Origin of the sequence: Winogradskyella alexanderae, assembly GCF_020166335.1 — a bacterium.
In the GTDB taxonomy this organism is placed as follows: domain Bacteria; phylum Bacteroidota; class Bacteroidia; order Flavobacteriales; family Flavobacteriaceae; genus Winogradskyella; species Winogradskyella alexanderae.
Genome location: NZ_JAIUJR010000012.1, coordinates 1 through 57,671, shown reverse-complemented (window position 1 = coordinate 57,671; position 57,671 = coordinate 1). Strand labels below are relative to the sequence as shown.

Genomic DNA, 57,671 nt, shown 5'->3' with positions numbered 1-57,671 from the left:
CTAGGGCCTGAATACTATCCGCACCATATTGCTTTTTCTTTTCTTCGCTCATAATTTTATATTAATCAAGATTTTTAGTTTTTGTCTACACTAAAAAAGACGCTTTTCGCGTCCCTTTAGAGTACTATCAAAGATACAAATTATTAAAGCTATTTAATAGCTTTTTATGGACTTTATGCGATAATTATTAACAATTGTTAAAAACCAAAAAGTCGCTTAAAACGGCTAAAAACCACCTTAAATTGGATTTTGATAAAAATTTTACTGACTTGAAAATTGAATTTACAAATAACTCTTCTGAGGGCTTAATTTGTGTTTGGGCTCGTAATTAAATCCATTCAAAAATGTCTTTCAATAAATTGAAAATTCCTGTTTTGCAGTTTCTTTTTATCTATTCAAAAAGATAATTATCCTAATTAAAATTGAAAATAAATAAATTGCTCACCACTACCTTGTGAAATTACAATTAAAAAAAACAAAACAGCCCAAGCAACTCCCAACACCCAAGGTGGTGCTTTGTGCGCCAATTTTTTTAAAGAACTATTCCGCATAAACCAATGGCATAAAAACATGATGCCAATAACTGTACAAACTTTTATGATATCAAAATTCCCTAAAATCTTTGCACCATCCGTTTGCGCGTAGAACATAGACTTAATCATATCCCATGATTTTTTAAACGTATCTGCCCTAAAGAAGACCCAAGTTATATTTACACAGGAAAAGGTTATAAAAGCCAGAAAAATGCCATTATAGGCTGTAATCTTAAATGGTAAATATTGTTTTTGCAATCGTTCTAAAATCAGATAAGTGCCATGCAATCCGCCCCATACTATAAAAGTCCATGCAGCACCATGCCATAAACCACCGAGTAACATGGTTATCATTAAGGCTACATACATTCTGGTTAAGCCATTTCTATTACCTCCTAAGGGTATATACAGATAATCTCTTAACCATGTCGACAAACTAATATGCCATCTACGCCATAAATCAGAAAAACCTAAAGCAGCATAGGGGTACTTGAAATTATCCGGCAATATTATCCCAAGCATTAATGCAATACCTATAGCACAGGTAGAATAGCCAGCAAAATCAAAAAATATTTGTCCTGAAAATGCTATTGTACCAACCCAGGCATCAACACCGTGCAATACTTTCGCTGTACCAAATACATCATCAGAGACATCAGCAAGTAATGTATCTGCCAATACTACTTTTTGAAAGAGACCAGTTGTTAATAAAAACAGGCCCCAGAAAAACTGTTCTGTTGTTGCGCGTTTACTTTCGTAAAACTGTGTTATTAATTCCTGAGCCCTCACAATTGGTCCTGCAACTAACTGTGGAAAGAATGTTACATAAAGCGCAAAGTCTAAAAATGTTCTTGCAGGAGACATCCTTTTGTAATACATATCTATAGTATAGGACATGGTTTGGAAGGTGTAAAATGAAATACCCATAGGAAGAATAATATCCATTGGTCTTGGCTGATAGTCTAATCCTAAAGCATTAACCACTGAAACAAAGTTTTCCATTAAGAAATTACCGTATTTGAAAAACCCAAGGAAGCCAAGATTAACAAACATGCTAAGCAATAGCCAAAACTTGCGTTTTTTAATATCATTTTCTACAGCAAGTTTGTTGCCTGCTGTCCAATCTACTACGGTAGATATCCAAAGCAAAATAACTAAGGGTGGATTCCAAAGACCGTAGAACACATAACTTGCAATAAGTAGCATTCGTTTTTTGTTGGTCCAACCAAATAGCTTTGAATAGTATAGAACAAGAACAATAAGAAGAAATACAACGAAGCTTAAAGAATTAAATAGCATAATAAATGATCGGTTAGTTAATGTTTAATGCATTATCCTCTTTCATTATAGCTATTAACTCTCTAGTGAAAAATTGAGCATCTTCTGTAGCTAGATGTGACCATTCCGGCAGAAATAAATTCCGAAATTGTGGGTAATCATCGTAGTGATAAGCCTTAACGCCAACCTTTTCAACAAGTTGATCCCAATATTCCGCTCTAGGAAATCCCTTTCCTTCAATTTCCTTAAAAAATCCAGACGATGGGCACCTTAACAATATTAGATTACCTCCTCTTGCGGTGAATTTTTTGGCCAACTCTACAAAAGTAGTCGTAGTTGCTTCTTTATCTGGCGGTGGCCTATCACCACCAACCATATCTACCCAAGCAGCTTTAATAGTGTTGGCGTATGCCGTATCCTGAGTAACATATTCTGGCATTTTCATATGTCGGTTTAGTGCTATCTCCTCAAAATTGTTGAAAGGCACTGGTGGTGGTCCGGCACGCTCTCCAATATGTATGTGACGCAATAAGGTCTTCAAATCTACATCTGTATCCCATTCTTCATCTCCATCTCTAATGAATGCTAAATTGGTTTGGAGCGGTACAGACAATTTATGATTAAGGCGTTGCGCATAGGTGCGATCTTCATAATACGCTACCTTGGATTGTGCGCGAAACATTGGAAATGCTTCAGGATACACCGTTGAAAACATGAGCGGTGGCGTAATACCCACCATTAAGGTACCCTTAAAATTTGTGTTGTCAACAATGTCTTTAAATATTGGTATTGGTGAAGCCCCTTGAACAGCCAGCATAATAGGCTCGGTATCGGTAAGCTCTTCCCAAATGTCTAATTGAATGTCATAAAGTATGCGAGAGGAGCCGATAAAAACGGTCATTTTAGAATTATCGTCATCGAGTCTGGCCCGTTGATTGGCCCAAAGGTCTTTGTTATCATCTAGATAAGGTTTTACACCTTGGGAGCGCCAATATAGTTCCCAGGACGCAACAGCACCAAGACCCAAAATAAGGGCTATGATAAAGGATTGCTTTAACTGCATATGATTGATTTTAGTTGGTTAGCAGTAAGTTAAAGCACACTTGGGTTTGTTTAAAGATAGTGATTAATATATAATTGTGCTTATATAAATATCATGAACACTAGTCTATTCTAGTGTCATATTGGATTTTCCCATTTTGTTTGTTCAATTAAAGATATTCGAATATATCTGAAGAATTTAATCATCTAATCATTTTCCAATAATAGAATAGCCTCGTGTGATAATTTAATAATACGCTCACCCCTTACTTTTGCATACCTATACCAATCATCAAGAGCCTGATTAAATAAATGTCTATGTAACAAGCCCTGAATCTTTCCTTGTTTTGAATTTTTAAACTGCACTTTATCAAAGAAGTTCTTTGGATTCCCTAGTAATTGCTTACTTTTTTGTAATTCATCAACAGCTAGATTTATATAAGACTCATTAATGATTTCCACCTCTGCCTGAGCTGTTGCAAGTTTTATGAGAAAATCTCTTTGCTTATCAGATAGTAATGCACTATTGCCCGAAGCTTCCATATCCTTGAAGGTTTGGTTAACAGGATAATACTTAATGTAAAAGATATTTAGATTTGTGATGCTGTCCATTAACTGTTCTGTAGTTAGATTTAGCGTATCTGCTTTCTGAAAATAGGTGTTATAATCCTTAATCTGCTCACTATATCTTTCAGTTTTAATTATCAAATCTTTAATATTCAGGGTGTCTGTTTTGAGATCATTTATGATCTTACTCAGATACATATCTCGTTTTTTAAGCGTTTTTCTTTCTTCATTCCAATTATTAATCTGAAGTGCTATTAGTATACCTATTACTACCAATAGGATTTCTCCAATAGCATATTTAAAGTATTTACTCATATTATTTTGTTCTAGAAGTGAACGACGTATATGACGGAAGAATTTAATCAATTTGAGTCTGATTTTAAGTCTTTTTCAATAAGTCCTACCAATTCTTGGACCTGTATTTTAGCCTGCTTGTATTCATCAACAATAAGATTTGCGTCTGTAGCGAGTGCCATCAAATTGTTTAGGAAATCTTTGCTGTTAAACAAAACACGAAATTCCTTCAGTAATTCTGCAAAATAATAATCTACATCATCTTGGGAGAAGATCCGAGAAATCTTATTATGGTATTCTGAATTTATTGGCACAGTATACCGCAAACTGATTTTGGAGTTTATAGATTCTACCATATTTTCTAAAACGTAATTCTTTTGCCTGGTCCAGCGACTCTTTATGGTTAAATACCGTTTTTCTAAATCCAGTAATTTTAATTTTATAGAGTCGTTAGAAATGAGATCCAAATTTCCGCTACTCACCATTTCGTTAAAGGTTACCTGATTAATGATAAGGTCTTCGAAATTTGCTACTGGCTGAAAGTTACGAAGTACTTTTACTAAAGTGTCCTGATTGTCGCTAAAACTAAATTCAAGTAACTCCCATGCTCCCTCTAGGCGTTGCTTTTCTCGCTCGTATCGATTTTCCCATAGGATTTCGTTCTCCTTTAGGTCTACCACAAGTCGTTCCAGATAACTACGTTCTATCTGACGAAGTTTACGCGCTTCATTAGCGTTGTTAATCTGAAGTGCAATAAGAATACCAATGACCACCAATAGAATTTCTCCAACAGCATATTTAAAGTATTTACCCATTTGATTTTTTTGGATTAGTGAACGACGTATATGACGGAAGAATTTAATCATTGGTTAGTGTTGTGCTTTCGTTATTTTTCTAATTCTCTATCAATTAATTCTAAAATAGATTTAGCCTCTGCAATAAGAGTTTTAGAGTCTTCTATATTTGTATTTAAGTATATATACTTTTGTGCAATTAAACTTTCAAAAGCTCTATCTTTCAAAAGTCCTTCAAAATCATTTGGAAAAGGGCTTTCAACAATGGTTGTACCCATTTTTTGTTCAAAACTGTTAGAAAGGTTTGCTGAAGAAATATAATTACTTATAAGAGGGTTTAGTTTGTTTACGACTAAATCTTGGACAACCCTTTGTTCTTCCAACATTTCTTCCATAAAATCTGGCCAAGAAATTAGTTTTGCTTTTAGAGAATCATTTGAAATCAAATTAATTTTTCCAGAACTGTAGAGCATATCTATTATGCTAAATTCTTCATTTACTGCAAACCAGATAAACATATCTTGCAAAAAACCAAACATTTCAGTTTCAGTAACCGTTGAATCTTGATTTGATATGATTTCTCGTAATCTATTAATCCCGTTTAAATTTTTTGTTCTACCAGCATTTTTATTTTCTAATTCATTTAATTTTCTTTCAAATGACAGACTTAAGTTGGCTATCAACTCTTTCTCTTCAACCTTCAGTTTTCTTTTTTCATTCCAATTATTAATCTGAAGAGCAATAAGGATTCCTATCACAACGAGGAAAATTTCGCCCAAGGCATATTTTAAATATTTTGAAGTTTTGTTTTCCATTATTAAAGATTGGCGGATATGGCGGAAGAATTTAATCATTAACTCATATTTAATTTAAATACATTTCTATTTCATGAATGAATTGTTGATTAATATCAATGAGTTTATTTAACTTTACTATGAGACTTTGGCTTGCCAGTTCATTTCTCCTAAAAATTCCTTCGAGTGCTTTTTGACCATTGTTACTATCTAAAATTAATTCAGGTACTTTACCTTTAAATTTTGATTTATCCATATCTCCAAGGATCGACGAAAAAAGTGCTCTATTATCAACTAAGAATCCATCAGTCCATAAGCTAAACTCGGCATTCTCACTAAAGGCATTTAGGCGATTTTCCTCCAAAGTCATTTCTTTAATATTATTGATATATAGTTGTTCGAGATTATTGATTGTTGCTTCTTGTGAACCTGCATAATATTTGGTGGTTGACGACTCATTGCGCTCTATAGTACTTAAAAAATGACGCTCTACAAGAACAAAATACACCGTGTTGGTGAATGTGATTGGGTCAACATTTTCTATCCCTATATCAAGAATGTATTTACTTTTTTCGGCTTTCTCTTTTCGCACATCTCTAATCTCAATTAATCGGTATCTGTCTTCTTTGAGGTTTTCGAGTTTTTGATTGAGATAAGTATTGATTTCATGTTGAAGTTTTCTGTTTTCATTCCAATTATTAATTTGAAGAGCAATCAAAATTCCGATTACAACAAGTATAATTTCTCCGATTGCATATTTAAAATACTTTCCAGTTTTATTTTCCATCAGTAAGTCTTGTCTAATTTTTCTAAAGAATTTAATCATTGGTTATTTTGAATAATACCATTAATCTAAAATTTATCGTTTTCTGCGCTTAGCATTCCCTGCATTCTTTCAAGTTTTTGAGATAATATGACAACCATTCTATAGGCGTTTTCGCGAGTCCGAACCAAATTGACCAATGCATTTGTGAAATCTGGCTTATTACATAGATCTTCTATTTTATACTCTACTGTTGGCTGATTCACCTCGTTAAACCCAAAGACCACATGTTCTTTTATCGCTAGATAGTCTGAATTCAAATTTTCTTTGAACTGTTCAATAAAAACCTGCATGGCATCTCGTTGCCCATAAAATTCAGTGATTATGTTTTTAAAATTCTTATTCTCAATACTTGCTACCAGGTTGGCAGACAACATTTCATCATAAGTATCCCTAATCTCAAATAGGACACCCAAATCATTATAGCTTAGCAGGGCTTCATCAAAAATATTTTTATCATCTTTTGTAATCTTACACGACTGAAGTATTTTAAACGATTCTCTGGCCTCATTTAGCTTTATTTCACGATATCCAACTATGCCCTTATAATGAAATTGCATACTATCAATATCAGCGGATAGTTGCTCTAAATAGTTACTTTGCGTTCGCTTTAATTTTCTATGCTCATTCCAGTTATTTACTTGGAGCGCAATTAAAATCCCAATAACTACAAGTATTATTTCTCCAATGGCATATTTAAAATATTTCCCAGTTTGATTTTTCATAATTAAGGATTGTCTTATTTGACGGAAGAATTTAATCATAATCTTTGTTTAGGTCATTTCGAAATGTGGTATATAATGACGATTGAGAAATATCAGATGAGATTCCTCGTCGCTTAGCTCTGTCAGAATGACAAAACGTTTTATTTTGGTTTATTAAGGAGGTCCGAATATGTCTGAAGAATTTAATCATAATACACTCCTAGTTTGTTTCATCATTTAAATAGCTGTCAATTAAACCAATACAATCTTCAACAAGGGCAACAGTAGTTTCATAATCCCTCAAAAAATTTCGTCTTCCGGCAACGGCTTCTATAATTAAAGTTTCAAATTCTGCATCATTTATGAGGTGGTCATAATCAGTTGGTACACCTATAGGCCTCTTACTAAAAGGTTTTGCATCCTGATGGGTGTTTATACCCAAAGTGGTCCTGAAATGCTTTTGGTAATATGGGAATAGCAATGTAGCGCCATTTCTTCTTGTTGTTTGCTTGAATAGAATTCGGTTATAACCAGCTTCATATATTTCTGTAATGAGTAGTCTTATGCTGTCAGATTGAATATTATTCAACCCTCCAGATTTTAGCGTTTCATAATTTGAAGTTTTTGGAAAAAAATAATTGAATGTGGTCATATCATAAAAATCCACATACATAGAATCGTTAACGACAGGTTTCTCATTAATGTATTGTAAAACATCCTTGGTGGCTTTGTAGGATCTGTCCATATCTTCTAAATCATTATTCAACTCTTTAAGGGTATGCTGGAGTTCTGCTTTAATGCCTAGAAGACTTGCGCTTTCTAGAGAACGTTCTTTTCTGTTCTCATTCCAATTATTTATCTGAAGTGCAATAAGAATTCCAACAACAACTAAAAGTATTTCACCAATGGCATATTTAAAATATTTGGATGTCTTGTTTTCCATAACGAGATTCTGACGAATATGACGGAAGAATTTAATCATTTGAGTTCGTTGTTAATAATCTTAATTAATCTATCAATTTCTTCCAATTTTTCAACATAAAGCTCATTGAGTGACGAAGAATTACCAAAGATACGTGCCAAGTAATTGGAGAATAAATTATCGTTAAGAAACTCATCTCTTTTGGCAGAAATAAAAGCCGATTCCCTAAATTTTCGATTAGCCAAATCAAAATATTTACTTTTGTAGTTAATATAATCATTAGAAATTTCTCTCCCAATAGCTTCAAATTCTCTTATCATTTTAAGATTGGCTTCCCAAGAGGCAATTTTCTCTCTTAATTCATTATTACTAATCATATCTAATTTACCAGAACTTATAATGTCACTGATAACACCTTCACTAGGCATAAATACCGTAAAACCGGAACTCTTACTTGTTAGGGTATCTATTTGAGTTAAGCTAAGCTCATTTCCATTAATTTTAATTAAGGATACAAGTGTATCTGCCATTTTAGATACTCTATCTGTTTTCTCAATTACTCTTGCCAGTGCTAATTTAGATTGCTCAAAATCTACTTTTAAACTTTTTAAATAAATTGTTTCCTTTTTATTGAGTTTACGTGTTTCGCTCCAATTATTAATCTGCAGTGCGATGAGAATCCCAATAACAACCAATAGAATCTCACCAATAGCGTATTTAAAGTATTTTCCCATTTGATTTTGGTTTATGAATGAGCGACGTATATGACGAAAGAATTTAATCATAATTTATTTCAAGTTTTTAATCTTGACTAAATCTTTGGAGCAAAATATTATTCTTAATATCAAATATTTTGAGTCTATTCATTATTATTAAGATAACGAGACAGCATCTGTTTTAATTCCTCATTAACAACCAAAAAATTCTGCACTTGTATAAGATAGTTTAGACCAAAATTCTTGAACTGATTAATTGTAGAAATTGCATTTTTATCGTTGGTAATAAAATCCAAATCTTTTATCTTAACTTCAGTATTGTCCAGAAGATCATTTAATTTTTGACTGTTCGCAATTTGAAGCGGAAGGCCATATTGCTCCCTAATTCTATTACTAAGTTCTATACTTTGAACCACGTATTCATACCTTGCATTGTATTGCCGAAGTTTATGCTTTATCGAATCATTGGAAACCTGGTCATATGCATCTGGATTATTATTGATTAAGTTTGATTGATAGGCCAATCTTGAAAAGAATGGACTTGCATTGACAGATCGATTTGCTATAGAATCAGATTCTGGATTCATACTAAAATTAATAAGATCATTGAAAAGGGTGTCATTCATTTTTTGAAATTGAATTCTAGACTGAAAGAATAATGAATCTGCAATGGCATCTTGTAAAAGCTGTTTGACTAATTTAGTTTCTTGAAACTGAGATTTTCGTGATTCGTTCCAGTTGTTAATTTGTACGGCGATTAAAATGCCAATAACGACTAACAGGATTTCACCTATAGCGTATTTTAGGTATTTGCTTGACTTATTTTGCATAATTAAGGATTGACGTATATTTCGAAAGAATTTAATCATTAACCTCATCTAGTTCTTCATCTATCATAGATATAATATTTTCTATGTATGATTGAATCTGTTTTTCATTGATATGAACGTAACTTTGATTTAAATAATGATCCATAATGACACCATCTACCTCTAAAGAGTTAACAAATGTTTTATAGTTTTCTTTTGGTACAGTAATTGGATTAATTATACTATCTCTGCTATAATCTGATCTGTAGGCATATTTATCTGTATTTCTAATTGGGATATGTTTTCTTACAATAGGTGACAAGTGCTTTAACCAATGCTCTCTTCTAATCACAATATCTTCTGCCAAATCATTAAGTTCTCCTGTCCATTGACTGAGTTTGTTTTTAAGAGAATCATTTTGAATAAGGTCTAATTTACCTGAGGCAATGGTCTCATTAATTATTCCTACTCTCGCATCAAAACTGGCAAATGTGGTAAAAACACCTGTCATACTATCAATCTCACTTGGTGTTAATATGGTTTTATCGGATTGTAAAAAATTATATAACGCGTTGAGGCAGTTTGTATTAATTTGATGATCAAACGTTAGTTCATTCAAGTTAGATTTAAATTCTTGTCTTAAGTTAATGAGTAATTGTTTTTCTTTTAAGCGATCGTTTCTATTGTTATTCCAATTATTGATTTGCAATGCTATAAGAATACCAATAACCACAAGTAGTATCTCGCCTATAGCATATTTAAAGTATTTTCCCATTTGATTTTTTTCGATCAGTGATTTACGGATATGCCTAAAGAATTTAATCATTATCTACATTCAGATACTCGTTAATTAATTCTTGAATATCATGAGCCTTATTTATAGCCTCTGTGTATATTTCTTGTTGATTTTGTAATTGGTAATACCTCGCGAACATTAACGTTGACATTTTATTATCATTTTTTATTTTTTCGACGTTAAGCACTATTGGTTCTCTCTTGTCATGTTTGTAATAATTGCTCACTATAGGATGGAGATTACTTCCTTTTCTGTGATATTCGCTGTAATTATCGAAATAATAGGGCTCTAAATCTTTCTTTATAAAGGTGTTGGAAATTTCTTCACGTTCTTTTACTCGGTTTAATAAATTATAGTAATAAGTGATATTCCTCTGTAAGGCTTCTGATAAGATTATAAATTCACCACTTTGGTTTAATTTGTCGTAAGCAGAACTGTTGAAATAAAAATTCCGTTCAAACAAATTATCTATAATGTAACTTGTTGTTAAAGAATCGAAAGGTTTTATAAGTTGAAATTGAGCCGATAGATTTTGGCATGATGATAAATTAGATTTCACATTCTGATTTAATGTGTTTAAGAGGATAAGATCGGCTGAAATATTCTGGTTCAATTGACTTAATTGTACCTCTGCAGACTGTTTTGATTTGGATTTCTCATTCCAATTGTTAATCTGCAGTGCGATGAGAATCCCAATTACCACGAGAATAATTTCACCTATAGCGTATTTAAGATATTTACTTGACTTATTTTGCATAATTAAAGATTGACGTGAATTTCTAAAGAACTTAATCATCACCTTCCGTTTCTAAGAAATTAAGAATTAAATTTTCAAGGTTCAATAATTTATCCTTGAGGTTATTGAGTTTATCAAGTTGCTGGTTACATGCCCAAAATCTGTTATCCATAAGACTTTCAAATTTCATACTAGTCAATAGTGCTTTATTGTTAGAATTAAAATATGAAGCTCCAATTTCCTCACCATTAGCAGAATAAGTATAGTCCATTTTACGCCAGTTAAAGTAGTCATATAAATATGGAAATAAATTATTTCTCATATCTATATTTCCTTTAAGAATAGATTGTTCTACATCCGAAATTTCTGCCTTTATCTTATATAAAGCATTACGGATTTGTTCTGAGCCCACTAGTGCAACTTGTCCGGAGTTAAATCCTTCTTCCATGGTTGAAGTCGCCAAATCAAGATAATTGCCAAAAAGGATTATATAAACTAAACTATCAAGTTTTCTGGACGATCTTTCATGATAGTCTTTACCAATTAAATGCAAAATTTGCCTTGCACTTTCTTTTTGATTTTGTTCAATGTCAATCTGTTTATCAATTTCAAGTTTATTAGCATCAATTTCAGATAGTATTCGATTTAAAAATAATGTGGCTTCAATGTTTTTATTTTTGTCCGTATTCCAATTGTTTATCTGTAGTGCAATTAGAATCCCTATGACCACGAGCAGTATTTCTCCAATAGCGTATTTAAAGTATTTGCCCATTTTGTTCTGTTCTAAAAGTGATTTGCGTATTTGACGGAAGAATTTAATCATTGCTATTATTTGTAATGCTTATTATTTCTAGAATAATTGCTTTGGCCTTAGTGTATCTTTGTATCCTTTGTCTAATATATACTAAACAATCATCTATAGAATTTTCAAAAACAATATCAGAGAAGAAACTTATATGATTGTAATCTAATCTTGTTCTTCCCTCTCTAATATTAATACCATTTGCATCGAGGTTTCTTAATGAACCATTAATTTTAAAATAATTTAGAAGTTGATTAAAGGCAATTGTAGCATCACTATCTTTATCTTCAATATCAGTAAGGGCTAAAGAGTATTCGTAAAGTTTAGTTTTTAATTTTTGATTGGATAAACTACTTAACTGACCTGAGTTTTCTAAATTTCTTAGCGTGTATTCGCTTTTTTTCCAATAAGGATTTGCTATGGTGCTAAATAATACACTGTCCAATTGAACAGGCGTGATATCTATTATAGGTGTTTTATCAATGTTGTCAAGCACAAAGCTTAATGCATCTGCAGTCGTATTTAATAAAACCAAAGTAGAATCTAATGTGATTTTATTTTCTAAAAACTCGTCGTTTAATGTTTTTAATACCTTAGCTTCATTGTATAACTCTTTTCTATTTTCATTCCAATTATTAATCTGGAGCGCTATAAGAATCCCAATCACCACAAGTATAATTTCACCAATAGCGTATTTAAAGTATTTTCCCATTTGGTTTTGGTTTATGAGTGAGCGACGTATTTGACGGAAGAATTTAATCATTGGTTATTTCATTTTCAATGAGTGAGATGACCTCTTGGCTATTCTCTTTTATTCTCAGCAAATTTTGGGAATACCAGTATTTCTCCTCCGTAAAATTCACGACATCATAAAAAATCTTTTCGCGCTTAGCACGCTTTAAATCCGTATAGGTCCATTGCTTTTTTTCAACAGCATATGCCCAACCTAATTTTATTTCTAAATCTTTAATGGCCTCATAGTTACTTGCAACACGCTGATGGTTTTCATTATATATGCGTTGAATTTTCTCAAACAATTGTTTGTTTTTAATCAGTGTAGTTTTACCGTCTGCAATGAGTGAATTGTATGTGCCATTAATTGGTCTAAAGGATGTTGGCCTATAAAATACATGTGCATAATCTAAAGTATCTGGAGCACCAAAAAATTGGCTGAATTTCTTAGCTTGATAAAAATGCTTTTTATGAAAAACGGAATCAATACTGCTTACTACACTAAAGGATTCCTTGTTTAAACGTAATACACTATCTACAAGCAGGACATCTTTTCTTAAATCGTCACCAATTCCCTTAAGGAATTCAACACTCATTTTAAAGTCTTTTCGGTTTTCATTCCAATTGTTTATTTGCAAGGCTATCAAGATACCTATCACAACCAATAGGATTTCACCTATGGCGTATTTAAAGTATTTTCCCATTTGGTTTTGGTTTATGAGTGAACGACGGATATGACGAAAGAATTTAATCATGCAAGAATTATTTGATAATGAGGTACCCATTTTCTGGAACACCGTACTTTTTTATGCATTCGTCATTTTCACCTAGGTACTGAACAAGTATATTGTTGTCACCATCAATACCAAAATACTCAGAGCCAGGAATGGTCTTAAATTGGTAGGGAGACAAATAAAAGTCGTTCACTTTTCTTCCTTCATTGTTGGTGACATAAAGCCGAATTTCATTAGCGGTTAAATTACCGTAAAGTGCACTTGATCTCATATCGCGCTGGTGTTTTAACTCAGATGAGGGAATGTTGCAATCGTATTCCATGTATGGCGGCATCCCCAAACCTTGAAACAACACCTCGATTTGTTCGGTACTGTAGTTTGACGAAATCTGTTTTATAGTGGCCAAGGTTGCCATGGACTGAGCACGATAGCGTGAGACTTTATCATAATAATTTTGTATCATAATCCAATACCTTAAAGCCATAATCTCGTATTCTGGATTGTGTAACATATAGTCTAATCGGTTTGCGGACGACACAGAATCATTTTTTACAAACCATGGCCAAGACGAAAGTGAGTTAACGTTTTCATCGATATTCTGCTCGAGATTAGACCAGGTATCATCTAAAACCGTTTTGTATAGTTGTAATGTTTTGGCCGATTCTAAAACGGGCTTATATTTTAAAGCAATTATTTTTTCTGCATCTACAAACTGATTTAAATTCTTATCACTGGGCACATAGTAATCCCAATTTCCTGCGTAATAATTTAAATTATAATTGTCTCTATAGTCCTTTGCCGTGAGGTCTTTAGCCGCAATCAGTTTGGCAATTGAATCTTGTTTTTTGTAAAATCTTAGGGCACCATTAGCTTGATGATAATTAGCAATTAAATCCTGCTCAATGTCATTAAGCAGTTTATCTAATTCTATTTGACGCTTTCTGGTTTCATTCCAGTTATTGACCTGTAAGGCAATAAGAATACCTATAACCACAAGCAGTATTTCACCAATAGCATATTTAAAGTATTTCCCCATTTGGTTTTGTTCTATTAATGATTTTCTGATATGTCTAAAGAATTTAATCATGACTTTTAAGTTCTTCAAATATGATATCCCTTAATTGTTTTGTTTGCGCTCTCATGTTGTTGTGATGTTCAAGAAAATTGTCGCTCTCTGCTAAAATGTAAGAAAGGGTATTGATAAACTTCTTATCGTTTTTAAGGGAATTGAAATCTATCGGGACTTTATATTCTACTTCATCAAGCGTTAAAAATCTGTTGTTAAATATTGGAACGTGCTTGAGATGTATTTCCTTTCTAAATTCTAGCACCATATCGTTTAGAACATAGACTTCGTCATAAAGTTCAGTAATTTTAGATCTAAGAGTTTTATTTCTAATTAATTCCAAGCCTTTGGTCTTTAACGTCTCGTAGGCAGTTCGTCTTGGAGAAAAAACTTCATATCGTGTTACGGATCCAAAATAAATCTCTAAAGAATCGTGATAGGTTGAATTCTGGTCAAATAAAAGTTGAATTAACTTTTTGTTTCTGTCATTTTGTGTTGAATCCCAGGCATAAACAAAATCTATTTTATCTAAGTTATACTTAATGTCTTCGTATATGTTTTCTAATAATACCAACCCTTCAATCGTAGCTTTCCGTCTTTCATTCCAATTATTAATCTGTAATGCTATTAGTATTCCTATTACAACTAGCAGAATTTCACCAATAGCATATTTAAAGTATTTCCCCATTTGATTTTGTTCTAATAAAGATTTTCTGATATGTCTAAAGAATTTAATCATTGGTTGTTAGTTGATTTTCTGTGATCTCAATGCAATCGCTCAATAAGTTCTTGACGTCTTCAAAAGTGGTGTCTGGGTGATTGTTCCAGTCTTCAACCATATCTTCTACATAACGTCTGTTTTCGTCTTCCAAAAGTCTACGTAAAACCAATCTAATCGCTGGTCTATGTGGCTCATCTTCCCACTCACCAACCACTTCTTGAGAAGCGGATTTGAGTGCGCACTCAAGACTATAATTTCCCATAGCACTATTGTTATCACAATTATCATCATCGTTTTTGTTCCATTTTGAAGGATTGCTTAACAAGGCATCTGCGCGTTTAAGGATTTGCAAGTCCTCAGCTTCAAAGACTATATAATAATTATCATCGGAAAGATTTTTGCCCAGCTGATGGTATTTGCCGGAAGCAAGATATAGTTTAATCAACAACTCATTAGTGCGATTAAGAATTTCGCGGTATTTCCATGAAATATTGCGATGATAGAGATGCAATTTCTCATTAGCAACGAAAAAATTCTTATCCTGAAATAATTGAGTCAAATCCGCTTTAAACGGCACTTTTTCAATAAACTCCGGTGTCCAATTAAGATTTTTGTTATAGTCCCATTTCCATCGCCATGATTTACCCTGTGCATTAATGATGTCTTTAGAGTGATATGAACTTGGAATAGCGTCGTTTAAAAGGGCTACTCCAGGTCTAAAATAGCTTTCCTCATACCTGTTAATGTCCTTAAGCCTGTAGCCTACGGCTTCTACATAGGCTACAATATCGTTTTTAAGCTGCTTGGAACTGATGATGTCTAACCTCCCAGAATTAATAATAGACTGCATTGTTCCCAGCACAGGACTATATACGCCACTTCCACCACCACTTCTAACATACTTCTCTACATCATCTGGCAATTCGATTTTAAAAAAAGCACGTAGTACCTGCGAATATTCCCTTGCACTTCTTAAATTGCGAGATTCTCGTTCTTCCAACTCATATTGCGATTGCGACAAATCAGTAATGAGTTGCTCTATGATAACCTGTTCTGCCTTTTTTCGGTTACGTTCGTTATTCCATTCGTTGACTTGCAATGCCAGCAAAATTCCAATCATTACCAAGGCAATTTCGCCTATGGCATACTTAAGGTATTTCCCCGTTTTGTTATCACTCATAAGATTGTAGCGTATTTTACGAAAGAATTTTATCATTTAAAATTAGTTTCTTGGTCAATTAATACTATCATGTCATCAATGGTTTCAGACAATGCCAAATAGCGTCGATTTATTACGTTCAACCAGTTAAAATTATCTTTTAGCATATGAACTAATTCATCGTCCACGTGACTCAGAATGTAAAATTGTCCGCGTGTCCCTTTATTGGTGCGCAACAATTCATATAAATCAGCACAATCTTTACATCCGCTGCCATAAGCAGAATTAGCAATTAAATATGGTTTTAAAACTTTGTTGTTAAGTTCTTCTAGCTTTTCTTCTGCCCATGCTACTCTATTAAGATGCAACTGATAAAAGTCTGTAATTTCTTTTCTTAGTTTATCATTAGAAATTATAGAAATTCCTTCTGATTGTATTGCTTCGTAGGCACTTAATTTTGGATAAAGTATAGGGTATACAAGTAGATATCCTTGTGGTAATTTGAAAGGGTCAGTCTCCGAAATTTTGCCTTCATTAATGGATTTGTATAAAGCATTTGTAATATTGAGAAGCTGTGGTATTCTTTCGATATCCGTCATTAAATCTTTCTTAGTCTCTATAAGGTCATCTTTTAATTCTATTAAAAGCTTGAGTTCTTTCTCTTCAGCTTTTCTGTTTTCATTCCAATTATTTACTTGTAATGCCAATAAAATTCCAATCATTACAAGTGCAATTTCTCCAATGGCATAAATCAGATATTTACTGAATTTATTTTCTGAAAGAAGGGATTTACGAATATGTCTGAAGAATTTAATCATACTTTATCTTTGATCTAATTCGGATTCGATGCTATTAATTAACTCTTCCAACTTCAATGCAATCCGTTTACCTTCTCTTACACCTTTCGTTCTTGTAAATAAAAGAAGTGATATTATATTCGAAAATTCATCATTATCCTTTAATGCTTCAAAATTATTTGGTTTAGCTATATTTACATCTATAGAATCTCTGCGAAAATGTTTTGTGTAAAAAGGCATAGAAATGGATTGATTATTATTCCATTCCCACTTATCCCAATCACCAATTAAGTATGCATATTCATTATCGTACATATCTATGATTTGGGTCTTAAGCGAGTCATTTTGTATTAAATCAACACCTTTTATTTTTAAGGTTTCATAGGCAGAAAAATAAAGGTAAGGTGTAGTCCATGTTGGGATATTTCCAAAATATCTATAAAGTCCTTTATGTTCTGGCAAATCTTCTTTAACGTAATACAATAGTTTTTTATACATTGCAATCTGTCCTGTATTGTTAGAGACCATATCATCTATGGATATCTTAGATTGCATTAAGTCGGATTTAATATTCTCTAATAGCTCTAATTCTACAAGTCGTAATTTTCTATTCTCATTCCAATTGTTTATCTGCAGTGCAATTAAAATCCCAATAACAACTAACAATATTTCACCAATAGCGTATTTAAAATACTTTCCCATTTTGTTCTGTTCTAAAAGTGATTTTCGTATATGTCTAAAGAATTTAATCATACTTTTTTAATTCAGTTTCAATGAGCTTTACTATCGAATCATTATAAGTTTCAACTTGCACAAATCTACGTTCTGCCGCGTTTGAGACCCATAAGCGATCTGCAGTAATGTTTTGAAATTGCATATCCCGAATCAAGCCAAGCGAATCTACCTTAAAGTGCTCTTGTTTATACCTTCTTTTCATCATGGCAGTTAAAGGCACATAACGTTGGTGAATTTTGCGTTGCTGTAACAACAATTCATTCAATTCTGCTTCATCACTCTGATATAATTTGAATACAATAGGAAATTGTTTAATGGTTTGCTTTAAAGTACTGTTTGAAAGTAAATCAAAACTAAGTCCAGATTGCGTATCATTAGTTGCGTAAAGGAGTTCTACCTGTGGCGAATTTAAAGATTGAATAGAGTCGAAAACTGCAGCGGGAGGCACTTCTACCTTTGGTCCTGTATGTCTTAATATAACATCTAGATGTTTTCTATTAATGTCATAGAGCATTTTATAAGAACTAATGGCTTCTTGGTTAGCCTCGAAATCATCATGCAATTGTTCTAAAAATACCCGTTCTTGAACCTTTTTCTTTCGGTTTTCGTTGCTGTTATTAACCTGTAGAGCAATTAAAATACCAATAACCACAAGGATAATTTCACCAATGGCATATTTTAAATATTTTCCCATATTATTCTCTTTCAAAAAATTATAGCGTATTTGTCTGAAGAACTTAATCATGTTGTTCTATTTCATCATCTATTAAACCTATTAAATCCTGGGTACGCTCCAACAAAAGTGCACACTTGTTCCTGCTATTTTCCGCACTATAGTGTCTGCCTTCCAATTGTTTAATAAAGCCATACTTTTGGTCTGGCCTTAATTCACTTTTAAGAAAAAGCTGACCATCTTCACTAATCTGTATTCCCAATTTATTATTTAGCACATAGGTGCCGAACTGGCTATTCACTCTATAAAGGTTATTATGGTTTACTACGTTTTCCGTATAATCTAGAAACTGATAGTACTCAACAATTTTTTTGTGCAAATCTGGGTTAGTTATTACTGTTGTTTTTCCGCCAGAACCCATATTATCAAAAGTTACTCTATTTGATACAAAAGTGAGACGTACAGAAAGGGTATCAAGAAAAGTGGCTAGCTTGTTAACCTCAATTTTTGAATTGATCATGCTGCGACTGGAGTCCACATACGCCATAAAAAAATCTTCCTTATTAATCTGTCTCCGAATGATTTCTTCCTGAAGCATCAGATCACTTTTAAGGCTAATCAAAGTCTTTTTTTCAAGGGTTTTGTTTAAACGATTATTATTCCAATTATTGACTTGCAAGGCAATAAGAATCCCTATAACAACTAAGATAATCTCACCTATGGCATATAGCAAGTATTTCCTGAAGCGATTTTCCTGAAGCAAGCGTTTACGAATATGTCTAAAAAACTTTATCATCCTAGCTGGCCATCGCCATCGATATCTGTATTAAGATGCGTTTCGAGAGCTTCCAATGTTTTTCGTAATAAAGTTTTGGTGGTTGTTAATTCAGCTTCAAGTTGTTCAACACGCTCCTCCAAGCTATTGGCCTGTTCCTGTTGTTTGTTGAGCTCATTTTGTTGCATGAGGTCCCAGAATATTCCCATTTGGTAAAGTTTTAGCGATTATACATATCACCAAAACACAAGTGCATTAAAAAAACAGACACACAGCCCTGTTGCATGACTATGAGGGTAGGTTGGGTTAGCGTTATTATTGGTTGAACTTTGTATCTATTTGTTACACAAAGTTCAACATAATAATGTGCCACACCAAGTTAAACTGAGTGTGGCATTAGTTTTTAGTTTCCGTTTGCTGGTTTGTTAAATGGCGGCACCTTGATCTCTCTCTTGGTTCCTAATAGCTTCATTAATTCTTGAACCGCGCGTTCTAATTGAGGATCACCGCCTTGTCTTAAAGACTTGGCATCCTGTCTTACCTCAATATCAGGTGGCACGCCGACATTCTCTGCAATAAACTTATTATTGATTGGATCAAATACGGCATTGTCTGGCGATGTAAGGCGACCTCCATCAATCATAAGATAGTGTGTAGATGATTTTACTAAACCGCCCCAAGTACGCATACCAATTAACTTACCTGCTTTTTGTTGCCTGAAGACCCAAGGGAAGAAATCGCCTCCTGATCCAGCCAGCTCATTAATCAATAACACCTTCGGTCCCATAATACCAGCTGGTAATTTCATTGGTTTTCCATCTGGCACTTCATTAGTCAGTGCTGCTCTTGTATCTCTAGTCATTAAATCTACCATGTAATCATCTAATAAACCACCTCCATTAAAACGTTCGTCTATTACTGCACCTTCCTTATCCTGTTGTGCAAAGAAATAGCGATTGAAGGATACAAAGCCTGGACCACCCGTATTTGGCACCCATATGTAACCTAGTCTTCCATTTGATAGTTCCTCCACTCGACGCCGATTATCTTCGACCCAAGTTCGTTGTCTCAAAGAATTCTCGCTTCTTAATGGTTCTACGATTTCTGTCCAATGCCCTTTAAATTCAGGTGAGGAATTTAAATGTAAAACCGTTTGCTTCCCAGCCGTTCCATCCAAGAATTCAAATATGTTGTCTTCAGCCTTAAGTTCTCTATTGTCAATACCCACTATGTAATAGCCTCCCTTAATATTTAAGCCTGGAGCATCTAGAGGTCCTTCTAATCCTGGATTCCAGTTCTCTGTGGTATAAATGCGATCAATCTTGTAACGTCCATTCGAAAGACTCAAATCAGCACCTAGAAGTCCTACCTGGTTGCGTTCTACATCCGGATAATCACCACCACCAACGAAGCTATGACCAACGGATAATTCACCGTTCATTTGATCAAATATATAGGTTAGGTCTGCCCTATGTTTAACAAATGGCACTAGTGGCGCATAGCGCTTATAAACCATATTCCAGTCTCGTCCATGAATATTAGGATCATAGAAATAATCGCGTTCATAACGCCAAGCTTCTTCAAACATTTGTTCCCATTCTTTAGCTCTATCAAGTTTCATTTGAAGGTTTGGCTTGATAGATTCTGCACCCTTAGCATTGGCACCACTCGTTTTGACGAGCTTCCAACTTCCATTTAATCGCACTAGCATGTGTTTTCCATTTGCCGTGATAAATGTGCCGCTCGCGCCTGAGGTAAATTCTTTGGATTCCTGTTTCTTTAAATCGAATTTATGGAGTGTTAGACCTCTACTATTCGGAATGCGTTCTGCTAGGAACGCTGTATTTTCTGGACCTGCTAATATATAGGCATAATTACGAACAGGAACAGGTAGTGCTAGTGTGCGTCTTCCGATATTGTCAAAATCAATTTTAAGGCCATTGCCTTCCTTCTTTTTGTCATTATCCTCTTTCTTGTCATCCTTGTCATCTTTATCATCTGATGAATCTTCATCTTTAACTTCCTCCTCATCACTTTTTGGTTTAAATGGAGACTTATCCTCTGCATCCAAATTAACTACATAGGCAGCATAGGTTTCATCGGCTGTCATAGCACTTGTATTGGCCCATCCAGATCCTAAAGCAATATTTGTACTAGCTAAGAAATACAGTTGTTTTTTATTGAGGTCCCAGGCAGGTGAGAAAGAGTCTGCAAAAGGATCTGTAATTGCCGTAGATTTTCCTGAGTCCGTAGACCATAGATAAATCTGTCTGAGCATATTATCTCCTGTTTTGGCGTAGGCAATCCATTTAGAATCAGGCGACCATTTCATTTCAATGGAGCCTCTTTCTAGATTAGTGCCACCAATAGCAATGGTTTTGACCTTCTTGGTTTTAAGATCAACCACTCTTAATCGTACATCATCGTCAACAAAAGCAATGTGATTGCCATCAGGCGACCAACTTGGATCCCATCCTAATTTAGATTCTCCAATTTTTATCTTATCAAAAATTTCTGTTCCATCTTGGTTACTAATGACTAACTGGTAATTCTTTTTGTTTTCGTCTGAAAACCATGCAATTTTGTCTCCCTTTGGTGACCAAAGCGGTCTGCGATCTGCCACACCAGAAGTGTTCGTGATATTTCTGGAATCTCCAAATTCAACAGGTACCGTGAAGATATCACCTCGTGCTTCGAGGATGACTCTTTTACCGTTTGGTGATAATGATGCTGATTCAGCTCTATCTGTAACATTTTCCCATTTGGTTTCAGCCCAAGGGAAATCTCCAACTACTTCAATATTGAGCTGGGAAGTTTTGCCTGAAGAAATGTCCATCGTATGGATGTAGCCATCTCTTTCATAAATAAGCATGTTTCCATGACCAGAAACATTCTTAATGTCAGAACCCTTGAATTTGGTTACTTGAGATAGTTCTGATGAACTTGGGTCATAAGACCAAATATTGGCCACCAAATCGCGATCAGATAAAAAATAAATTTTATCATTCAACCAAAACGGTTTGATATCTGTAGTACGATCAGTATTAGGTAATAAAGTTTCATTTTGAGTATCTAAATCCATAAGAATAAGAGGTGTGTTTTGTCCTCCTCTATAAGCACGCCACTCTGCATCCCAGCGATCCATTTTATCAATAATCATTTGAGTTCCATCTGGTGAATAATCCCCATCGTAACCCCATTGAGACGAGATTAATTTGGGTAAGCCCCCTTCTACTGAAATTGTATATAAGCGCTCATAAGGACTGGGTGCTGTATCCCTTGCACTTGCAATTAATAAGGACTTGCCATCTGGTGTCCATCCTCTTACTGCAGAGCCAGAGGGATGCCATGTTAACTGTTTTGGCGTTCCACCTTCAATGGATACGATGTAGGCATTAGGTCTACCAGAACGGTTAGATGAAAAAGCTATCCATTTTCCATCAGGAGAAAAGTAGGGTTGGTATTCAATTGCTGGTGTACTTGTAATCCTTTTTGCTAAACCTCCTGTTTTGTCTACAATCCAAACATCACTACCATAGGTGAATGTGATATGTGTGCTACTCAAATCAGGATCTCTCAAAAGTCGAGTTCCTTGAGCAAAACTCAATTGAACCAACAAAATGGTTGATAGTAAATAGATCAGTTTCTGTTTCATAATTATTTGTTTATTGATTAATGATTAATTCTTATTTAAAATAATAGCAGGTAAATTCAAGTCTTTGTAAGCTTGATTATAAGCTGCCATTTCGTTGTTTATTATGGCATTGTGCTCATTTTTATAGACTTGCCAGTCCTTCATTAAATCAGCAAACCTTTCCTTGGCACCTTGAGTTACCTTAGGGTCTGCCTGGTCTATATAGCTAAGCAGATTAATGAGTTGCGCATTGAGTTTGTTATTAAAATTAATAACATCCTGGAAGGTTTTCTGTTTGGCCTGTATTAGATTCTCCTCCCAACTATTTATGCGTTTTAATAATGCTTCACCTTTTTCAATAAGCGCTTTTGCGTCGTCATTATCTTTTAAAAGTTTTGCATAACTATTAAGTTGCTTTTTTGCAGAGCGCATTTGGTTAACGGATGTATGCATATCTCTGATTGTATTTTCAATAGTTACAAGTATTTGCTGTTGCTCAGCAAAATCCTTTGGATCGGTACCTATATCCGGATTTGGAAGAATGGTAGCCATGGTCTCTACAGTTTCACCTTCTAATGATAATCTTAAGGTATAATCTCCTGGCGCCACACTAGATCCAGATAGTCCACCAAAAACAAATACCTTATTAATTGCTGGTAAGGACTCTCTATTAAAGTTCCATGTAAATCTGTTGTAGCCTTTTTTTGAGGGCAATACCTCTGGTTTACTTGGTCCACCAGGCCATGATTTAAAGTCTTTTGGTTCCTGATTAGTATACGTTCTTATAATTTTTGATCCCTCTAGAACGCTTAATTTTAAATCTAAGGTATCAGCATCTTTACCTAAGTAATAGTCAAAGGTGACACCACTCCTTGGGTTTTGACCTTGTCCTGTGGCGGATGACGTCCCTCCAAATATTCGGAAACTCGGTTTTGGTTGATATATTTCTACTGATTTGGGCGTTGCACTCATATTCTGTAAGGCACCTAAATCATCCAAAATCCAAAAGCTTCGACCAGAAGTGGCTGCCACCAGGTCATTATCTTGAATAATAAGGTCATTTATAGTAACCGTAGGTAAATTTAAGTTGAAACGTTGCCAATGCAACCCATCGTCATTTGAGACATACAGTCCTGTTTCAGTACCTGCATATAGCAAACCCTTTTGTTTTTTATCGGCTCGTACAACACGTGCAAATCCATTGGGGTCATTGAGACCATTCACAATTTTAGTCCAGGATTTACCATAATCTGTAGTTTTAAAAATATAAGAGTTCAGGTCTAAAGATTTGTAGCGCATAATGACTACATAGGCCGTTGCTGGATCATGTTCAGACACATCTATACTGTTTACTATACCATCCTCAATGCCTTCTGGTGTGATATTCTCCCAGTTATTACCGCCATCTTTTGTTATATGCAACAAACCGTCGTCAGTACCTGCATACAGAATTCCTTCCTTATGTTGCGACTCGACTAAAGACGTAATGGTATTATAGTTTTCACCTCCTGCAGCCTCATTGGTAAAAGGTCCACCACCTGGTCCATGCTTTTCTTTTTCGTTCTTGGTGAGATCTGGACTAACAACTTCCCAAGAACTACCACCATCGGTAGTTTTAAACACCACATTACCAGCATGATAAATGGTTGATCTGTTATGAGGTGATGAAATAATGGGCGCATTCCAATTATAGCGGTATTTAGAGTCCTTAGGTGCTATACTTAGGCCTAATTCCGGATACTGTTTTATGGCCTTTTGCTCCCTAGAGGTTTTGGTCCATTTACTTATATTACCTTGGTAGGTACCGCCAAATACGGTCTCTGGATTATCAGGATCAAAAGCCAGAAAAGCACTTTCTCCTCCTGCAACAGAGTACCAGTCTTTCCAATCAATACCACCATCGTTGGTGCGACTAGCAATGGCAATGGCTGAGTTATCTTGTTGACCTCCATACACGTTGTAAGGCACCAAATTGTCGGTTATTACTCTATAAAACTGAGCTGTTGGTTGATTTTGTTGGGTACTCCAACTCTTTCCGCCATTAAATGAAATATTGGCACCACCATCATTAGAATTGATGAGATTGGTATTGTCGTGTGGATTAATCCAAAGGTGATGATTATCACCATGAGGTACCGGAATATTAGAAAAACTACGGCCTCCATCAATAGATTTCATCACAGGAGCATTTAAGACATAGACCACATTTTCATTTTGAGGATCGGCAAAAACCTCCATGTAGTACCACGATCGCGCAATATTCACTCGATTACTGTTGACCTGATTCCACGTTTCTCCTGCATCATCAGAACGATACACGCCTCCTTTTTCACCTTCGGCCTCTATTACTGCAAATACACGTTCTGAATTGGCTCTTGAAACAGATATTCCAGATTTACCAAAGGTTTCTGGCAATCCTTCTTCCAATTTATTCCAAGTATCACCACCATCAACAGATTTATATAAACCTGAATGTTCGCCACCAGATTCAATAAGCCACGGATAACGACGATGTTGCCACATAGACGCATATAAAATACGAGGGTTGTTCATATCCATAGACAAGGATGATGCTCCAGTTGTAGAATTGATAAATAGAATACGTTCCCAAGTTTTACCACCATCCATGGTTCTATAAATTCCTCTTTCGTTTGTTGGGGCATATTGTGCACCTTGCGCAGTAACAAAAATAATATCTGGATTTTGGGGATGAATAATGACATCAGAAATATGACGCGATTTTTCCAAGCCTAAATGTTCCCAGGTCTTCCCTGCATCCATAGATTTGTAAACGCCATCTCCCATAGAGGTCATAACACCTCGTGCCGCATGCTCTCCCATGCCAACCACAACAATATTAGTATCACTTTCTGAGACGGCTATGGCGCCAACAGATCCCATTTTGAAAAACCCATCAGAAATATTATTCCAGGTAATACCAGCGTCGGTAGTTTTGAAAACACCACCTCCAGTGGAGCCCATATAATAGGTTTGTGGTTGCCCAATGACACCAGAAGATGCAACGCTTCTTCCTCCTCTAAAGGGTCCAATGTTTCGCCATTTTAAGCCATGAAACATGGAATCTGTAAGTTTTACAGTCGGTTCTGTGACTTTCTTTTTGCGTCTTTGGGCATAGTTTGTTATTGGCAATAATAGCATGCAAATAACCAGGAGTTTTAGTCTTTTCATATTTTGGGTTGTTATTTGTAAATTAAAACTAATCCGGTAGAAGTTAATCATTAATATTTGTTTCTATTAAGTTCAAAGTCTCATTTAGATAGTTATTAAATACTTTATAAGAATTTAAGGCATACATATAATTTAAGGCATTGTTATACACCTGATTTTCAAATTGTACAGTTCTAATTGTTTGGCTGTAGTTCACCTTAAAACTTGATTTAGAAATATTTTTAAAGTTAATATCTTCTTCAAAAAAGTCAGGAGTTTCCATATTCCTCAATAATACCTTATTTGTTAATGAAGGAATAAATAAGTCAAATAAATAGTCTCGGTAAATTACAATATCGTCTTCTGTATCGGTTTGATAATACGACCAATTAGATAGTTGTTTTCTTAAATCAGTATCTCTTATAAGGTTAATAGATCCTGTATTTAGCATTTCGTCAATGGATCCTGTTATAATATCAAGAGACATTGTTTTATTAATAATTTCATCAATTAAATGTTCAATTTCAGTATTATCAATTTCAGCATTACTTCTAATAATTTCGAGCAAGGAAGCTGATGCATCATATGCCTGCATGAAGCTATCATAAGCTTCATTAACGTTGTTAATATTGGTTTTAAAGTCTATTTGTAAGTTTTTCAAAATGACCTGTTCCCTTTTTCTATCTTTTCTTTCCTCATTCCAGTTATTTATCTGTAGCGCAATTAGAATTCCCATTACTACAAGCAGTATCTCTCCAATGGCATATTTAAGGTATTTTCCCATATTGTTTTCTTGGATTAATGAGTGGCGAATATGACGAAAGAATTTAATCATCGAGCTCAATCTCTTTATCAATAAGTTCAATTAGTTTTTGACACATATCTTTCATTTGCCTAAACTGGTTGTTCATCACAGTAAATTCATATACTGCCATTACAAAGCCATTTTTTTGCTGCGTATCTTTAAGCATGGCCTCAAACTCAACCTTTGGTAGGTCTCTATTCTCTCCGACAGCTCCTTCACTAACATAGTACATGTAGTTTTGAACTATGGGATTCATATCCATCATCTTATAGGACGGTTCATAAAGCATAATTTCGGCATCGTATCTAAAATGTTCCTCTTCACTTTTTAAGGATTTATAGAGTGATTCCATATTAAGTAGAATACCCTTAATTGAATCGTTAGAAATTAAGGCAAGATTACCCGAATTCATAAGTTCTTGAAAGGTGTTATTTATTTGTGAAAATTTTTGCCAAGTATAAATATCAATCGTTTTTCTACTAAACGCTTTTAAATCCTCAATTGGTTGACCTTCATAATGTGCTATAATTGCATTGGCGGAGTTAATTGCTTTTTGTCGCGTGGCGATGTAGTTATTTAAATGTGCGATATTAAGTTTTAAATCGGTCTTAATATTTTTCAAATAATGTAACTCTTGTGCGCGTTGCTTTTTTAGCTCATTATTATTATTAATGTTAAGGGCAATTAGAATACCAATAACAACCAATAGAATTTCTCCAATGGCATACAAAAGGTATTTGCTGAAACGATTTTCAGATAATAAACGTTGACGTATTTTTCTAAAGAACTTTATCATAGCGCAATAATTGAGTTATTATAAATGCCGCAAGTGGCTATCTTCACCAATGGTCTACTAGACCTTTGATTTTGATGAATCAAAATTCTGTTGTGATAATGACGTCTTCGCCTAAAGAATATAATCATAGCTTACAGGATTCTGCAAGCAGGAAATTAAAGTAGAATTGGATGGTTAATATATATGTACATAAATGTAGTAAAATTGTTACAAAAAAGGAGCATTGAATAAATGCTCCTTTTTATTTGTAATAGTTAAAATCAGTTTAATAGGCATCTTCATGTACTTTAGCTACTGCTCTGCCAGAAGGATCATTCATATTTTTAAACGCTTCATCCCACTCCAATGCAATTTTAGTACTACAAGCCACACTCGGTTCTTGTGGTACACTTAGAGCGGCAGCATCACTAGGGAAGTGACTTTCAAAAATTGTTCTATAGTAGTACTCTTCTTTGTTTTGTGGTGTTTGAATAGGAAAACGGAAATGTGCATTTGCCAATTGCTCATCGCTCACCTCAGCTTCAACAACCTCTTTTAAGGTGTCTATCCAACTGTAGCCCACACCATCACTGAATTGTTCTTTTTGTCTCCAAGCTACACTCTCAGGTAGCATATCTTCAAAAGCCTTACGCACCACCCATTTCTCCATACGTTCTCCATTTATCATTTTATCTTCCGGGTTGATGCGCATAGCAACATCCATAAACTCCTTATCCAAAAACGGCACACGTCCTTCTATTCCCCAAGCAGCAAGACTTTTGTTTGCCCTCAAGCAATCGTACATATGCAACTTGCTCAACTTACGGACCGTTTCCTCATGAAACTCTTTTGCGTTTGGTGCTTTGTGGAAGTATAAATAACCTCCAAATATCTCGTCTGCACCTTCACCAGATAATACCATTTTAATACCCATTGATTTAATAACCCTTGCCATTAAATACATTGGCGTACTAGCGCGAACTGTTGTGATATCATAAGTTTCTAATTGATAGATAACATCTTTTATAGCATCTAATCCTTCTTGAATGGTGAATTTTATTTCGTGATGAACAGTTCCGATATGATCAGCTACTTTTTGTGCAGCTGCTAAATCTGGAGACCCTTCCAAACCAACCGAAAAACTATGTAACTGTGGCCACCAAGCTTGTTCTTTATCATCTGCCTCTACTCTACGTTGTGAGTATTTCTTAGCAATTGCAGAGGTTATTGACGAATCTAAGCCACCTGATAATAGTACCCCATAAGGTACATCACTCATTAACTGACGGTGAACAGCATCTTCAAGCGCTTGGCGCACCTCAGCAATACTTGTTTCATTGTCTTTAACGGCCTCGTAGTCTTCCCAATCGCGCTTATACCATTGTACAAGCTCACCATCTATACTGCTTAGGTAATGTCCTGGAGGAAATAATTCTATCTTGGTACATACACCTTCTAATGCCTTTAATTCTGAAGCCACATAGAACGTACCGTGTTTATCCCAGCCCATATATAGTGGAATAATTCCCATATGATCACGAGCAATAAAATAGTCGTCTTTGTCAACATCATAAATCGCAAAACCAAAGATACCGTTCATATCATCTACAAAATCAACACCCTTCTCTTTATACAATGCCAAAATAACTTCGCAATCACTTTCAGTCTGAAACTTGTAATCAGGAAATTGAGCACGCAGTTCTCTGTGGTTGTATATTTCTCCATTAGCTGCCAAAATAAGTTTCTTGTCTTCACTAAATAAGGGTTGCTTACCAGAAGCCGGATCTACAATTGCTAAACGCTCATGCGCCAAAATTGCCTTATCATCACTGTAAATACCACTCCAGTCTGGACCACGATGACGAATGGATTTAGCCATTTCTAAAACCTGTGGTCTTAAGGTTTCACTTTTTTGTTTTATTTCAAACGCGCATACAATACCGCACATAACTTTTGGTTTTATTATTAATTATGAATCAAATATGTGAATAAACTTTCATTTATTAAATATAAATTAACTAATTGGTTATCTTTTATAATTAAATATCAAATTATTGGATAATATTATAATAACAATACGTTAAAAACAATAGGATAAGTATCAAAATGTAAATTTTAATATTTCCTTACGATTAAATGCTCTTTATAAACTCTAATTTTAGCTTCAACAAAAACAAACTTACATATGAAACCGACAAAATTATTTACAACCATTGTTTTCGCTGTAATGATGGTATTTTCATTCAATGCTGAAGCGCAAGAATTCAAACCACTTGATAAGAGCCCTATGGATGCAGCATCTTTTCCAAGCTCTTACAAAGAATCTAACAAGCTTATCAAGATTACTTATAGTAGACCACAATTAAAAGGTCGTGAAATGAGCGAGCTTGCACCTACTGGTAAAGTTTGGCGTACTGGAGCTAATGAGGCGGCAGAACTTACATTGTACACTGATATGATGCTAGGTGACACTAAAGTGAGCGCAGGTACTTACACATTTTATGTAATTCCAGGAGAAAAAGAATGGACTGCCATAATCAGTACAGATCTAAATGTTTGGGGTAGTTATTTCTACAAGGAAGAAAACGACGTAGCCAGACTAAAAGTTCCTGTAAGTATGGGCGACGAGTCCTTAGAGGCCTTTTCTATTGCGTTTGAAGAAGCCAAAGATGGTGTACACATGCACTTAGGATGGGACAAGGTGAGAGTTACTGTTCCGTTTACCAAATAAGATTTTAAACTCAAATAAAAAAGCCTTGATCTCTCAAGGCTTTTTTTATGGAATATTTAAATATTTGTGTGTTTGCAGAGAAACTTTCCATTTCGGATTGGCCATAACATAATCTACTATCAAAGGCATCATCTTATCGCGTTTGCTCCATTCGGGTTGAAGATATAAAATACAATTCTTGTTTACTTTCGATGCTTGCTCCTCTGCAAATCTAAAATCGTCCTTATTATAAATAATACATTTAAGTTCATGTGCCTTAGCATAAATTTCCTCAGTTGGAAGCTTCACCTTTTTAGGTGAAAGGCAAATCCAGTCCCAAACTCCTGTTAATTTGTATGCACCTGAAGTTTCAATATGTGTTTGTAATCCCTTTTCTTTTAGTTGTTTGGTAAGAGGTCCCATGTCCCAAGTTAAGGGTTCGCCACCTGTTACAACAATGGTATTACTGTATTTGGCTGCATTTTCAACAATCTTTGAGGTCTCAGTTGGTGGATGCAGTTCGGCCAACCAACTCTCTTTAACATCGCACCAGTGGCAACCAACATCGCAACCACCTATTCTGATAAAATATGCAGCAGTCCCTTTATGGTAACCTTCGCCCTGAATTGTATAAAATTCCTCCATTAAAGGTAGCAGCAAACCTTTGTCTATTAGCTCCTGTTGCTCTCGTCTTGTCATAGTGGGCAAAGATAGTCTTTATAGAAAGAAGAACGAAGTTTGTATTGATAAGTTGACAAGAATAAGATAACCATATTTTATTTTGAAGCAATAACATCTATTTCAATACTTGCACCACCAGCCAAGCCTAAAGCCGCGAATGTTGTACGTGCTGGTTTTTTTGTGAAGTAAGACGTATAAACTGAATTGAAAGCTTGAAAATCATTAATATCCTTTAGAATTACCGTGCATTTCACAACATGATCCAAACTTAAATTATGATATTCAAGTACATCTTTTATATTTTCAATCACTTGCGTAGTTTCAGCTTCAATACCACCTTCCACAAGCTTACCAAGTGTATGGTCCTTTCCGATTTGACCCGTTAAAAACAACAAGTTTTTTGTTTCAACTACATCACTAAATGGTACTTCTGCCCTACTTGGTTCATGAGACTTGTGAAATTTTATTTCATTTTGGTTGGACATGCACGAACACAATAGCAAAACTGCACACAGAGCAGAAAAAATAGATTTATTTTTCATAACAAACAGCGTTTTAAACTTGATTAAAATTACATTATTTTTATGCAAAATATATGAAGCATGACGAAATCGGAAAAATTCATAAATGACATAAAACAAGGCAATACTTTTAAGGGAGACTTTATCACACTGGGTGCTGCCATGTTAGGAGGCGAAACCATGACGAACGCTTTTGTTAATGTTCCTCTTAAAACAATGAACAGACATGGTTTAATTGCAGGTGCTACAGGTACTGGTAAAACAAAAACCTTACAAGTACTTGCCGAAAACTTGTCAGAAAAGGGTATACCTGTATTATTGATGGATATAAAAGGAGACTTAAGTGGTCTGGCAAAGGCAAGCCCTGGTCATCCAAAAATCGATGAGCGTCATGAAAAAATCGGATTGCCTTTTGATGCAAAAGAGTTCCCTGTTGAAATCCTCACCTTGTCCGAACAGGATGGTGTGCGATTAAGGGCAACCATCAGTGAGTTTGGACCTGTTTTGATTTCTAGAATATTGGATGTTACTGAAACCCAAGCTGGAATTATCTCAGTAATTTTTAAATATTGTGATGATCATAAATTACCCCTTTTAGACCTCAAAGATTTCAAAAAAATCCTTCAATATGCAACAGGTGAAGGTAAAGAAGAGTTTCAAGAAGCTTATGGTAGAATTTCGACGGCATCCACCGGAGCCATCTTAAGAAAGCTTATTGAATTGGAACAGCAAGGTGGCGATCTATTCTTTGGTGAAACGTCTTTTGATACGCAAGATTTGCTTCGTTTAGACAAAGATGGACGCGGGTATATCAATATCATAAGACTTACGGACATTCAAGACAAGCCGAAACTTTTTTCAACCTTTATGCTGAGCTTACTAGCTGAAATTTATTCGACCTTTCCTGAGCAAGGTGATAGCGGGAGACCTGAACTCATTATGTTCATTGATGAAGCGCACCTCATTTTTAATGAAGCTTCGGATGCTTTGCTTAATCAAATAGAAAGTATTGTAAAACTGATACGTAGTAAGGGAGTTGGCTTATATTTTGTTACTCAAAATCCAACTGACGTTCCGGAAGCAGTGTTAGGGCAATTAGGGCTTAAAGTACAACACGCGCTTCGCGCATTCACGGCAAAAGACAGAAAAGCCATTAAGCTTACAGCTCAAAATTATCCAGATACGGAATATTACGATACTGCAGAAGTACTCACTTCACTTGGTATTGGAGAAGCTTTAGTATCTGCTCTAGATGAGAAAGGTAAGCCAACACCTCTGGCTGCAACTATGATGCGTGCACCAATGAGCCGCATGGATATTCTCACAGAATCTGAACTAGGTGCTCTATTGGCACAGTCTAAATTAGCAAGAAAATACAACGAAGAAATTGATCGCGATAGTGCTTATGAAATGCTGAACAAAAAGATTGAACAAGCAGAAGCAGAAGAGGCTAAACGAAAAGCCCAAGAAGAACAAGAAGCTCTTAAAAAAGCAGAAACTAAAAGAAAAACTTCATCCTCGGGCAGACGTAGAACAAGGCAAAACCCTATCGTGAAGGTTTTATCTAGTCCTACTGTAATTAGAAGCGTACTAGGAATACTAACCAAAATGCTTAAATAAATTTAAATCTAATTATGAAAAACACTTATATTGTTTTAATACTCTGTGCACTTCTAGCTGTAAGTTGTTCGAAAGAAAATGCACCAGACCCCTTCCTAATTTCTAAGCACCAAATAGGATTGCTTACGGATTCTACACAAGTTAAAGAGCTTGACGCAATCTTTGCAAACGATTCTGTTGTGCGCTATGTAGCAGGAGACGAATTTGCAGGCTCTGTAAATAGTATAGAGATATTTGAAAAAGGCGGTAAGAAGTTACTAGACCTTACACCGAGAGAAGCTTTAGATTCTACATCTGTTGTTTCAAGTATTTCAATACTTGATAGCAGATTCAAAACAAAAAAAGACATTTCTGTTACCAGTACATTTAAAGCTATTAACGAAGCATATAATATATCAAAAATAGACAGATTAATAGACAATTCATTAGTTGTTTCGGTGAATGAAATCAATGCCTCTTTCACTATAGATAAAAATGATTTACCCACAGCATTACGATTTAGTACAGAGACATCTATCGATCCTATTCAGATCCCAGGTCCTACCAAGATAACTTATTTTATAATTCATTGGTAAGGTGAAAATTAAGAAGTATACAGTCCAAACCACACCGTTTATAGTGCCTACTAACGATGGCAAACTTATTAAAGAACATTTTGGTTTAGCTTCAGTCCGCAACTCAGAGATTAGTATTGCTCATATGGTTGCACCTCCTGGTTGGAGTGAACCTTTTCAAACACCTGAATTTGACGAATTCACCTTTATCATTAAGGGTAAAAAGCAGTTTATCATTGAAGATGAGACTATCGTTTTAGAAGCAGGGCAGTCTATAAAGATTGAAAAAAATACAAGATTGCAGTATTCAAATCCGTTCACGGAACCATGCGAGTACATTGCTATATGTATTCCTGCATTTTCAATAAATTCCGTTCATAGAGAAGACACACAATGAGTAGTTTAGTCATAAAGTCAATAGGTACAGCATTAAACGCAACAAGTTTAATTTCTTCCAAGTATGCCTCGAAAAAGGCCTTGAATCTGTTTGCATCACCTCGAAAAGGACGATACAATGAAGTTCAATTAAAAACTCTAGAACAAGCAGACTATAATTTACTTAAATATGAAAATCATACGATTGCCACTTATCACTTTGAGGGAAATTCTAAAACCATATTGTTAGCCCACGGCTGGGAAAGTAATGCATCACGATGGTCATATTTATTTGAAGACTTAATTGCCGAAGATTATAACATTATCCTTTTAGATGGTCCAGCGCATGGAAAATCTGGTGGTAAACAATTTAATGCGGTTCTTTATTCTGAATTTATCAATGTTGTTGCAGAAACCTATAAACCAGAGGCCTTAATTGGTCATTCGGTTGGTGGCATGGCCAGTGTTTTTTGTATGCATAATCACCAATTGGATTTTGTAAAGAAACTTGTCTTATTAGGCGCACCGGCCCATTTTACAGGCGTTTTCACTAGATATAAATCCATGATGGGCTACAACCATAGGATTTCCGAAGGTCTAGACCGGATTGTTTTGGAGCGTTTTGGGAAACCTACTGATTATTTTTCAGCAGCGAATTTTACAAAAGACATCGAAGCAGAGGGATTAATTATACATGATAAAAAGGACAAGATTATTCCTTACGAAGACGCGCTACTTTTTGCAAATCGTTATAAAAACGCTGAATTGATTACCACTACTGGTTATGGTCATAGTTTAAAAGATAAATCTATTACGCCTAGTATTATAAATTTCCTTAATAAGAAAAAATGACAGATCAATTAAAACGGTTAAATAAATATCTCAGTGAAGCAGGTTACTGCTCCCGCAGAGAAGCCGATCGCTTAATTGATGCGGGTAGAGTAACTATTAATGATATTGTTCCTGAAATGGGCACAAAGGTTAGTCCTGATGATATTGTTAAGGTTGATGGTGAAACGATTGGCGGACAAAAGAAAGACTTTGTATACCTCGCTTTTAATAAGCCTGTGGGTATTGTTTGCACAACAGATACACGTGTTGAAAAAGACAACATTATTGATTATATAAATTACCCTAAACGAATTTTTCCTATCGGCAGATTAGATAAGCCTAGTGAAGGTCTTATACTTCTTACTGACGATGGTGATATTGTAAATAAAATTCTCAGAGCCAGTAATAACCATGAAAAAGAATATATAGTAACATTAGACAAGCCCATTTCTCAAACCTTTATTGAGCGGATGTCGGGTGGTATTTATATTGAGGAACTCGGTCAGCGCACAAAAAAATGCAAAGTTAAAAAAATAGATAAATACACCTTCAGTATAATACTAACGCAGGGCTTAAATAGACAGATAAGACGTATGTGTGATTATCTGAATTATAATGTATTAACCTTAAAGCGTGTTAGAATAATGAATATTGAACTCGATGTTCCAGTGGGAAAATACAGAGAGCTGACATTGAATGAATTAGACAAACTGAATACCTTAATCAGGGATTCAAAAAAAACCTATCAGCCAAATAATCGAAGTAATAAAAGAACAAAATAATGACACAACTTTCACCATTCCATCTGGCTATTCCAGTAGATAATTTAGAAGAATGCCGAAAATTTTATACCAATGTTTTAAACTTTGAAGAAGGTCGAAGCAGTCACCACTGGGTAGATTATAACTTTTTTGGACATCAATTGGTCATTCATTATAAACCAAAGACTAAGGAAGATTCACACACTAACGCTGTTGATGGCAAAGACGTTCCTGTTCCACATTTTGGTGTGGTACTGCCTTGGGACTCCTTCAAAGAATTTGCCGACCGTATAAAATCAAAAGGCATTGAATTTATCATAGAACCTTATATACGCTTTGAAGGGCAAGTTGGAGAGCAGGCCACAATGTTTTTTAAAGATCCCTCTGGTAATGCTTTAGAGTTTAAAGCTTTTAAGGACATGTCTCAACTATTTGCGAAGTGAAAATAAGTACCTCATTACTTATTTTTTCTATGTTGGTCTCTAGCCAATAAGGTATTCTTTAATAACATGGCAATGGTCATTGGACCAACACCTCCTGGAACAGGTGTAATATAGCTAGCTTTCTTACTACAATTTTCAAAGTCTACATCTCCTGTGATATAATAACCTTTTTCAGAATCGTCAGGGACGCGAGTTATACCAACATCAATAATTACAGCATCATCCTTGACCATTTCTGCTTTTAAGAAATTTGGAATACCTAACGCTGAAATAATAATATCTGCCTGAGATGTGATTTGAGTAATATTTTTAGTATGACTATGCGTCAAAGTGACGGTAGAATTTCCAGGGAAGCCTTTACGACCCATAAGTATACTCATTGGTCTCCCAACAATGTGAGAACGACCTATAATAACCGTATGCTTACCATCGGTTTCAACGCCGTAACGGTCTAATAATTCCAGAATTCCAAATGGCGTTGCAGGAATGAATGTAGACATATCTAAAGCCATTTTCCCAAAATTCATTGGATGGAAACCATCTACATCCTTATCTGGATTCACGGCCATTAATACCTTTCGAGTATTAATTTGAGGTGGTAAAGGTAGCTGAATAATAAAACCATCGATATCGTCATTATTATTCAACTCATCAATCTTATCAAGTAATTCAATCTCGCTTGTAGTATTTGCCATGCGTACCATTGTAGACTCAAAACCTACGCGCTCACATGCCCTTACCTTACTACCAACATAAGTTAGACTAGCACCATCATTACCAACAATAACAGCGGCAAGGTGAGGCACCTTTTCACCATTAGCTTTCATTTTATCAACCTCTGCTTTTATCTCGTTCTTAATATCATTGCTAGTTTTTCTTCCGTCTAAAATTGTCATCACTAATGGTTTGTTTAATGTTATTATCTAGGCATATTTTTCATCATCTGCATCATACGCTTTCCACCACCACCTTGCATCATTTTCATCATTTTACTCATTTGGGTAAACTGCTTCAACAATTGATTTACTTCTTGAACTGTTGTACCTGAACCCTTTGCTATGCGCTTCTTTCTGCTCGCATTTAATACTGATGGATTTGAACGCTCACCTGGAGTCATAGAATGAATGATAGCTTCAATACCTTTAAATGCATCATCATCAATATCTACATCTTTCATCATCTTACCAGCACCAGGAATCATTCCGATGAGGTCTTTCATATTACCCATCTTTTTGATCTGTTGAATCTGTTTCAAGAAATCGTCAAAACCAAATTGGTTCTTTGCAATTTTCTTTTGAAGCTTTCGCGCTTCTTCTTCATCAAATTGTTCTTGGGCACGCTCAACTAACGAAACAACATCTCCCATTCCAAGGATACGGTCAGCCATACGTGATGGATAGAAGACATCAATGGCTTCCATTTTCTCACCAGTACCAATAAACTTAATTGGTTTATTAACTACGGACTTGATAGATATTGCGGCACCGCCTCTTGTATCACCATCTAACTTTGTTAGAATTACACCGTCAAAATTCAAGATGTCGTTGAAGGCTTTTGCTGTATTTACAGCATCCTGACCTGTCATCGAATCCACAACAAACAAAGTCTCTTGTGGTTGTATTGCTTTATGAATGTTTGAGATTTCGGTCATCATAGCTTCATCTACAGCCAAACGACCTGCTGTATCTATTATAACCACATTATGTCCATTAGCTTTTGCATGAGCAATACCTGCTTGTGCAATGGCCACAGGATCATTGTTGCCCTTGTCACTGTAAACCTCAACATTAATTTGTTCTCCAACGATATGTAACTGATCTATTGCTGCTGGACGGTACACATCACACGCAACTAATAGTGGTTTCTTGGTCTTTTTGTTTTTGAGATAGTTGGCCAGCTTACCCGAAAAAGTTGTTTTACCAGAACCTTGTAAACCTGACATTAAAATTACACTAGGATTGCCCGATAGATTTATACCTTCTGCATCACCACCCATTAATTCGGTAAGCTCGTCCTTTACAATTTTAACCATTAATTGGCCTGGTTGTAAAGTTGTCAATACATTTTGACCAAGCGCCTTTTCTTTTACTTTATTGGTAAATTGTTTAGCAATCTTAAAGTTAACATCGGCATCTAAAAGCGCACGTCTTACTTCCTTTAGGGTCTCTGCAACATTTACTTCTGTAATACTTCCATGTCCCTTGAGTACGTGTAACGCCTTATCTAACTTCTCACTTAAATTATTGAACATAATCTTTATCTCTTTTGAAGATGCAAATTTAAGAATTTACGAGAGATAAACGAATGGTAGATTTATAATTATAGAAGGCTAGTATTAATGATAAATCAATAAAAAAGAGTTGCTCAGCGGCGAGCAACTCTTTCCATCAACTTAAACTTACTAAAAAATACTAACTTACTTAATAGCGGTTCTTCTTCTTAGTCACAAGTTCGTTCTAATACAAGATTTACATTATCATTTTGTAGTTGTAATACCTCAGCAGAACATTCTACTACCACCCAGCTACCTGACAAAGCCTGAATTTCTGGTTCTGCCACATTATCAAAAGTTACGATCACTCCATCTGCAGATTCTGAAGTAGTGTATGTTGCCGTTACGGTAGTTTCACCATTAGACATTATAACAACCTGGCTATTCGCTTCAAAATCTAGAATCCAATTAATTAAATTGTCATCACCATTATAGCTTACTGGTATCCAAGTACACTCGGCTAAAATGCCATCTACATCGCCCTCTGTACAGTCACCGCCTTGTCCACAATCTTCAACAAAAATGGATAACGGGAAAACTTGAACTTGGTTTTCAATTTCCACTCTTACATATAAAACCTGTTGCACTGTAATATTTGTATATGCTTCTGGGTTGGCAATTGCATTAATGCCACTAACAGCGTCCGTTTGTGTTTCGTGATATGTCACAACATCTGCAGAGGGCGTACAATTAGCAAAAGCAATGGTTAAATCAAAGACTTCAAAGCCGTCATTACCTTCATCACACTTCTCAATTACCGCATCAAAACTTTCAAAACACTCAAATGGATTACAGTCTAGAACATTCAAGACGATTGTATATACTTCAAAATTACCCGTTTCTGATTCAACTCTTAGATAAACTTCTCCTCCATCTGAGAAATATGATTCCGAATTAGAAATAGATGCCCCACCTGACTCAGCGTCGGCCAATGTCTCGTGGAAAGAGGCTGTAAAGTTATAAGGACAATCTATTAATCCAATTGTGTTTGCACTAAGATTGAACTCTGCAACACCGTTTGGATTTGCACATTCTTCTAACTCAAAATTACTAAAACAGTCAAATACACCCTCATTACAATTCTCAACAATTAGTTCTACAGGATATTTATAAAATACGTCCTGATTTTCAAATAGTGTTACCCTAACGTATACAGTCTGCGGCGTACTTGTATTAGTGTATGCTGTTGCACCCTCTAATATATCAGTATTTGTTTCTGCACCAACAGCTGATGTATGGAACGTAATGATTACAGACTGGTCAGTATTGCAATCTGGTACAGCTTCGTAAATATTGAATACCGCAAAACCATCACCATTGTCATCACACTGTTCTAATACATAACCATCATTTTCGTAGCACTCGAATGGATTAACATTTACATCACAATCACGCTCAATTATTACATACTCATTTTCCCTAATTAATTTTAATCTGTCGTCATCACACTCAATTATTTGCCATGTACCAGATAGATTTTCAAATAATATTTCGATATTAAGAACAAGTCCTCCTGGATTTGATGACACAGACCAGTTTCCTTCTTGAACAACATCACCATTTAGCGAAACAAAGACATCATAATTTACTGTAAAGTCAAAATCAAATTCAACTAAATCGTTGCTACCATTATAGTCTACAACATTCCATACACACTCTTTTAAATTTACCTCAACATTCTCATCGCTACAGAATTCCTCATAATCACACTCTTGCTCCAAATAGATATAATTACCTTCATTTATTAGATATAGTTCATCATCTTCACACTCTGCTACTTTCCACTGACCATTGAGAACTTGGTATTCATTGTCAAATTCTAAGGTTAAATAAATATAGCCTCCAGCCAATGTTAAATCCCATGCACCAATTGCTGTTTCACTACCATTAGCATTTAATACCTGACCATCTGGGGTAAAGTATACATAAACGGCAACCGTAGTATCAACTAGATTGGTTTCCAATAACCATGGACACTCGACAATACCAGCATTGATTTCTGCGACCGAACAATCTACTTCATCGTCATCACAATCCTGATCTAATTCGATAGTAAAGTCTCCTCTTTCAATTTCTAAATAATCATCGTCGCACTCTGTGACAATCCAAACACCACCTAAGTCTTGTTCAAATGCCGTAAGGTTGGAGAGGATTAATTTTAATCCATCATCAGTATCGGTTAACTCCCAGTTTCCTTCAATAATGGCTGTTGTATCACCCTCGGTTATTTCTAGAGAACCATCTGCATTGAATTCAATTTGGTAATTATCAAAGTCATTAAACTCATCATCAATATCCCACGGACATTCTACTAGCAATTCAGCTATATTATCTTCATTACATTCGTATTCTTCATCATCGTCATCACAGTCATCCTCTGCTGCTTCAATAGCCTCAGCTAACTCTTCATTAGAATTAACTTCAATTGTTTCCCCATTAGCATATACTAATGTAATAGGATAATTTAAACTAACGATAAGTGCATTATCATCTTCCTCTAGCTCCTCTAAGAAGTTATAAAGTTCTTCATCACTACCAATGGAAACAGTATCAATGACATCAAAATCTGCATTGAAGATGGAGAACGAAATAGGATATACAAAATCAATACATTCTATTACTTCTTCATCATCGTCATCGTCACAATCATCTATAAAGTTTTCTAACTGCTCTTGATTTTCAATGACTATCTCTGTATAATCGTTAAAAATTATAGTTATTGGGAAAAGGAAGTCTAAAATATCTTCATTGCCTTCAAATTCCTCGAATAAATCTTCAAGTTCATCAAGATCTTCTACAGATTCAATAACTATTGTTATGTCACTTACAATAATAGTTACCGGTAATTCTATTGAAAAACAGCTAGCACCATCTAAAACATCATCATAGGCACCATAATTAGCAGTTGTATTGCTCATTAAACTAGCTAATACCGAACTAGGAACTATCGTTTCTTGTTCTGACGGATTGGTAATCTGTGTTTCTTCATTCTGACAAGCCGTAAAGCTCAATAGGGCAAAAAAGGCAAGTAGGATGAGTTGATTGAATTTGGTCTTCATAACGTATTTATTTTGTTGATTCACCTATATAACAACTAAGAAACAAAAACTCCTACCCGTTCTACTAAAAAATTTTTTAATTTGCCAACATAGATATGAGCCAACCTATTAAAGATAATATCTGCGAACAATCCTTATTTGAGCGTTTTTACAAGAAACACGCAAAGAATTTGCATGATTTTTTATACTACAAATTTGGTGAACGACTTAATCCAGAAGATAAGGTTCAAGAAGCATTTATTAAGGTTTGGCAAAATTGCAGCAAGATAACTCCAGATAGAGCGAAGAGTTTTTTATTTACTACAGCAAATAATTTAATGCTTAACGAGGTCGCTCATGAGAAGGTAGTTTTAAAATACAACAAGCAACCACAAAAAACTGCTACAAATGAAAGTCCTGAATTTGTGCTACAAGAGAAAGAGTACCATCAAAAATTGCAAAACGCTTTAGCTAAATTGTCTGAAGCACAACGTGTTGCTTTTTTAATGAATAGAGTTGAGGGAAAACGCTTTAAGGAAATTGCATCCCTTTTAGATATCTCAACCAAAGCTGTTGAGAAACGTATTTATGGTGCATTGAAAAAATTGAGAGAGGATATTGAGGAGTTAAAATAAAAGATTTTTCACTTTGGGGTAGGAATTTTTGAATTTAAACTGTTTTATGCTTGAATAACGATTATGAAAAGAGAAGATCTCATATTAAAGTGGTTAGATAACAACCTTAATTCTGAAGAGCAAAAAGCTTTTGAGCAATTAGCGGATTATGAGGATATCATTAGGTTAAATAATGCTGTTGGGGACTTTAAAGCACCAAAATTTGACGTAGACAAAAATCTTAAAACCTTAAAAGCAGAATTTAATGATAAAAAGTCATCTAAGGCCTGGTTTAAACCATTGTTAAGAATAGCTGCTGTACTTGCAATTGGTTTCAGCATTTATTTTTACACCAATACATTAGACACAAACATTAATACTACAGTAGCACAACAAACAACAATTGAATTGCCAGACGCATCATCTGTTGAACTTAATGCCAATTCCTCCTTACGATTTAATAAAAGTAAATGGCAATCTAATCGGGATGTCTATTTAGAAGGAGAAGCCTTTTTTAAAGTTGCCAAAGGAGAAAAGTTTGATGTGATTACAGCTGATGGTGTTGTTTCAGTCCTTGGCACCCAATTTAATGTAAAACAAAGATCTGGATATTTTGAGGTTACCTGTTATGAAGGTCTAGTAGCAGTTAAATTTAATGGCAAAACTAAAAAGTTAAGTCCCGGAAACACCATAGCTATTATTGATGGAAAACCAATTAGGTATGAAGGTGAAATTACAAGTGCTCCTACTTGGATTACAGGTGAAAGTAGCTTTACTAATATTCCATTAAAATATGTTGTTTCTGAATTAGAAAATCATTATAAATTAACCATTAATAGTGACAGTATTGATACCTCAAGATTATTCACAGGTAGTTTCACACATAAAAATTTAGATTTAGCATTGAAATCCATTACAATACCACTAAATTTAGATTACAGTAAATCAGGTTCATCTATTGTACTAAGACGTGAGTAAACTATTTTATCGTATAGTTTTATTTCTTTTTCTTGTCGCCTTCTGTAACTTTAGCCATGGTCAAAGTGAAAAGGATACACCACAACCTCTAGCCAATATTCTTCAAACTCTTGAGAGCAGATTTGATATTAAATTTTCGTTTGAACCAAAAACCATCGAGGGAAAACAAGCACTTCTTCCTAAGGAAGAACTAACTCTAAGACAGTCACTTAGGGAATTGAGTAACGTCTTAAAACTAGATTTTAAAATATTGAGCAATCGCTTTGTAGCAATAGTCCCTTTAGAAGAAAAAGATCAATTTATAGTTCAACATTTAGAGGAAATTGTGGTTAAAAACTACCTTACTAAAGGTATTTCAAAAACCAACAATGGCGTTATTACTGCAAATACCAAAACATTCACTATTTTACCTGGTTTAATTGAGCCAGATGTACTACAAATTATTCAAAAATTACCAGGAATTGTAAGCGTAGATGAACGTATTTCAAATATTAATATTCGTGGTGGAACCAATGACCAAAACCTAATTTTGTATGAAGGCATAAGGATGTTTCAAAGTGGCCATTTTTTTGGACTAATCTCAGCATTTAATCCCTACTTAACCGACGAGGTAAATATTTCTAAAAATGGCACTAGCGCTAGATATGGCAGAGGTGTTTCAAGTCTCATTTCTATAAGCAATTCTGATGACATTACAAGAGATTTTGAAGGCGGAATTGGTGCTAACCTATTAAGTATTGATGGATTTGCAAAAATTCCGATATCAGAAAAAATAGCAGTACAACTTTCGGCGAGACGTTCATTTACTGATGTTTTTGCCTCCTTAACTTATGATGCCTACTTTGATAGAATCTTCAGGGATTCTGAGCTAAATACTACCGACAACACAAATACACAACTTGCTTTAGACGAAAGATTTGTTTTTAATGACTTTAACTTAAAGTTTCTCTATGATATAGACAACACCTCAAAACTTAGAATCAATTTCTTCAATATATACAATGGTTTAGATTATAATCAGGTTTTTACAACAACGCAGAATAACATACAAGAAAGTCAGAGTGATCTATATCAAAACAGTTTTGGAGCGAGTGTTAGACATTCAAAGCTTTGGAGCAATAGTTTTAAAACAACAGTTGAAGCATATTACTCCAATTACGATTTAGAAGCTTCAAATAACGACCTGACTAATAACCAAACTCTAACACAAGAAAATAAAGTTGAAGATTCTGGTATTCGAATAGATTTATCGAAATCTGTAAGTGAAAACTTAGTAATAAATAGCGGTTATCAATTTAATGAAGCTGGTGTTACAAATTTTGAAGATGTAACAAATCCTATTTTTACAAGTTTGATTAAGGAAGTTGTAAGGACACATTCACTATATGGTGAAGTTGAATGGAACTCCCTATCGAAGAATAGTTCGGTAAGGCTGGGGGCTCGGATGAGCTATTTCGATAAATTTTCGGAAGTTGTAATGGAGCCAAGAATAGCCTTTAATCAAAAATTTTACGACTACTTTAGGCTTGAGATTTTGGCAGAATTAAAAAGTCAAACGATAACACAGATTATAGATTTACAACAAGATTTTTTTGGTATTGAAAAAAGACGATGGCAATTGGCAAATGGTAAGGATGTGCCATTGATAAAAAGCCAGCAAGTTTCAGCTGGCATAAGCTATGATAAGAATGACTTGCTTATATCAGCAGAGTTCTATTACAAATTTGTAGACAACATTACAGCCAGAAGTCAGGGATTTCAAAATCAATTTCAATTCATAAATGACATTGGGTCATATACAATTAAAGGTGTTGACTTTTTAATAAATAAACGGTTTGAAGATTTTAGCACCTGGATAAGCTATTCTTATAGTAAAAATGACTACACCTTTCAAAATTTGAATAACGGCAGTCCTTTTCCAAATACCTTAGACTTAACACATGTTGTAAATGCATCATTTACTTATAATGTTAAGAATTTTAAAATTGGACTAGGCATTAATTGGCATTCTGGTAGACCGTTTACTGAACCGGCTTCAGCGCAAGATAATTCCAATAGTACTATTGAATTCGAAGCCCCAAATAGTTCAAGAATAAGCAGTTATTTTAGAACGGATATCTCGGCCATTTATAATTTTGATATGGGCAGGAAAATCAATGCGGAGGTTGGTGCATCTGTATGGAATATCTTTAACCAAACCAATATTATTAATAGGTTTTACACCTTAGATTCCGACAACTCAATTCTTCAAATTGATAATCAGGCACTAAAGTTTACCCCTAATTTAAGTGTTAGACTAAAGTTTTAGTAATTTTATGTTTAACCAACTAAACCAAAACCAATCAAGTCGAAGCATGCATATTTTTCTGTAGCTATCGTTTTTAGCTTTTGTTGCTCTTGGGCTCAAAGTGCCCTCAATATAGATGAAGAACCTTATTTTACTCTGGTTGAATTGCACTTAGGTAAGACCTTAGAAGCTAATACAGATTTCCCTAAAACAAGTCTTCAAAAAAGTGTGTTTCTCAGTTATGGTGTCTATAATTTTAAACCCAATAAAGAATGGGCAGCACGTCTTAATTATCCTAAAACAGGAATCGCTCTGGGATATACTGATTTTGGTAATTCTGACAAAATAGGGCAGGCTATTTCACTTTACCCATTTATAGAATTTGCAATATTGAGGAAAGCAACTCCCAATTTAAACCTTCAAATTGGAATTGGTGCTTCATACACAAACACACAATTTGACGCAATTGAAAATCCTTTCAATAGGGCCATTACCACAGATTTAAATTGGTCATTCAGATCATTTTTGTATTACGATATTTACAAGAAACAAAAAACCGATTACCGTTTAGGATTAGGCTATTTACATCATTCTAACGGACACACAAGACTTCCTAATCAGGGCCTTAATTCTTTAGCCTTCAGTCTTTCAGCTAAATTTGACTCCAGATACAAGCCTAAACCAATCCATACTGCACACTCATTTTCAAACAAATCACAAACCTATATATCATGGCGGGTTGGCATAGGACAGAATGTATTATCAGAGGAGTTCAACTCAAAAAAGGAAGTATATTCAATCGCAATAAGTGCTGGAAAAATAATAAACAACACTTTTAAATTTGGAGGAGGTTTCTATTACAGATTCTATGAACACTATTACGATTACATAAAAAATGATGGGGATTTGGTTGATGAGCAATTGCCACATTTTAAAGACAACCCTTTTGGATATGCTACAAATTTTGGGCTTTTTGCAACTTCAGAATTACTTTTAGGACATATTGGATTTGAATTTGACTTAGGCCTTAATATTTATAAACCATTTTATAAAATTGATTGGCAGCTCAATCAAGGGTATTCTTTTGTTAGCGGCAATGGAGAAACAATTGTTGTTTTGGGAGAATTAGACTGGTACTATGAGATTAAACGCACTGTATCATCTAGAATGGGATTAAAATATTATCTATGGTCCAATACAAAAGCACCAAAGCACAATATATTTATCGGTGCTCATATAAATGCTAACTTAGGACAAGCAGATTTTACTGATCTAAGTATAGGGTACACTTATAGATTTAATTACAAAGAACAAACTAATAAACTGTTATGACTGAGCAAGAATTCCACAATTTAAGATTTCCAATAGGTGAGTGTCAAATACCTGAAGCCATTACGTCAAATCATATTAATGGTTGGATAAATGATATCGTAGAACTACCTGATGCTTTGGTACATATTACCGAAAACCTAAGTGAAACTGCACTCAATTACAAATATAGACCGAAGGGATGGACCATCAAACAAGTTATACATCATTGCGCAGACAGCCATATGAACAGCTTAATAAGGTTTAAACTTGCGCTCACCGAACATAGACCAACAATTCGTCCTTATTTTGAAGACCGATTTGCGAAATTAGCTGACTATAACCAGCCAATAGATTCTGCAATTGCCATTCTTAAAGGCGTTCACCAAAAACTAGGCATAATGTTAAGAGCTTTAGATACTGTAGAATTAAAGCGGGAGTTTATACATCCAGAACACAATAAAACCTATAGAATTGAAGAAGCAATAGGTTTATATGCTTGGCATAGCAACCATCACATAGCGCATATAAATCAAGCATTGAAAAATAAAGGACAGTTTAATTAAGGTAAGCTTTCCTCTAATCTTTCTTCTTCCTTTTTGATGTTCTTTATAATTTTTTCGATCGCAGATTCTATAGATTTATCTGGTTCTATAAGATTGTATTCGCCCCAGAAATCCGGGTCAGAAAATCCAGATATTGCATCTGTAATAATTACTGATGGTCGCAATCTATCTTTTGGTTTTATTTTCAGATCATCTGTATTGATTTCCCAATCCGTTACTGCCATCTCACTAGATAAGGTATAAACCTTGTTAAAGATTTCACGTTTCTTATTCACCTTAAATTTCAAACTTAAGTTTGAGTAGCTGTAGTACCATTTGTTGCCTTGTTGCTTGTAATCTACTTTATAATTAGCCTCTAAAGGATAGACCACCACGTCACGTGGTTTTCTTTTAACTAAAAGGTTTCTTGATTTACCTTTATTACTGACATCGAGCGAGTAACTCGCACTTACAAGGGCTAAAGTTTCTACGTCTATATAGAGTTTGCCAAAATAGCTTAAATCTAGAGTTTTATTTCTTGGCTTAAAGTCTACAACATATACGTTCTTGTTGTTAACCGTAGACGGCGGATCAAAAGTGAATCTGTAGGTCTCAAGTGTTTCCTCAGTAAATATATACTCAGGATATTTCATGATATCCAAATACAAAGTTGAGAATGGTCCACCCTGAAGTTTAACCGAAAGGGTATCCAATCGCTTATAATCGGTACTTTTTCTTGCCTTACCTAATTTTACAGCATCTCTATTTTTAGACGTGTAGGGTTGTTTTAAGATGTTTACCACAGCTTCTGTAAGCGAAACATTTCTATTTCTACGCTTTATTGTTTCGCGATAAAACGCCGTCATATATACCGATTCGTTTTGAATAGTTTTGTCTTTTTCTTCGAAGACTTTTCTTACCAATCTTCCTGCGTCCTTAAATGCTGAAACACTTACTTCTGAAAGCTCTGTATAGACTTCTTCCAATTTTATTACCGAAATATTATCTGAGAGGTCTGAGAGGTTTAATACTTTTTTGGAGTACCCTAATAAAGCGACTACGACTTTTGAATTACTATAGGTTTCAGGAACCTTGAGTAAAAACTCACCTTCAGAGTTTGTTACAGTACTAATGTTTGTTTCTAATACATTTAGGCTCACATACTCCAAAGCCTTATTATTTCTGGCATCAACTACCTTACCTTTAAACTCGGAATAATTTTTTTGAGCGAAGCTTGGTGATTGTAAAATAAACATCAATCCAAGGCAAATAACACTCCATTTAATTTCAACATTTAACCTTTTCATTTTTGCATTTTTAAGATTGAACATAGCTAAACTTAGCTATTATCAAAGGTACTAAATACGCAGTGTTTATTAAGTCAAAAAATGGTTAAAAAATGAAGTGTCACCCTACATACGAGAAGGTACGGCTATGCCTAACAAAGTAAATGCATTTTTAATAGTCGTCCCTACCATTTTACTCAGTGCTACTCTAAAGGTCTTTTCCTGTTGCGAATCTGCACCCAAAATCGAAACATTTTGATAAAACGAATTGAATTCTTTAACCAAGTCGTAAGTGTAATTGGCAATTAATGCGGGACTATGCTGAGTAGCTGCGTTCTGTACAACTTCCGGAAACAATTCTAATTGCTTAATAAGTTCACGTTCCTTTTCGTGTAAAGTAATCTCTTCTATTGCACTTAAATCAGCACTATCAGATTTTCTAAGTATTGATTGAATTCTAGCATAGGTGTATTGTATAAAGGGTCCCGTATTGCCTTGAAAATCTATTGATTCTTTAGGATCAAACAAGATTCTTTTCTTTGGATCTACCTTTAGAATGAAATATTTCAGAGCTCCTAGTCCAATTATTTTATAGAGTTCTTTCTTTTCAGCTTCATTGTAATCATCTAGTTTGCCAAGTTCTTTCGAAATTTCTTCAGCTGTATCGGCCATTTCTTGAATTAAATCATCTGCATCCACAACCGTTCCTTCTCTACTCTTCATCTTGCCACTCGGCAAATCGACCATTCCGTAGCTTAGATGATAAAGATTTTCGGCCCAATCAAAACCAAGCTTCTTTAATATTAAGAACAGTACTTTAAAATGATAATCTTGCTCGTTACCAACTGTATAAACCATGCCACCAACATCCGGATAGTCTTTAATACGTTGAATGGCCGTACCAATGTCTTGAGTCATATACACAGCGGTTCCATCACTTCTTAGTACAATTTTCTCATCAAGCCCATCCTCGGTTAAATCGCACCATACAGAACCATCTTCCTTTTTGAAGAAAGCCCCAGTTTTTAGTCCTTCGGCTATAAATTCCTTTCCTAGAAGATATGTATCACTTTCATAGTAATAGGCATCAAAATTTACACCTATTGCTTTGTAGGTTTCTTCAAACCCATCATAAACCCAATGATTCATCATTTCCCATAGATTCACAACCTCTTCATCTCCTGATTCCCATTTGCGCAACATGTCCTGTGCCTCTAGCAAAATTGGTGCGCTTTTCTTAGCGTCATCCTCAGACATTCCAGCATTTATTAACTCCTGTATTTCTTTTTTGTAAACCTTATCAAATTCTACATAATAATTACCAACCAGTTTATCACCCTTTAATCCACTGGTTTTAGGTGTTTCTCCATTTCCAAATCGTTTCCACGCCAGCATACTCTTACAAATATGAATCCCTCTATCATTTATTATCTGAGTTTTATATACCTTCTTACCTGAGGCTTTCAGAATTTCTGAAACGCTATAACCTAATAACACATTGCGTATATGCCCAAGATGTAAAGGTTTATTTGTATTCGGTGAAGAATATTCAACCATTACAGCTTTAGGGTCAACTGTTTTGGAAAATCCGTAGTTTTGGTCTTTCAAAATGTCATTGAAGAAGCTTATGTAATACGAATCATCAATTTCTAGATTCAAGAAGCCCTTAACCACATTAAAATCCTTTACGAGATTAACATTTTCTTTCAGGAATTTTCCTATCTGTTCTCCAATTACTGCGGGATTACCTTTTAAAATGCGGAGCATTGGGAAAACCACTACGGTAATATCACCATCAAATTCTTTTCGTGTTGACTGAAATTCGACATCAGATAGTTCATTGTCGAATAAACTTTTCACTGCCTCTTTTACACGTAGTTCTAACGTTTTCTGGAGATTCATTATGGTTTAATATTCTAGTTGTAAACGCCTGCAAAGATATGAGTTTTATTGGTTCAAAACAGTCTCAGAAAATTTAATTTCCTAACTTCAATATCACAAAAAACAAATTAATAAAAGGCCAAAAATACTTGCTCAATGGTATACCATCACAGGCTTTCTTAAACTTTAAGAATACAAGAGAATTTCATAAAATTAAACTAAGGTTTGATAGGATTGGATATCTAAATGAAAGCTATGAGGTTAGTGAAATGAATCAGTTTGTGGTTCATTTTTGGAAGTGCAATAATAAGTTATACCTGGAAAATACAAGTTTTTATAGAGATGTTGAAAACTTAAATGTTCTATCCAACGAGTTACTTGCTTTAACATAATTTATCCAATTGACAAAATTGAAAATAATCCATATAGGATGAGAGAATTTGCAATCTTAGATTGCGATGGCACCATTTAAAATTCGGTCAAGAGATTATTTAATACCAATATCTAATTGATAAATTTGTTTACACATATGTGTTTTTATGCCAATCTATTATACTTAGTTTGCCATTTAATTTATGCAAAAATATCATAAAATATTGTTAAACAGACACTTATGCCATTTCTGCATTTTATCGATAAAATGGTAGTTTTTCTATGATTTTTACCTTTAGTCGATTGAGCTTTTTTTTATCGAATTTTATCTAGCGTTTCATCTAATTTATTGGTATTAAAACCCTATAATTAGTGTTTTTGAGCGCATTGTCTGATTTTTGATAGGCTATTAACAAATGTCCCAAACTTTGATGAGGCTTAAGGATCAAACACTAACCAAGTTGTTATTGTTTTGCGTGAACTTACATTTTCTATCCCTGCATAAAAAAAGTTATTCAACTCAAAACAATTCAATTTATCGTAACACTTCGTGCGTATGAGGTGTTTACCTACATTGGTTTTTCTCTTTTTCTCATTAGTGTGTTTTTCACAAAATGAGATAATTGACAATCTTACTGTAGAATTGGCATATCAAGACCAAGACTCTACTAAAGTAGATTTGTCTATTGAACTTATCTCAGAATTACTCAAAATTGAGGATTACAAAAAAGCCCTACTTTATGTTAACCAAACATCAAAACTTGCTGAAGACTTAAACTACGTAAAAGGACTTGCCGAAAGCAGTTATTACCGTGCGTTAATTTATAGCAAACGCAATGACTACTATAATGCAATTGATAACTACAATAAATCACGTCAATACTTCCTGCAAATTAAGGACTCACTTGGTATAGCTAAAGTAAGCAACAGTATTGGGCTCATAGAAATAAAACGAGGTAACTATGTTGTTGGTCTTCAAAATTCATTGTCTGCCATTGATATTTTTGAGCAAAAAGGCTTAAAAGACGAACTAAGTAGCGCATACAATAATCTGGCAGAAGCCTATTTTAAAACCAACCAAATCGATAAAGCGATTGATTTTAATTTCAAGGCACTTGGCATAAGGAAGCAAATTGATGATTTAGATGGTATACGAAACTCCACAAAAAATATCGCTGATTTATATTCGCTGAGAAAGGAACACAGAAAGGCTATTGAGTACTATGAAAAGGTGCTAGATATGACTTTACCAAACTCTGATGAAGATTTAAGAGGGGAAATTTTACCTAAGCTAGGTAGTGAATACCTCAAATTTAAAGAGTTTGAAAAAGCCTCAGAGTTACTAGTTGAAGGTTTAAAGTATAATCGTAAAAAAGGCAATGAAGAAGGATTATTGAGGGCTTTAAATGCAATAGGTAATTTGAATCTTCAACGTAAAAAAGTAAGACTAGCAGAACTTCAACTTAACGAAGCTTATGCCATAGCGCAAAAAATAGATAATAAAGCAGCGTTACTTGAAAATTACAAACTCCACATTGCATTAGATTCTACTCGCGGTTATTATCAAAATGCATTTTTCTGGCAGAACAAATATTACGATTTAAAAGAAGAATTATCCAAAGAAGACCAACCTGTTTACCCTACTGATGTAGGGTCTATAGACCTCACTAAAAATGATCCATTTGTTGATAGCTCAAAACCTATCGTCGTCGACGATAAAAATGACAATTGGTTAAGCAAGAATCCTCTTTATCTTTATGGAGGAATTCTTGCTTTATTAGTATTAGTAGCTTCTTTGATTTACTGCTTGGTTAAACTGAAACACTACAAAATAAAAGTTAGTGAACAAAAAGAAGCTATTGAATTAGAAAAAGTAAGAAATGAAGCAATTTTAGAGCAAACACACCATCTTGAAGAAGTTAATCAAGTGAAGGACAAATTGTTCTCAATTGTTTCACACGATCTTAAAGATTCTATTTCCTCTATTAAAGCATTTCTCGATTTGTTAAAGGAAGACAGTATCTCAAAAGAAGAATTCAATGACTTAATACCTGAATTAAGCGAAAATGCTAATAATGCATCTGCCCTTCTTTTTAATTTATTGAATTGGTCAAAATCACAGTTACAAAATTTAGAACCTAAACAGGAACTATTTAATATACAAGAGGTATTTCAAAATAAAATTGAACTGGTTGAGCAAAAATTAGAAGACAAGCGCATTGTTCTCATTGACGAATCGCAACGTGATTTCGTTTACGCAGATAAGAGTATGATCGAAATTGTTATTCAAAATCTTATAACCAATGCAGTTAAGTTTAGCAGAACAGGAGATGTCATAACGGTGTCTAACCAAGATGTTAATGGCAAAGCACTAATTTGTGTAGAAGACACAGGTGTGGGCATTTCTAAGGAGAACTTGGATAAATTATTCAAAGCAAACAAAAACTTCACCACTGTTGGTACAAAAAATGAAAAAGGTACGGGTCTTGGACTAACAATTGCCAAGGATTTAGTTGAGCTTAACAACGGTAGGATTTGGGTAGAAAGCACATTAAATGTTGGCAGTAAATTCTTTATTGAATTACCTAAACAAGCGCCTTTAAACTAAATTTTACTTTTTTTAAAAGTACTAACCTCGCAAGGCTATGAGAATTTTAGTGCTATATTGGTAGTAAATTGCACTGCTAATTACTGTAAAAAAATATGCAATAAAGAAATATAGAAGAATCTAATCAAAGAAACTTATAAAATGTGTGAATTATACATTTATATCTTCCTTGGATTGACCATTGGTTATGTTGGTGGCTATGCAGGTATCGGTGGTGGTCCGTTCTTAGTTTCTTTCCTAGTTTTAATTTGTGGATTTTCTCAATTAGAGTCTCAAGGTAATGTTTTAACCATGATGCTTGGGCCCATGAGTCTTCTTGGAGTTGTCTCTCTATACGATTATGTTAAACAACAATGGTTAAATATTGCTATTGGTGTAATTTCATATTGTACCTTCTCTTATATTGGAGCAGTAGTTGCTTTCCTTATAGGTGAACAGGATATCAAATTACTTTTTGCACTAATTTTGATTCTAATAGCATTTATTCAAATAGTCCCTATTCTAAGAGGAAAGACTTATAATTCCATCAAATATAGAGATTCAATTTCATGGTTATGGATTTTGATTTTAGGCGCATTAACTGGAACAGTTGGTGGTCTATTTGGCATTGGTGCCGGTGTTTTAATGGTTCCGGTTTTAATAGGTATATTCAAACTAAAAAAAGAATTTGCACGTGCTCTGAGCCTTGCTATATTGGTTCCTCCAGTCAGTTATGGTGCTTATATTAAATATAATTTAGAGATAACAATTGATTGGAATCTAGTTTTAATCCTATTCTTCAGTTATTTTGTTGCCAACTATTTTGGCGCAAAGGCTGGTACTGAAGCTTCAAATAAACACTTCAAGATTACATATTCTTTAGTGCTTGTAGGAATTGCAATCGTGTATTTATTCTAGAATAGCTAGGCTCTCGGCAAAAACACCTCGGCCATCATGCATCGTGCACTACCACCACCACATGTCTCAATTGTTTCTAAGGAACTCGACAATATTGGGCAGTACTTTTCTATTCTATTAATTTGATCCTTGGTTAGACTTTTATGTGCTGCCTCGCTCATTACTAAATACCTTTTATTACCACTACCCTTTAGTTGTAACATATTACCAGCAAACTGATGCATTTGTCCTTCAGTTATCGAAATTATTTCCTTCCCATCTTGCTTTAAATGCTTTACAACATTCTTTCGCTCTTTCTTATCGTCAATTGTGTCTAAACAAATGACTGTAAAATCCTCAGCCAGACACATCATTACGTTGGTGTGATAAATGGGTAGGCGTTTGTTCCCAACAGTTTGGTTGGCTGTAAACACAACAGGTGTGTATTCAAAATCTTCACAGAATTCTATAAAAAGATCCTCATCTGCTCTCGGAGACAGTGCACAATAAGCTTTTCTATTTTTCCTATCCATTAAAATACTCCCTGTACCTTCCAAAAAAATACCTTCATCTTCCGCAGAGGTATAGTCAACAATATTCTCAATCTTAAATCCTTCTTCCTCCAGACGTATAAATACTTCTTCCCTACGTTCAAGTCTCCTGTTTTCGGCAAACATTGGGTATATGGCAACATCTCCATTAGCATGGAAACTAACCCAATTGTTGGGAAAAATTGAATCTGGAGTATCCATTAGCTTATCATCATGTACAACCACAACATTAATACCAACAGCTTTCAGTTTTTCAACAAATTCATCAAATTCGGTTTGAGCCTTAGAATTAATTTCGGCATTCTTCAAATCCAAATCTTCTTGAAAGTAATTATTAACTGCAGTTTGTTCGTTCATCCTAAAATTAATAGGCCTGACCATTAAAATTGAATCGGTAATCTGTTGCATTTACTGTTTTTAAAGTATTAAACAAAATTACTCATTTTTTAAGTTTGAATTTTAGTTTCAAGAAGATATTGTGGGTTAAAATCTTTAAGTTTGAAGACGCAAACCAATTAGTTTTTTCAATCTTTCACATATGAAAAAAATTTTGTTTTTATTTCTCATTGTATGTTCCTGTACAACAGATTCAAATAAATCTGATAACGGAAAATTCATTACCGTTTTTGAAGCGAGTAAAGGACTAGAAACCGCAACATACGATGAAACTATTGCGTTTTATAGCGAATTAGCTAATTCTTACAGTGAAATAACCCTTAAAGAAATAGGTGAAACAGATTCGGGCAAACCTCTTCATTTTGTTACCCTTAATACAAAAGGTTCAGGAGATAACTTTGACAAACTAAGAAAAGAAAACAGGTTTATATTTATTAATAATGGCATACACCCTGGAGAATCTGATGGCATTGACGCCACAATGATGCTTTATAGAGATATTGTACAAGGTAAAATAAATCGTCCAAAAAACACCATTTTAGTTACCATCCCAATCTACAATGTTGGTGGTAGTCTTAATAGAAACTCAGGCACACGTACCAATCAGAATGGCCCCAAGGAGTACGGTTTTAGAGGTAATGCACGGAATTATGACTTAAATCGAGATTTTATCAAATCAGATACAAAAAACGCAAAATCGTTTGCAAAAATCTTTCATTTAGTAAAACCAGATGTATTTATAGATAATCATGTAAGCAACGGTGCAGATTATCAATACACTCTTACCCATTTATTTACGCAACACAATAAGATGGGAGGTGTCTTGGGAGAATATATTCATAAGGAATGGATGTCAAATCTTGAAAATAAATTGAAAGATAAATCTTGGGATATAACGCCATATGTCAATGTGTTCAATAGAACTCCAGACTCAGGGTTTTCACAGTTTTTTGATAATCCGCGTTATTCAACTGGTTACACAACACTGTTTAATACACTGGGTATGATGGTTGAGACTCATATGCTAAAACCATATAAACAAAGAGTTGAAGGCACTTACCAATTATTGGCTAGTATGATAGAAATAGTTGAAGCAGATTCAAAAAAAATACAAGATTTAAGACAGGAACAAAACAAAATGTGGAAAGTAGGTGATGCTTACCCTGTTTCCTGGGAAATAGATACAAGCAAATATTCTATATTGAATTTCAAGGGCTATGAAGGTAAAATGCTACCCAGTCAGCTAACCGGTGGTCAAAGATTAAAGTATGATAAGTCCAAACCCTACACCAAGCAAATTACCTACCAAAATTATTTTAAACCAAAAACAGAAATCACTATTCCAAAAGCTTATGTTATACCACAAGGCTGGCACAATGTTATTGAATTACTTGAGCTAAACAAGGTAGAAATGTCTCAATTTCAAAAAGACACAATAATAAGCGTTGAATCTTATAGAATTGAGGATTACAAAACAAGAAATAGACCTTATGAGGGTCATTATATGCACTACAATACAAAAGTTAAAACTTCCATTTCTAAGGTTGCATTTAAACAAGGAGACTATCTTATTTTTACCGAGCAGAACGCATTACGTTACTTAATTGAGACTTTAGAACCATTAGCTGTTGATTCATTTTTTAACTGGAATTTTTTCGATTCCATTCTTCAGCAAAAAGAAGGCTTTTCACCTTATGTTTGGGAGGACAAAGCGAGACTAATACTAAGTACGGATGCTCAACTCCAAATAAACTTCAATCTTAAAAAAACATACGACAAAGAATTTGCAGACAACTGGTACGCTCAATTAGATTGGATACATAAAAACAGTAAATTCTATGAAACTTCGCATATGCACTATCCTGTATATAGAATTGTAAATTAAAAAATGAAAAAGCCACCAAAAGTAGGTGGCTTTTATATTATCTAGTGACGAAACCTATCGCTGAACTTGAATTTTAGTTGATATATTTCTAAACTCCGAATTAAATTGTACTATATATGTACCATTACTTAGGTTACTCACGTTTAATTGGTAGTTGCCCTTTTCTAAATTGGAAATTTCTCCAACATTTAAAACTCTTCCTTGCATATCCGCGATTGAATAACTTATAACTTCATCCTCTAACACAATAGTATTGACATTGATATTTTGCCTTGCGGGATTAGGATAAACTGTTGTTTTTGTAACCTCTTTTAGCATTGCAGTTTCAAAATCCTTGTAATTATCATACTCGTTTATCCAGTTATTCACTATATCTTCATCAGAATTAAAATCTTTACCTAAACTAAACCCACCAAATATCTGGCAGAAAAACTTAGGTAACACAACGGATATTGCACCTCTTACATCCAAAGATGCGCAGATGTTACCGCCACCTTGCTGCAATAAAGGAAGCACATCAAAAGCGGTAGTTTCTCCAAATTGAACGATACTCAAATCTAAAGTATCCGGATTATAAACCAAACTGTGGATTCTGTAAAACCCTACATGATTGACATCAAATTCAGGAACAGTGTTTACATCGAGTATTGTCAGTGTAAATGCGTTTGTTAATACAAAAAGTTGTTGGAAACCATCTGGAATTACCGGATCCACAACCTGTGTGGCATTTATCGTTGCTACACCTCCATAGAGACATTCTAATGGATGATAGGACTTCATTCTTCCTGCGTATGCACTACACTCCTCTTCCACGTGGATCGGTGCCCCAGGTACGTCAAGGGAAGCACAAAGGTCGCCTCCGCCCTGTACCAAAAGACCGTTCACGTCGAACCCT

The 57,671-nt window shown here is 34.6% G+C and carries 53 protein-coding genes (1 of these 53 running past the window's edge); 15 read left to right on the top strand and 38 right to left on the bottom strand.

Annotation, left to right across the window (positions count from 1 at the left end):
- From gyrB to asnB, 29 genes are all read right to left on the bottom strand, one after another.
- A protein-coding gene (gene gyrB, locus LBU54_RS14580; RefSeq protein WP_224531708.1) for a DNA topoisomerase (ATP-hydrolyzing) subunit B crosses the window boundary here: on the bottom strand, positions 1-52 show its 5' portion. The gene continues 1,886 nt to the left of window position 1, outside the view; only the first 52 of its 1,938 coding nucleotides appear in the window; it begins with the start codon at positions 50-52; the stop codon falls past the left edge of the window.
- A 364-nt stretch (positions 53-416) separates the two neighbouring features.
- Positions 417-1,832: an MBOAT family O-acyltransferase gene (locus LBU54_RS14575; RefSeq protein ID WP_224531706.1), complete on the bottom strand. Its 1,416-nt coding sequence runs from the start codon at positions 1,830-1,832 to the stop codon at positions 417-419.
- Positions 1,833-1,845: 13 nt separating this feature from the next.
- Positions 1,846-2,874, bottom strand: a complete 1,029-nt coding sequence (locus LBU54_RS14570) for a hypothetical protein (RefSeq protein WP_224531704.1) — start codon at positions 2,872-2,874, stop codon at positions 1,846-1,848.
- Positions 2,875-3,059: 185 nt separating this feature from the next.
- A complete protein-coding gene (locus LBU54_RS14565; protein ID WP_224531702.1) occupies positions 3,060-3,734 on the bottom strand; it encodes a DUF6090 family protein in 675 nt (224 codons plus the stop codon).
- A gap of 47 nt (positions 3,735-3,781) precedes the next feature.
- Entirely contained in the window at positions 3,782-4,579 is a 798-nt protein-coding gene (locus LBU54_RS14560; protein ID WP_224531701.1) for a DUF6090 family protein, read from the bottom strand.
- Positions 4,580-4,599: 20 nt separating this feature from the next.
- Entirely contained in the window at positions 4,600-5,361 is a 762-nt protein-coding gene (locus LBU54_RS14555) for a DUF6090 family protein (RefSeq protein ID WP_224531699.1), read from the bottom strand.
- A 10-nt stretch (positions 5,362-5,371) separates the two neighbouring features.
- Positions 5,372-6,127 (bottom strand): DUF6090 family protein, encoded by a 756-nt coding sequence (locus tag LBU54_RS14550; protein ID WP_224531696.1) that lies wholly within the window; start codon positions 6,125-6,127, stop codon positions 5,372-5,374.
- Between the two features lie 26 nt (positions 6,128-6,153).
- Positions 6,154-6,888, bottom strand: coding sequence for a DUF6090 family protein (locus tag LBU54_RS14545; protein ID WP_224531694.1), 735 nt, complete (start codon positions 6,886-6,888; stop codon positions 6,154-6,156).
- A gap of 160 nt (positions 6,889-7,048) precedes the next feature.
- The gene (locus LBU54_RS14540; protein WP_224531676.1) at positions 7,049-7,810 is read right to left on the bottom strand and encodes a DUF6090 family protein; all 762 of its coding nucleotides are present in this window, start codon (positions 7,808-7,810) and stop codon (positions 7,049-7,051) included.
- On the bottom strand, positions 7,807-8,484 hold the full coding sequence (locus LBU54_RS14535; protein WP_224531672.1) for a DUF6090 family protein: 678 nt from the start codon (positions 8,482-8,484) through the stop codon (positions 7,807-7,809). Before LBU54_RS14535 ends, LBU54_RS14540 begins: the two co-directional genes overlap by 4 nt.
- A 125-nt stretch (positions 8,485-8,609) precedes the next feature.
- Positions 8,610-9,296 carry a DUF6090 family protein gene (locus LBU54_RS14530; protein ID WP_224531669.1) on the bottom strand — a complete coding sequence of 229 codons (687 nt, stop codon included), beginning with the start codon at positions 9,294-9,296 and terminating at the stop codon, positions 8,610-8,612.
- 31 nt (positions 9,297-9,327) lie between these two features.
- Entirely contained in the window at positions 9,328-10,101 is a 774-nt protein-coding gene (locus LBU54_RS14525; RefSeq protein ID WP_224531666.1) for a DUF6090 family protein, read from the bottom strand.
- Positions 10,094-10,828, bottom strand: a complete 735-nt coding sequence (locus LBU54_RS14520; protein ID WP_224531662.1) for a DUF6090 family protein — start codon at positions 10,826-10,828, stop codon at positions 10,094-10,096. Before LBU54_RS14520 ends, LBU54_RS14525 begins: the two co-directional genes overlap by 8 nt.
- 31 nt (positions 10,829-10,859) lie before the next feature.
- Positions 10,860-11,630: a DUF6090 family protein gene (locus LBU54_RS14515; protein ID WP_224531658.1), complete on the bottom strand. Its 771-nt coding sequence runs from the start codon at positions 11,628-11,630 to the stop codon at positions 10,860-10,862.
- Positions 11,623-12,372: a DUF6090 family protein gene (locus LBU54_RS14510; RefSeq protein ID WP_224531629.1), complete on the bottom strand. Its 750-nt coding sequence runs from the start codon at positions 12,370-12,372 to the stop codon at positions 11,623-11,625. The genes LBU54_RS14515 and LBU54_RS14510 overlap by 8 nt, the downstream gene beginning before the upstream one ends.
- Positions 12,365-13,096, bottom strand: a complete 732-nt coding sequence (locus tag LBU54_RS14505) for a DUF6090 family protein (RefSeq protein ID WP_224531624.1) — start codon at positions 13,094-13,096, stop codon at positions 12,365-12,367. Before LBU54_RS14505 ends, LBU54_RS14510 begins: the two co-directional genes overlap by 8 nt.
- A 7-nt stretch (positions 13,097-13,103) precedes the next feature.
- The gene (locus LBU54_RS14500; protein WP_224531622.1) at positions 13,104-14,162 is read right to left on the bottom strand and encodes a DUF6090 family protein; all 1,059 of its coding nucleotides are present in this window, start codon (positions 14,160-14,162) and stop codon (positions 13,104-13,106) included.
- A complete protein-coding gene (locus LBU54_RS14495; RefSeq protein WP_224531620.1) occupies positions 14,155-14,880 on the bottom strand; it encodes a DUF6090 family protein in 726 nt (241 codons plus the stop codon). The genes LBU54_RS14500 and LBU54_RS14495 overlap by 8 nt, the downstream gene beginning before the upstream one ends.
- Positions 14,873-16,078: a DUF6197 family protein gene (locus LBU54_RS14490; protein WP_224531614.1), complete on the bottom strand. Its 1,206-nt coding sequence runs from the start codon at positions 16,076-16,078 to the stop codon at positions 14,873-14,875. The genes LBU54_RS14495 and LBU54_RS14490 overlap by 8 nt, the downstream gene beginning before the upstream one ends.
- The gene (locus LBU54_RS14485) at positions 16,075-16,839 is read right to left on the bottom strand and encodes a DUF6090 family protein (protein ID WP_224531611.1); all 765 of its coding nucleotides are present in this window, start codon (positions 16,837-16,839) and stop codon (positions 16,075-16,077) included. Before LBU54_RS14485 ends, LBU54_RS14490 begins: the two co-directional genes overlap by 4 nt.
- Positions 16,840-16,842: 3 nt before the next feature.
- Positions 16,843-17,571 (bottom strand): DUF6090 family protein, encoded by a 729-nt coding sequence (locus tag LBU54_RS14480; protein WP_224531608.1) that lies wholly within the window; start codon positions 17,569-17,571, stop codon positions 16,843-16,845.
- Positions 17,564-18,298 carry a DUF6090 family protein gene (locus LBU54_RS14475; RefSeq protein ID WP_224531605.1) on the bottom strand — a complete coding sequence of 245 codons (735 nt, stop codon included), beginning with the start codon at positions 18,296-18,298 and terminating at the stop codon, positions 17,564-17,566. Before LBU54_RS14475 ends, LBU54_RS14480 begins: the two co-directional genes overlap by 8 nt.
- Positions 18,291-19,022 carry a DUF6090 family protein gene (locus LBU54_RS14470; protein WP_224531602.1) on the bottom strand — a complete coding sequence of 244 codons (732 nt, stop codon included), beginning with the start codon at positions 19,020-19,022 and terminating at the stop codon, positions 18,291-18,293. Before LBU54_RS14470 ends, LBU54_RS14475 begins: the two co-directional genes overlap by 8 nt.
- Positions 19,019-19,210, bottom strand: a complete 192-nt coding sequence (locus LBU54_RS14465) for a hypothetical protein (protein ID WP_224531599.1) — start codon at positions 19,208-19,210, stop codon at positions 19,019-19,021. The genes LBU54_RS14470 and LBU54_RS14465 overlap by 4 nt, the downstream gene beginning before the upstream one ends.
- A 194-nt stretch (positions 19,211-19,404) precedes the next feature.
- Positions 19,405-22,656: a S41 family peptidase gene (locus tag LBU54_RS14460; RefSeq protein ID WP_224531597.1), complete on the bottom strand. Its 3,252-nt coding sequence runs from the start codon at positions 22,654-22,656 to the stop codon at positions 19,405-19,407.
- Between the two features lie 24 nt (positions 22,657-22,680).
- Complete coding sequence (locus LBU54_RS14455) at positions 22,681-25,824, bottom strand: VPS10 domain-containing protein (RefSeq protein WP_224531593.1); 3,144 nt, start codon at positions 25,822-25,824, stop codon at positions 22,681-22,683.
- 43 nt (positions 25,825-25,867) lie between these two features.
- On the bottom strand, positions 25,868-26,587 hold the full coding sequence (locus tag LBU54_RS14450; RefSeq protein WP_224531591.1) for a DUF6090 family protein: 720 nt from the start codon (positions 26,585-26,587) through the stop codon (positions 25,868-25,870).
- 43 nt (positions 26,588-26,630) lie between these two features.
- Positions 26,631-27,404 carry a DUF6090 family protein gene (locus LBU54_RS14445; protein ID WP_224531588.1) on the bottom strand — a complete coding sequence of 258 codons (774 nt, stop codon included), beginning with the start codon at positions 27,402-27,404 and terminating at the stop codon, positions 26,631-26,633.
- A 265-nt stretch (positions 27,405-27,669) separates the two neighbouring features.
- The gene (gene asnB, locus LBU54_RS14440; RefSeq protein ID WP_224531578.1) at positions 27,670-29,331 is read right to left on the bottom strand and encodes an asparagine synthase B; all 1,662 of its coding nucleotides are present in this window, start codon (positions 29,329-29,331) and stop codon (positions 27,670-27,672) included.
- Positions 29,332-29,568: 237 nt separating this feature from the next.
- On the opposite strand from asnB, the gene LBU54_RS14435 reads away from it, so the two are divergent.
- Entirely contained in the window at positions 29,569-30,114 is a 546-nt protein-coding gene (locus tag LBU54_RS14435; RefSeq protein ID WP_224531575.1) for a DUF2911 domain-containing protein, read from the top strand.
- A gap of 45 nt (positions 30,115-30,159) precedes the next feature.
- Here LBU54_RS14435 and LBU54_RS14430 read toward each other — a convergent pair whose 3' ends face one another.
- Both LBU54_RS14430 and LBU54_RS14425 read right to left on the bottom strand, forming a co-directional pair.
- The gene (locus LBU54_RS14430; protein ID WP_224531572.1) at positions 30,160-30,792 is read right to left on the bottom strand and encodes a 7-carboxy-7-deazaguanine synthase QueE; all 633 of its coding nucleotides are present in this window, start codon (positions 30,790-30,792) and stop codon (positions 30,160-30,162) included.
- A gap of 77 nt (positions 30,793-30,869) precedes the next feature.
- A complete protein-coding gene (locus LBU54_RS14425; RefSeq protein ID WP_224531569.1) occupies positions 30,870-31,316 on the bottom strand; it encodes a Rid family hydrolase in 447 nt (148 codons plus the stop codon).
- Between the two features lie 60 nt (positions 31,317-31,376).
- On the opposite strand from LBU54_RS14425, the gene LBU54_RS14420 reads away from it, so the two are divergent.
- The 6 genes from LBU54_RS14420 to LBU54_RS14395 are packed head-to-tail and all read left to right on the top strand — an operon-like array spanning position 31,377 to position 35,879.
- On the top strand, positions 31,377-32,915 hold the full coding sequence (locus tag LBU54_RS14420; RefSeq protein ID WP_224531566.1) for a helicase HerA-like domain-containing protein: 1,539 nt from the start codon (positions 31,377-31,379) through the stop codon (positions 32,913-32,915).
- A 14-nt stretch (positions 32,916-32,929) separates the two neighbouring features.
- The gene (locus LBU54_RS14415; protein WP_224531563.1) at positions 32,930-33,490 is read left to right on the top strand and encodes a hypothetical protein; all 561 of its coding nucleotides are present in this window, start codon (positions 32,930-32,932) and stop codon (positions 33,488-33,490) included.
- A 7-nt stretch (positions 33,491-33,497) separates the two neighbouring features.
- Entirely contained in the window at positions 33,498-33,866 is a 369-nt protein-coding gene (locus tag LBU54_RS14410; protein WP_224531754.1) for a cupin domain-containing protein, read from the top strand.
- Entirely contained in the window at positions 33,863-34,696 is an 834-nt protein-coding gene (locus LBU54_RS14405; protein WP_224531560.1) for an alpha/beta hydrolase, read from the top strand. The genes LBU54_RS14410 and LBU54_RS14405 overlap by 4 nt, the downstream gene beginning before the upstream one ends.
- Entirely contained in the window at positions 34,693-35,457 is a 765-nt protein-coding gene (rluF, locus tag LBU54_RS14400; protein ID WP_224531557.1) for a 23S rRNA pseudouridine(2604) synthase RluF, read from the top strand. Before LBU54_RS14405 ends, rluF begins: the two co-directional genes overlap by 4 nt.
- The gene (locus tag LBU54_RS14395) at positions 35,457-35,879 is read left to right on the top strand and encodes a VOC family protein (RefSeq protein WP_224531553.1); all 423 of its coding nucleotides are present in this window, start codon (positions 35,457-35,459) and stop codon (positions 35,877-35,879) included. The genes rluF and LBU54_RS14395 overlap by 1 nt, the downstream gene beginning before the upstream one ends.
- A 14-nt stretch (positions 35,880-35,893) precedes the next feature.
- Here LBU54_RS14395 and LBU54_RS14390 read toward each other — a convergent pair whose 3' ends face one another.
- The 3 genes from LBU54_RS14390 to LBU54_RS14380 all read right to left on the bottom strand — a co-directional run bounded on the left by LBU54_RS14390 (position 35,894) and on the right by LBU54_RS14380 (position 41,210).
- Entirely contained in the window at positions 35,894-36,775 is an 882-nt protein-coding gene (locus LBU54_RS14390; protein ID WP_224531753.1) for a bifunctional 5,10-methylenetetrahydrofolate dehydrogenase/5,10-methenyltetrahydrofolate cyclohydrolase, read from the bottom strand.
- Between the two features lie 23 nt (positions 36,776-36,798).
- Positions 36,799-38,130 carry a signal recognition particle protein gene (ffh, locus tag LBU54_RS14385; protein ID WP_224531550.1) on the bottom strand — a complete coding sequence of 444 codons (1,332 nt, stop codon included), beginning with the start codon at positions 38,128-38,130 and terminating at the stop codon, positions 36,799-36,801.
- Positions 38,131-38,318: 188 nt separating this feature from the next.
- Positions 38,319-41,210 (bottom strand): hypothetical protein, encoded by a 2,892-nt coding sequence (locus tag LBU54_RS14380; RefSeq protein ID WP_224531547.1) that lies wholly within the window; start codon positions 41,208-41,210, stop codon positions 38,319-38,321.
- Positions 41,211-41,305: 95 nt separating this feature from the next.
- Here LBU54_RS14380 and LBU54_RS14375 point away from each other — a divergent pair, with 95 nt between their 5' ends.
- From LBU54_RS14375 to LBU54_RS14355, 5 genes are all read left to right on the top strand, one after another.
- Complete coding sequence (locus tag LBU54_RS14375) at positions 41,306-41,824, top strand: RNA polymerase sigma factor (protein WP_224531544.1); 519 nt, start codon at positions 41,306-41,308, stop codon at positions 41,822-41,824.
- Positions 41,825-41,887: 63 nt separating this feature from the next.
- Entirely contained in the window at positions 41,888-42,781 is an 894-nt protein-coding gene (locus LBU54_RS14370) for a FecR family protein (RefSeq protein WP_224531541.1), read from the top strand.
- Positions 42,774-45,089, top strand: a complete 2,316-nt coding sequence (locus tag LBU54_RS14365; protein ID WP_224531538.1) for a TonB-dependent receptor plug domain-containing protein — start codon at positions 42,774-42,776, stop codon at positions 45,087-45,089. The genes LBU54_RS14370 and LBU54_RS14365 overlap by 8 nt, the downstream gene beginning before the upstream one ends.
- 144 nt (positions 45,090-45,233) lie before the next feature.
- Positions 45,234-46,400 carry an acyloxyacyl hydrolase gene (locus LBU54_RS14360; RefSeq protein WP_224531535.1) on the top strand — a complete coding sequence of 389 codons (1,167 nt, stop codon included), beginning with the start codon at positions 45,234-45,236 and terminating at the stop codon, positions 46,398-46,400.
- Entirely contained in the window at positions 46,397-46,942 is a 546-nt protein-coding gene (locus tag LBU54_RS14355; RefSeq protein ID WP_224531532.1) for a YfiT family bacillithiol transferase, read from the top strand. The genes LBU54_RS14360 and LBU54_RS14355 overlap by 4 nt, the downstream gene beginning before the upstream one ends.
- On the opposite strand, the gene LBU54_RS14350 is transcribed toward LBU54_RS14355, so the two are convergent.
- Both LBU54_RS14350 and argS read right to left on the bottom strand, forming a co-directional pair.
- Positions 46,939-48,228, bottom strand: a complete 1,290-nt coding sequence (locus tag LBU54_RS14350) for a carboxypeptidase-like regulatory domain-containing protein (protein WP_224531529.1) — start codon at positions 48,226-48,228, stop codon at positions 46,939-46,941. The two genes, LBU54_RS14355 and LBU54_RS14350, sit on opposite strands and share 4 nt — an antisense overlap.
- Positions 48,229-48,333: 105 nt before the next feature.
- Complete coding sequence (argS, locus tag LBU54_RS14345; protein ID WP_224531527.1) at positions 48,334-50,109, bottom strand: arginine--tRNA ligase; 1,776 nt, start codon at positions 50,107-50,109, stop codon at positions 48,334-48,336.
- A 907-nt stretch (positions 50,110-51,016) separates the two neighbouring features.
- On the opposite strand from argS, the gene LBU54_RS14340 reads away from it, so the two are divergent.
- Both LBU54_RS14340 and LBU54_RS14335 read left to right on the top strand, forming a co-directional pair.
- Positions 51,017-53,068: a tetratricopeptide repeat-containing sensor histidine kinase gene (locus LBU54_RS14340; RefSeq protein ID WP_224531525.1), complete on the top strand. Its 2,052-nt coding sequence runs from the start codon at positions 51,017-51,019 to the stop codon at positions 53,066-53,068.
- Between the two features lie 141 nt (positions 53,069-53,209).
- Positions 53,210-53,965, top strand: coding sequence for a sulfite exporter TauE/SafE family protein (locus LBU54_RS14335; RefSeq protein ID WP_224531523.1), 756 nt, complete (start codon positions 53,210-53,212; stop codon positions 53,963-53,965).
- A 5-nt stretch (positions 53,966-53,970) separates the two neighbouring features.
- Here the strand turns inward: LBU54_RS14335 and ctlX are convergent, their stop codons facing one another.
- Complete coding sequence (gene ctlX / locus LBU54_RS14330) at positions 53,971-54,903, bottom strand: citrulline utilization hydrolase CtlX (RefSeq protein ID WP_224531521.1); 933 nt, start codon at positions 54,901-54,903, stop codon at positions 53,971-53,973.
- A 130-nt stretch (positions 54,904-55,033) separates the two neighbouring features.
- On the opposite strand from ctlX, the gene LBU54_RS14325 reads away from it, so the two are divergent.
- Complete coding sequence (locus tag LBU54_RS14325) at positions 55,034-56,776, top strand: M14 family metallopeptidase (protein ID WP_224531519.1); 1,743 nt, start codon at positions 55,034-55,036, stop codon at positions 56,774-56,776.
- A 54-nt stretch (positions 56,777-56,830) separates the two neighbouring features.
- On the opposite strand, the gene LBU54_RS14320 is transcribed toward LBU54_RS14325, so the two are convergent.
- On the bottom strand, positions 56,831-57,671 hold an 841-nt coding region (locus LBU54_RS14320; RefSeq protein ID WP_224531516.1), incomplete at its 5' end, for a T9SS type A sorting domain-containing protein.

What these genes read in the sequence shown, in the direction of transcription:
- LBU54_RS14565 (WP_224531702.1), bottom strand. Translation starts at nt 3,734, where the DNA reads ATGAGTAAATACTTTAAATATGCTATTGGAGAAATCCTATTGGTAGTA.
- LBU54_RS14420 (WP_224531566.1), top strand. Translation starts at nt 31,377, where the DNA reads ATGACGAAATCGGAAAAATTCATAAATGACATAAAACAAGGCAATACT.
- LBU54_RS14570 (WP_224531704.1), bottom strand. Translation starts at nt 2,874, where the DNA reads ATGCAGTTAAAGCAATCCTTTATCATAGCCCTTATTTTGGGTCTTGGT.
- LBU54_RS14375 (WP_224531544.1), top strand. Translation starts at nt 41,306, where the DNA reads ATGAGCCAACCTATTAAAGATAATATCTGCGAACAATCCTTATTTGAG.
- LBU54_RS14550 (WP_224531696.1), bottom strand. Translation starts at nt 6,127, where the DNA reads ATGATTAAATTCTTTAGAAAAATTAGACAAGACTTACTGATGGAAAAT.
- LBU54_RS14335 (WP_224531523.1), top strand. Translation starts at nt 53,210, where the DNA reads ATGTGTGAATTATACATTTATATCTTCCTTGGATTGACCATTGGTTAT.
- LBU54_RS14500 (WP_224531622.1), bottom strand. Translation starts at nt 14,162, where the DNA reads ATGATTAAATTCTTTAGACATATCAGAAAATCATTAATAGAACAAAAC.
- LBU54_RS14555 (WP_224531699.1), bottom strand. Translation starts at nt 5,361, where the DNA reads ATGATTAAATTCTTCCGCCATATCCGCCAATCTTTAATAATGGAAAAC.
- LBU54_RS14510 (WP_224531629.1), bottom strand. Translation starts at nt 12,372, where the DNA reads ATGATTAAATTCTTCCGTCAAATACGTCGCTCACTCATAAACCAAAAC.
- LBU54_RS14325 (WP_224531519.1), top strand. Translation starts at nt 55,034, where the DNA reads ATGAAAAAAATTTTGTTTTTATTTCTCATTGTATGTTCCTGTACAACA.
- LBU54_RS14530 (WP_224531669.1), bottom strand. Translation starts at nt 9,296, where the DNA reads ATGCAAAATAAGTCAAGCAAATACCTAAAATACGCTATAGGTGAAATC.
- LBU54_RS14445 (WP_224531588.1), bottom strand. Translation starts at nt 27,404, where the DNA reads ATGATAAAGTTCTTTAGAAAAATACGTCAACGTTTATTATCTGAAAAT.
- LBU54_RS14355 (WP_224531532.1), top strand. Translation starts at nt 46,397, where the DNA reads ATGACTGAGCAAGAATTCCACAATTTAAGATTTCCAATAGGTGAGTGT.
- ffh (WP_224531550.1), bottom strand. Translation starts at nt 38,130, where the DNA reads ATGTTCAATAATTTAAGTGAGAAGTTAGATAAGGCGTTACACGTACTC.
- LBU54_RS14540 (WP_224531676.1), bottom strand. Translation starts at nt 7,810, where the DNA reads ATGATTAAATTCTTCCGTCATATTCGTCAGAATCTCGTTATGGAAAAC.
- LBU54_RS14465 (WP_224531599.1), bottom strand. Translation starts at nt 19,210, where the DNA reads ATGGGAATATTCTGGGACCTCATGCAACAAAATGAGCTCAACAAACAA.
- asnB (WP_224531578.1), bottom strand. Translation starts at nt 29,331, where the DNA reads ATGTGCGGTATTGTATGCGCGTTTGAAATAAAACAAAAAAGTGAAACC.
- LBU54_RS14470 (WP_224531602.1), bottom strand. Translation starts at nt 19,022, where the DNA reads ATGATAAAGTTTTTTAGACATATTCGTAAACGCTTGCTTCAGGAAAAT.
- LBU54_RS14405 (WP_224531560.1), top strand. Translation starts at nt 33,863, where the DNA reads ATGAGTAGTTTAGTCATAAAGTCAATAGGTACAGCATTAAACGCAACA.
- LBU54_RS14380 (WP_224531547.1), bottom strand. Translation starts at nt 41,210, where the DNA reads ATGAAGACCAAATTCAATCAACTCATCCTACTTGCCTTTTTTGCCCTA.
- LBU54_RS14425 (WP_224531569.1), bottom strand. Translation starts at nt 31,316, where the DNA reads ATGAAAAATAAATCTATTTTTTCTGCTCTGTGTGCAGTTTTGCTATTG.
- LBU54_RS14505 (WP_224531624.1), bottom strand. Translation starts at nt 13,096, where the DNA reads ATGATTAAATTCTTTCGTCATATCCGTCGTTCACTCATAAACCAAAAC.
- LBU54_RS14390 (WP_224531753.1), bottom strand. Translation starts at nt 36,775, where the DNA reads ATGACAATTTTAGACGGAAGAAAAACTAGCAATGATATTAAGAACGAG.
- LBU54_RS14480 (WP_224531608.1), bottom strand. Translation starts at nt 17,571, where the DNA reads ATGATTAAATTCTTTAGACATATACGAAAATCACTTTTAGAACAGAAC.
- argS (WP_224531527.1), bottom strand. Translation starts at nt 50,109, where the DNA reads ATGAATCTCCAGAAAACGTTAGAACTACGTGTAAAAGAGGCAGTGAAA.
- LBU54_RS14490 (WP_224531614.1), bottom strand. Translation starts at nt 16,078, where the DNA reads ATGATAAAATTCTTTCGTAAAATACGCTACAATCTTATGAGTGATAAC.
- LBU54_RS14475 (WP_224531605.1), bottom strand. Translation starts at nt 18,298, where the DNA reads ATGATTAAGTTCTTCAGACAAATACGCTATAATTTTTTGAAAGAGAAT.
- LBU54_RS14515 (WP_224531658.1), bottom strand. Translation starts at nt 11,630, where the DNA reads ATGATTAAATTCTTCCGTCAAATACGCAAATCACTTTTAGAACAGAAC.
- LBU54_RS14495 (WP_224531620.1), bottom strand. Translation starts at nt 14,880, where the DNA reads ATGATTAAATTCTTTAGACATATCAGAAAATCTTTATTAGAACAAAAT.
- LBU54_RS14430 (WP_224531572.1), bottom strand. Translation starts at nt 30,792, where the DNA reads ATGACAAGACGAGAGCAACAGGAGCTAATAGACAAAGGTTTGCTGCTA.
- ctlX (WP_224531521.1), bottom strand. Translation starts at nt 54,903, where the DNA reads ATGCAACAGATTACCGATTCAATTTTAATGGTCAGGCCTATTAATTTT.
- LBU54_RS14535 (WP_224531672.1), bottom strand. Translation starts at nt 8,484, where the DNA reads ATGGGAAAATACTTTAAATACGCTATTGGTGAGATTCTATTGGTTGTT.
- LBU54_RS14545 (WP_224531694.1), bottom strand. Translation starts at nt 6,888, where the DNA reads ATGATTAAATTCTTCCGTCAAATAAGACAATCCTTAATTATGAAAAAT.
- LBU54_RS14520 (WP_224531662.1), bottom strand. Translation starts at nt 10,828, where the DNA reads ATGCAAAATAAGTCAAGTAAATATCTTAAATACGCTATAGGTGAAATT.
- LBU54_RS14575 (WP_224531706.1), bottom strand. Translation starts at nt 1,832, where the DNA reads ATGCTATTTAATTCTTTAAGCTTCGTTGTATTTCTTCTTATTGTTCTT.
- LBU54_RS14450 (WP_224531591.1), bottom strand. Translation starts at nt 26,587, where the DNA reads ATGGGAAAATACCTTAAATATGCCATTGGAGAGATACTGCTTGTAGTA.
- LBU54_RS14370 (WP_224531541.1), top strand. Translation starts at nt 41,888, where the DNA reads ATGAAAAGAGAAGATCTCATATTAAAGTGGTTAGATAACAACCTTAAT.
- LBU54_RS14415 (WP_224531563.1), top strand. Translation starts at nt 32,930, where the DNA reads ATGAAAAACACTTATATTGTTTTAATACTCTGTGCACTTCTAGCTGTA.
- LBU54_RS14485 (WP_224531611.1), bottom strand. Translation starts at nt 16,839, where the DNA reads ATGATTAAATTCTTCAGACATATTCGTAAATCCCTTCTTTCAGAAAAT.
- rluF (WP_224531557.1), top strand. Translation starts at nt 34,693, where the DNA reads ATGACAGATCAATTAAAACGGTTAAATAAATATCTCAGTGAAGCAGGT.
- LBU54_RS14560 (WP_224531701.1), bottom strand. Translation starts at nt 4,579, where the DNA reads ATGATTAAATTCTTCCGTCATATACGTCGTTCACTAATCCAAAAAAAT.
- LBU54_RS14395 (WP_224531553.1), top strand. Translation starts at nt 35,457, where the DNA reads ATGACACAACTTTCACCATTCCATCTGGCTATTCCAGTAGATAATTTA.
- LBU54_RS14460 (WP_224531597.1), bottom strand. Translation starts at nt 22,656, where the DNA reads ATGAAACAGAAACTGATCTATTTACTATCAACCATTTTGTTGGTTCAA.
- LBU54_RS14340 (WP_224531525.1), top strand. Translation starts at nt 51,017, where the DNA reads ATGAGGTGTTTACCTACATTGGTTTTTCTCTTTTTCTCATTAGTGTGT.
- LBU54_RS14435 (WP_224531575.1), top strand. Translation starts at nt 29,569, where the DNA reads ATGAAACCGACAAAATTATTTACAACCATTGTTTTCGCTGTAATGATG.
- LBU54_RS14455 (WP_224531593.1), bottom strand. Translation starts at nt 25,824, where the DNA reads ATGAAAAGACTAAAACTCCTGGTTATTTGCATGCTATTATTGCCAATA.
- LBU54_RS14350 (WP_224531529.1), bottom strand. Translation starts at nt 48,228, where the DNA reads ATGAAAAGGTTAAATGTTGAAATTAAATGGAGTGTTATTTGCCTTGGA.
- LBU54_RS14525 (WP_224531666.1), bottom strand. Translation starts at nt 10,101, where the DNA reads ATGATTAAATTCTTTAGGCATATCCGTAAATCACTGATCGAAAAAAAT.